The sequence below is a fragment of the Actinomadura sp. NEAU-AAG7 genome (genome assembly GCF_018603865.1).
Classification (GTDB): domain Bacteria; phylum Actinomycetota; class Actinomycetes; order Streptosporangiales; family Streptosporangiaceae; genus Spirillospora; species Spirillospora litoris.
This window is the reverse complement of the sequence record NZ_JAHFZY010000003.1, coordinates 587,064-644,488: the sequence shown is the minus strand read 5'-3', so window position 1 is coordinate 644,488 and position 57,425 is coordinate 587,064. Positions and strand designations below refer to the sequence as shown.

Below are 57,425 nucleotides of genomic sequence, written 5' to 3'. Positions count from 1 at the left end.
GAGCGGTCCGTCACGTCCGGGACGGTGCTGGAGGAGCTGCGGCACCTGCGGATCACGCGGGGCGGCTCGGCGACCGGCGACATCGACTTCACCAACGACCACGGGGACCCGCCGCGGCCCCGCAACCGGGGCCTCACGCTCGTCAAGGTCACCCTGAAGGACGGCCGGCCGCAGCCCACCGCGATCTGCGGCCGCCTCGGCGGCGGCGTGCCGGTCGAGGGCCTGCGGCCGTGCTGACGCCTCACCCCGGCCGCAGGACCGTGCTGCGGCCCCCGCAGGCGTCGCGGCGGCGGCCGCACACCTGGAGGTGGACGGCCGAGGACGCGCCCGTCCAGGCGTAGGCGAAGGCGACCTCGCGGGTCTGCCCGCAGGCGAGGCCCGCCGCGTGCTCGGCGTCGGGCAGCCCGGCCAGCACCACGGTGATCTTCAGGTAGGACGGGCCGTCCTCGCAGCGCAGGTCCCGGTGCGTGCCCCGCACCACCACCCCTCGCGCGCCGACCGTGACCGTGCCGTGGCTGACGCCCTGCCCGCGCAACGTCTTCACGTAGCGCAGGCCGCGGGTCCCCCTGGCCGCGCCCCGCCCGTTCCGCTGCGCCGACGTCGCCGAGACCGTAGACATCGACAGCGGGACGGACACCCCCTCCACCGCGCCGTACCCCACGATCGCGACGGCCGGCACGAGCACGGCGGCCGACAGCAGGCCGAGCGCCGGCCTCACCCAGATCATCTGCCCCCTCGACACCTCGCGATCCGCCGGTGCCGACGAGGCTAAGGGCTCGTGATCACCCGCCGTAGGGCCCTAGGGCCCTATGCGCGAGCGGCCGGGACCCCAATGCGGGCTGGGGCGTGCGGGTGAGCCAGGTGACCTGGGTGCCGTTGTCGAACTCCTCGCGCGCCGTCGGCGTGAACCGGGTCGGCCGGAACCCGCCCGCGAAGGCGGGGACGCCCGCCCCCGCCACCACCGGGTAGCTCTTGACGACCATCTCGTCGATCTCCGGCAGCAGCGCGGCGGCGAGCCTGCCGCCGCCCGCGAGCCAGACGTCCATGCCGCCGTCCTCGGCCTTGAGCGAGCGGACGAGCTCCAGCGGGTCGCGGACGAGCGTCACGGCGGGGTCGGCGATCTCGGGCAGCGTGGTGGAGGCGACGTACTGCCGGACGTGCGCGTAGGGGCTGGTCACGCCGATGTCGAGGGCCGGCCGGTAGGTCCCGAGGCCCATCACGAGCGTGTCGAAGCGCTGGTTCGGCGCGTCCTGGATGCCGAGGTGCGGGCGGACGTGCGTCGGGAGCGTCTCGGGGTAGCGCTCGCCGATCCAGGCCATCACCTGGTCGCTGACCGGCAGGAAGTCGATCTCGCCGCCGGGGCCCGCGATGAAGCCGTCGAGGCTCGTTCCGACGTAGTAGACGAGCTTGCGCATAGGGGATTCCGTTCGTAGTACTCTACTTGAAGTGGTTTAAACGTAGTACTACGTCTGGAGTGGTGTCAAGTGAGGAAGAACGTCGAGCGGCGCGCCGCCCTGGTCGACGCGGCGATCGAGGTGCTGGCCAGGGACGGCGCGCGCGGCCTGACGTTCCGCGCGGTGGACGCCGAGGCCGGCGTGCCCGTCGGCACCGCGTCCAACTACTTCGCCAAGCGCGACGACCTGTTCACGCAGGCGGGCGGGCGGATCTACGAGCGGCTCCAGCCGGACGCGGCCACGCTCGGCGGCATGCTGGAGGGCCCCCGCGACCTGGCCCGGGTCACCGCGCTGCTGACCGAGACCGTCGACCGGATCTCGGCGTTCCGGACCGGCTACCTCGCCCTGCTGGAGCTGCGGCTGGAGGCCACCCGGCGGCCCGGGCTGCGCGCCGTCCTGACCGAGCGGGTGCGCGAGGACGTCGAGGCGAACGTGGCGCGGCACCTGGAGTCGGGCATGCCGGGCGACGCCACCACCGTCCGGCTGCTGTACCTGACGCTGAACTGGCTGATCGTCGAGAACCTGACCCTGCCGGAGGTGTTCACCGAGGAGGACGTGCGGCGCCTCGTCGCCGACGCCGTCGAACGCTCCCTCCCCCGGCAGGACCCGCGCTAGGAGACGGGGCGGCCCGGCCCCTTCTTGACCTGCTCGATGAACAGCCCGGCGAGGGCGTGCTGGCCGCTCACCGTGGGGTGGTAGCTGCGCGGCTCGGCCTCCAGGGCCGACAGGTTCACCGTGAGGCCGTTCATGTACGGCTGGCCGCTGCCGACCTCGTGGCCCGCGAACGCGCTGTAGGAGTCGACGAACTCGACGCTGCCCTGCTGGTGCCGGGCGGCGATGCGGCGGTCGGCCTCGGCGGCGGTCTCCCGGATGAGCCGCCCGAGGTCGTAGGCGCGCGCGTTGAGCCACTGCTGCTCCGACACCCTGAGGTTGTCGCCGCCGGTGCCCTCCACCTCGGAGAACGCCTTCGGGTAGCCCATCAGGATGATGCGGGCGTGCGGGGCGCGCGCGTGGATCTGGCCGATCAGCTCGGGCAGGTTGCGGCGCAGGTCGGACATCTTCCTGGCGATGTCGTCGCCCTGCCTGAAGCAGCTCCTGCTCCACGGCAGCTTCACCACGCAGCCCGCGACGACCTTGGAGAACCCGATGTCGTTGCCGCCGACGCTCAGCGTGACGAGGCTCGTGTCGGCGTTGAGCCGGCCGAGCTGCGAGGGCTCACCGTGCCTGCCGTCGCGGATGTCCGCCGTGGTGGCGCCCGAGCACGCCCAGAACGAGGTGCCCTTGGCGAACGGGAACGCCTTGGAGACCTCGTTGTAGTACGCCTTGGACGTCCGGTGGCAGCGCTCCAGCGGGTTGTTGTCGCCGACGGTCGCCTCGGCGCCGACACCGGAGGAGTAGGAGTCGCCGAGCGCGACGTAGCCGCCCCGCGTCGCCGCCTCCACCGGGGTGAACTGGCGGCCCGGCGCCGACACCGGGTCGGCGCGGACCTCGGGCGGCGGCGTGCGGCACCCGCTCCCGAACACCTCGCAGCGGACGGCCGGCAGCGCCACCAGCGGGACGACCGCCAGCGCCAGCAACGCCACCAGCGCGGTCAGCGCGAGCCCCCGCTCGCCGAAACGTCCGCGCGCCCACCGCGCCCATGACCCCGGACCCGTCATCGTCCTCCTCCGGCTCCCTCAGGCTGACGCTCGCGCGACGTCACCGGTTCCCACCTTTACATTGTAGATTTTTAGTGGCGCACCGCCGTCCCCGGCGGGTCTCCGGGAGACCACATTACGTGCCGGGGCGGTGCCGGGGCGGCGCTCAGCGGGACGGCGCCCACATGACCGTCCGGGGGCCCAGGTCGTGCAGGCCCGCCTCGATCTCGGCCTTCCAGTAGGCGCGCAGGCCGGGCCCCCAGCGCTCCTCGGGCAGCTCGGCGAACCCGTGCGCGGCATACCATGGCCCGTTCCACGGGACGTCGCGGAACGTCAGCAGGCTGACGCCCGGCGAGCCGGCGGCGGCCGCACGCTCGCGCACCGTCGCCAGCAGCCGGGTGCCGATCCCCCGGCCCACCAGGTCGCCCCGCACGGAGATCTGCTCCAGGTGGGTCGCGCCGTCCACCTCCTCGACGGCGGCGAACGCCACCGGCGGGTCGCCCGCCACGAGGATCTCCACGTCCGCGCCGTCCATCTGCTCGATCACCGTCGGGCCCGGCGGGAACACGATCCCGAGCGGGGCGAACAGCGGGTCGGCCGAGTTCTCGATCGCCGGCAGCACCGCCAGATCGGCGGGTCGCGCCAGGCGCACCTCGTACTCCATACGGCGATGGTAGGTCCCCGCCGGGGCCGCCTTCCCGGACTCCCGCGCGACACTTCCGGGACGTTCGCGCGGGCGGCCCCGGGAGGGTCAGCGCGGCCGGGGCAGCAGCCCGCGCTCCATCGCCACGACCACCGCGTGCGTGCGGTCGCTGACGTCGAGCTTCGCGAACACCCGCAGCAGGTGCGTCTTCACCGTCGCCTCCGCGATCACGAGCCGCCGGCCGATGTCGGCGTTGGACAGGCCGTCGGCGACGCCGTTCAGCACGTCCACCTCGCGCGCGGTCAGCGGCACCTGCGCGGGCCGCCGCATCCGCGCCACCAGGCGCTCGGCGACCCGCGGCGCGAGCACGGTCTCGCCGCGCGCCGCCGACCTGATCGCGTCGGCGAGCCGCTCGCGGGTGGTGTCCTTGAGCAGGTAGCCGACCGCGCCCGCCTCGATCGCCCGCTCGATCTCGGCGTCGGTGTCGTAGGTGGTGAGGATCAGCACCCGCGTCCCCGACGCGCCCGCGACGATCTCGGCGGTGGCGCTCGCCCCGTCCAGGACGGGCATCCGCAGGTCGACCAGCGCCACGTCGGGCCGGAGCCGGGCGGCGAGGTCGACGGCCGCGCGGCCGTCGCCCGCCTCGCCGACGATCTCGATGCCGGGCTCGGTGGCCAGCAGCGCCACCACCCCGGCGCGCATCACCGTGTGGTCGTCCACCACGATGACGCGGAGCGTGCGGTCGGTCATGTCACTCCTGCGGGCTCGTCGAGATCAGGGGGGTCGGCGGGTCCTGCGGGCTCAGCGGGATCATCACGTGGATCCGGGTGCCGTCGCCGACCGAGCTGGTGACGGTCAGCTCACCGCCGAGCTCGGCCAGCCGGCGGCGCATGCCCTCCAGGCCGAAGCCGGCGGCGGCGCCGACCACGAAGCCGCGGCCGTCGTCGGTGATCTCCAGCTCGACGCCGTGCGGGTGGCGCTCCAGCACGACGCCGACCGACGAGGCGCCCGCGTGCTTGCGGATGTTCGCGAGCGACTCCTGCGTGCAGCGCAGCAGCGCGATCCGGGCCGGCTGGTCGCACTCGACGTCGGGCAGCTCCGCGCCGACGGGGATGCCGGTGTCCTCGGTGAAGCGGTCCAGGACGCGGCGGAGCGTCGCCGCGACCGGGCCCTGCGCGGGGCCGTCGCGCCGCGCGGAGTCGACCAGGGCGCGCGCCTCCGCGAAGTTGTCGCGCGCCGTCCGCTCGATCGAGCGGAGCTGCTGCTCGCTGCGGCCCGGCTCGGCGCCGAGCCCCGCGCGGGCCGCCTCCGCCAGCACGATGATCGAGGCGAAGCCCTGCGCGAGCGTGTCGTGGATCTCCCGGGCGAGGCGCTCGCGCTCCTCCGCCGCGCCCTGCCGCCGGTTCGCCTCGGCCAGCTCCCGCTGCGCCACCGCCAGCTCCGCCGACAGCCGCCGCGCCCGCTCCTCGGTCTGCCGCACGTACCGGTGCGCCGCCAGGCCGAGCAGCAGCCCGGCCAGGAACCCGCCGACGGTGAAGAGCATGTTGCCGGTCGGGAGGTGCGCGGCGCCCGCCGCGACCTCCCCGGCCAGCGTCGCCAGCCCGGCGGCGCCGCTCAGCGCGACCGCGTACCGCTGGCTCCTGGTGAGGATCCAGAACTGCGGGAGGGAGGCGATGTAGAGCGAGGCACCGCCTCCCCGCACGTACGACAGGGCGCCCACACCGGCGGCGAGCACGCAGAGGTACGCCATCGGCGGCAGCACGCGCGGGTACAGCTCCGTCACCGCGTAGCAGGCGCCGAGCACGACCGGCAGCACGATCCCCGAGACCCGCGCCGCGCCGGGGTCGTCGGCCGCGGCGAGGACCTGCGGGATCAACCCCAGCACGAGCCACAGCGCGGCGTACCACCGGACGAGGGCGCGGACCTGGAACCGATCGTCGAGCTGCGGCCGGGCGTCCATGCCGGTCAGCCTACTTTTTCGGCGGGGCGCTCCGCCGCGGCCCGCACCCGGCGCATCCCCCGCGAGGGCCACCAGCTCCGCTCCCCGAGCAGCAGCATCGCCGCCGGCAGGATCATGATCCGGATGATCGCCGCGTCCAGCAGCACCGCGACCGCGAGGCTGAACCCCATCTGCTTCATCTCGATGATGTGCAGCGGCACGAAGCTCGCGAACACCGTCACCATCACGAACGCCGCGCTCGTCACGACCCGCGCGGACCCGCCGACGCCCTCCAGGACGGCCCGCCGGGTCGGCACCCCGGCCAGGGCCGCCTCCCGGATGCGGCTGATCACGAACACCTGGTAGTCCATCGACAGGCCGAACAGGATCACGAACAGCAGCAGCGGGACGCGCGAGCCGATCGACCCCGTCGAGGTGAAGCCGAGCAGGCCCTCCGCCCAGGTGTACTGGAACACCGCCACCAGCACGCCGAGCGACGCGGCGGCCGACAGCAGGTTCAGCACGACGCCGACCAGGCCGAGCACCACCGACCGGAACGCCCACGCGGTCATCGCGAACGTCACCAGCAGCAGCGCCCCGATGATCATCGGCAGCTTGTCCTTCTGGTGCTCGGGGTAGTCGGTGTAGCGGGCGACGTCCCCGGACACCGCGACGTCCGCGTCCAGCTTTCCGAGCGAGGCCGGGATGTACCGCTTCCTGAGGTCGCGCAGGGAAGCACGCGCCGCGTCCTCGCTGCCGTAGTGCGGGACGGGCAGCTCCAGGAGGCTGACCCGGCCGTCCGCCGAGGTGCGCAGGCTCGGGGCGCCCGCGAAGCGCCGGTCGCCGCGCGTGCGCCCGGCGAGGTCGCCGAGGGCGGCGCGCACCTCGTCCGACCGTCCGGCGTCGGCGCGGACGACGACCTGGTGCGTGGACTTCAGCTCCGGGAACACCGCGTTCATGCGGTGGTAGGACTGGACGGCGGGGATGCTGCGGGGGTGCGTCTCCCGGCCCATGTCCGTGAGCTTGAGGCCGAGCAGCGGGGAGGCGAGCGCCAGCATCGCCAGCACGGCGACGGCCAGGGTGACCGCGGGGCGCTTCTCGGTGGGGCGCAGCAGCGCCGTGGTGATCCGCCCGGCGCCGTCCTCGCGGTGCGCCCGGACGGCCTTGCCGCGCCGCGCCCTGCGCTCCCGGCGCCGCTCGGCCCGCGCGCCGAGCTTCGCGAGCAGCGCGGGCAGGACGGTCATCGAGCTGGCCACCGCGACCAGCGTCACCACGATCGCGCCGGTGGCGAGCGAGGAGAAGATCACGTCGTCGGCCAGGAACAGCGTCGCGCTCGACACCGCGACCGCGAGGCCGGACACCACCACGGCGTGTCCCGAGGTCGCCGCGGCCAGCTCCACCACCGCCCGCGGGCTGAGCCGTCCGCCCGCGCGGGCCCGCTCCTCCCGCTCCCGCTTGAGGTAGAAGAGGGTGTAGTCGACGCCGACGGCCAGCCCGATCAGCAGGATGACGTTCGTGCCGACCCCCGCGTCCGGGAACACGTGCGAGGCGAGCATCGACAGGCCCACCGCCGCGACGATCGACGACAGCGCCAGCAGCAGCGGCACCACCGCGAGCGCCACCGACCCGAAGACCAGCAGCAGCGTGATCAGCGTCACCGGGAGCGCGATCACCTCGGTGCGCGAGAGGTCCTTCCCGCGCAGCTCCTCGACGCCCTTGCTGACCGACGGCCCGCCGGTCTCCTCCACCCGCAGCCCCGGGTAGGCGGCCCGCACCGCGTCGGTCTGCTCCCGGAGCGGCTCGACGTGCTTGCGCCCGTCCAGCTCGGCGCCCTTGAGGGTCACGTCGACGCGGACGACGTCCCCGCCGGGGGCCCGCACCGGCGCGGCGACCGACTCGACCTCCGGCAGCCCCTTCATCCGGCCCGCGATGTCGCGCGCGGCGGCGTCCCGGGCCCCCTCGCCCGAGATCATCACCCGCTCGACGGGCTTGTTCTGGAGCCCGCCCTCGGCCGCCATCGCCTCCGCCCGGCCGGCCTCGCCGACCCGGAAGTCCGCGGACGTGGCGGCGTGGCCGCCCACCGAGATGCCCACGCCGAGGCACAGCGCGACGAACAGGAACCATCCGGCGATCGCCCGCCAGGGGTGCCCGGCGCTCCACCGGGCCGCGCGTACTGGAAGATTCATCATGTGCTCGATGCTGCTGGCCGGGCCCCCTTCCCCGGCAGCGGCGAACGGCTGAACCTGCCGTCCACCGATCGGTGGACCCCCGGAAGGAGACAGGATGATCTACGCCGAGACGCCGCTCACGGGCGCCATGCGGAAGGCGGTCCAGGATGCTTGGAACGTTCCCGCCGACGGCCCCGCCGAGCGGCTGTTCGGCGGCGAGGAGTCGGCCGCGTACCGGATCGGCGCTCTCGTGGTGCGCGTCGGCCCCGCCTGGCGGAGCGACGCCGAGACCGAGTGGTGCCACGCGGTGGCGGCGCACGCCGCGTCCCGCATGCCCGAGGCGGTGGCGCCGCTGCGCGCCCGCGACGGCGCCACGGTCGTCCGGGGCGACGGCCGCCCGCTGTCGCTGTGGCGCCACGTGGAGGGCGAGTGGCCCGACACCGAGGAGCCCACGACGCGCACGCAGGCCGCCGCGCTCCTCGCCCGGCTGCACCGGGCGCTGGCCGACCACGCCCCGCCGCCGCGTCCGACCCGCTCCTTCGCCGAGATCGGGTTGGACGGCGCCTTCCCCGAGGACGTCCCCGAACTCGCCGACCCCGACCTCGACCGGTGGCTCGCGGCCTTCCACGCCCGCACCCCGGCGCGCCAGGTCGTCCACGGCGACTACTACGAGGGCAACACCCTGGCGCGCGGCGGCCGCCTGGTCGCCCTCCTGGACTGGGACGAGGCGTTCGTCGCCGCCCCCGAGTTCGAGGTGGCCTCCGCCGCCCTCGAATGGACGGACGAGCACGCGCGGGCCCCCGAGCTGCGGCGCCGCTTCGTCGCCGACTACCACGCGGCGGGCGGCACCGCCGGGCCCATGGACGAGGAGACCGTCGCCCAGCTCATCCGCCACCGCCTCCGGCGCGAGACCGCCTACTTCAACCTGGCACGCGCGCGAGGCGTCGAGCACGACGAGGACGATCTCGACTACCACCGGCGCCGCGTGCGGGAGTTCTTCGCCCTCAAGCCGTAGCCGCCCCTCGGGCTCCCGCACCTAAAGGACGGGTCAAGGGGAATTCCCAAGAACCCGAACAAAGGCCGGTACAAAGAGCGGGGCGATAGGCGGGGCGAAGGTCGGACCAAAGGGAGGACGACCTCCCGCCCCCCGTTCGACGCGACCGGATATTGGACCGCGCACACCCGTCCTCATAGGTCGCGTATTTGCACCAAGCGGCATCATTCTGGGTTACGGACAGGTTAATATGATCCTTCGCCTGTGGCACCGAACAATGTCCGCAGGGACAGGTAATCCGATTTACCGGAAGCCCCATACCACCGGGTATGGTTGCCTTATCCCGTTTTCTCCTCTTCGAAGCCGCCATCGATCGCTCCGGCGCCATGAAGATCGGATATCGGCGGGATGGTCAACCGGCGCGCCCGGATGTCATGCTTCTCGCGTTTCGCATTCCACCGAGAAGAGCGGAAGGCGGAACACGGGAGATCTCCCCTGGGAAACCCACGGCAAGAGGAGGAGAAAATGCAGAAGTACGAGACCCCCGCCCTTGTGGCGGCCGGCTCCTTCCGCAAGGTCACCGGGCTGCTCGGCTTCCACGGCAACGACCGTGTGATCCTCAGCAAGAACTGAGCCGGGCGTTCACGGCCCATGCCTGATCACGATGGCATGCCGGGCCACGGCGAGGCGTCCTTCGTGGTCCTTCCGGACCACGAGGCGGCCCTCGCCGTGGCCGCGGGCCTGCCCACACCCCCCGAACGCATCCTGCGGCACCGCTCCGGGCGGCCCTGGCTGGCGGGCCGCTGGAGCGACGCCGAGATGACCGAGGCCGCGGCGGGAGACGCCCGGATCGCGATCATCGGCACCTGCCCGATCGGTCCCGAGCGGCTCGCCCGGGAGGCCGGGCGGCTGCGCGACCTCGCCTCCCTCGACCGGCTCGTCCGCTCCCTGCCGGGAAGCTTCCACCTGGTCGCCGCGCTGGACGGCCGGACGCGCGTCCAGGGCGACGCCGCCGGGCTGCGGCTGGTCTTCCACACCCGCGCGGGCGGCGTCACGGTGGCCGCCGACCGCGCCGACACGCTCGCGGCCCTGACCGGGGCCGCGCTGGACGAGCGCCAGGTCGCCGCGCGCCTGCTGTGGCCGCTCCCGCACCCGCTGCTCCACACACCGCTGTGGCGCGGGGTCGAGGGCGTCGAGCCGGGTGCCCACCTGCTGCTGGAGCCGGACGGCCGCGCGCGGACGCGCCGCTGGTGGGCCGCGCCGGAGGCGGTGCGCCCGCTTGCCACCGCCGCGGACGAGGTCGCGGCGGCGCTCACCGCGGCGGTCGACGCGCGCACCGCGGGCGGCGGCGTCGTGAGCTGCGACCTGTCCGGCGGCCTGGACTCGACCTCGATCTGCTTCCTGGCGGCCCGGGGCGAGGCCGAGGTCGTCGCCGCCACCTGGCCCGGCCGCGATCCGGCCGACGAGGACCTGGCCTGGGCGCGCCGCGCCGCCGCGCACCTGCCCGGTGTCGAGCACGCGGTGTGGCCCGCCGAGGACGCGTCGCTGGTCTACGCGGGGCTCCTGGAGATCGACGACCCGCTGGACGAGCCGAGCATCGGCGTGATGGACCGCGCCCGCATGCTCGACCACGTCCCCCGGCTGGCGGCCAGGGGCAGCCGCCTGCACCTGACCGGCATCGGCGGCGACCACGTCGCCTGGTGCTCCGAGGCCCACTACCACGGGCTGCTGCGCAGGCGGCCGCTCCTCGCGCTGCGGCGGCTGCGGGGGTTCCGGGCGCTGTTCGACTGGCCGCTCGCCCCGGCGGCGCGCGCCCTGGCCGACGGCCGCCCCTACCGCCGGTGGCTCCTGGACGCGGCCGGTGACCTCCGCGCCCCCGCCCGCCCGGCCGTCGCGGGCGCGCTCGGCTGGGACACGGCTCCGCGCCTGTTCGACTGGGTCACCCCCGAGGCGGCGGAGGCGGCGGCGCAGGTGCTGCGCGAGGCCGCCCGGACGGCCGAGCCGCTGGCCCCCGACCGGGGGCAGCACCTCGACCTGCACTCGATCCGGGCCTGTACCCGCATCATCCGGCAGTGGGAGCGGATGAGCGCCCGCGCCGGCCTGCCGATGGCCTCGCCCTTCCTGGACGACCGGGTCATCGAGGCCTGCCTCGCCGTGCGCGCGGAGGACCGGGTCACCCCGTGGCGGTACAAGCCGCTCCTCGTCGCGGCCATGCGCGGCGTCGTCCCGGCCGAATGCCTCGCACGCGCCAACAAGGCGGAGGCGTCCATGGACGCCGCCGACGGGCTGCGCGCGCACAGCCGCGACCTGATGGAGCTGTGCGAGGACTCCCGGCTGGCCCGGCTCGGCCTCGTCGACGGCGAGCGGCTGAAGGCCCTCCTCGCCCGTCCCGACACGCCCGCGCTGCGCGGGGCGATCCTGTACTCCACGCTCGGCTGCGAGGTCTGGCTGCGCACCCTGGACCGCCGGCGCGCGCGGCGATGACCCGTCCGGAAGACCGGTACTGAAAGGAAGACCCCGCATGGGTTTGCGACTGCGCCCCGGCGTGTCCACGACCGACACCGCCTACGGCACGGTGCTCCTCGACGAGCGCAGCGGCGACTACTGGCAGCTCAATCCGACCGCCGCCCTGGCCCTGCGGCTGCTGGCGGACGGCCGCACCGCCGAGCAGGCCGCCGCGGCCATGGCCGAGGAGTTCGACGTCGACGAGCCGCGGGCGCTGCGGGACGTCACGGCGCTGGTGGGACAGCTGCGCGCGGCGGGACTGGTGCGGCCGTGACCGTCCCGAGCGCGCTGGAGCGCCCCCCGAAGGGCCCGCTGCGGCGCCGCGCGGCCGCGCGGCTGGCCGTCCTGCTGGCCCGGCTCGTCGCCCTCCTGCCGCCCGCGCGGATCCGCACGCTCCTCACCCTGCTCTCCAGGGGCGCCTCCCCCGCCACCTATGACCAGGCGAAGCGGGCGCGCGACGCCGTCCTCGCCGGCAGCCTCGCCTGCCTCGGGCCGCGGGGGTGCCTGCCCCGCTCGCTGGCGACCGTCCTGCTGTGCCGGATGTGGGGCGCGTGGCCGAGCTGGTGCGTCGGCGCCCGGGTGCGGCCGCCGTTCGGGGCGCACGCGTGGGTGGAGGCCGAGGGCCGCCTCGTGGAGGAGAACGTGCCGGACGGCTACCTCGCCGCGCTGATCACCGTGCCACCGCGCCGGGACGGGGCCCGTGGACGCTGAGGCGCCCGCGCCGGGCGGCCGGGCCGGGCACCGGAGGAGCACGGCGGGACCGCGAGAGGTGCTGCGGCTGGCCGCCGGGCACCGCGGCGCCATCGCCGCCACCGTCGCGGCGACCCTGCTGGCGTCGGCGCTGGCGCTGGCCCAGCCCCTGGTCGCGCGGGACGTGATCGCGGCCGCCGGGTCGGGCCGGACGCCGTGGGCCGCCGTGGGGGCGCTGGTCGCGCTGTTCGCCGGCCAGGCGCTGGTGCAGGCCCTGGTCCGCTTCCAGCTCGCGCGGACCGGCGAGGGGATCGTCCTCGGCGTCCGGCTGAACCTGATCGACCACCTGCTGCGGCTCCGCATGCCCGTCTACGACCGGCACCGGATCGGCGACCTGATCTCCAGGGCGGACGCGGACACCCTCGCGCTGCGGCAGATCATCGCGGGCGGGCTCACCGACGCCGTGACCGGCGCCATCGGCCTGGCCGCGACCGTGGTGCTGATGCTCTGGCTGGACTGGGCGCTGTTCGCCTGCGTCGCGGCCGTCGTCGCGGGCGCGGGCACGGCCCTCGCCCTCGCGCTGCGGGGCATGCGGGCCGCGTCGCTGCGGGGCCGGGAGGCGGCCGGCGAGATGGCCGCCGGTCTGGAACGCGCGCTCAGCGCGATCCGCACCGTGAAGGCCGGGCGCGCCGAGCCCCGCGAGAGCGCCCGCATCGGCGGGCGCGCCGAGGCCGCCTATGCCGCGAACGTCCGGATGGCCGGTTTCGACGCGCTGGTCTCCCCCGCCACCCAGCTCGCGGTGACCGGCTCCTTCCTCGTGGTCCTCCTGGTGGGCGGGACGCGCGTCGCGGGCGGCACGGGCTCCGTCGCCGACCTGGTCGCGTTCCTGCTCTACATGCTGTACCTGACGGCGCCGCTGGGCTCGATCTTCGAGGCGTTCAGCGCCGTCCAGCAGGGCACCGGGGCCGTCCACCGGATCACCGAGGCCCTGGCACTGCCCCGGGAGACCGACGCCGCCCCGGGCCTCCCCGCGCTGCCCCGCCCACCTGGCGCGACCAGCGGACTCGCCGGGGACGAGGTCTCCGCCGGGCCCTGCGCTCAGGGCGGCACCGTAGCGGAGCCCGGTGCGAACGGTGGCCGGGCGGCCGCACTGGAGTTCCGGGAGGTGTGGTTCGGGTACCGGCGGGGGCGGCCGGTGCTGCGGGGGGTGTCGTTCCAGGTGCCGGCGGGCGGGCACGTGGCCCTGATCGGGCGCTCCGGCGCGGGCAAGTCGACGGTCTTCGCGCTCGCCGAGCGGTTCTATGATCCCGACCGCGGCGAGGTGCTGGTCGAGGGCGTGCGGGCCGACTCGCTGAGCCGCGACGGCCACCGGTCGAGGATCGGGCTGGTCGAGCAGGACTGCCCGGTTCTGGACGGGACCCTGCGCGAAAACCTGGTCTACGCGGTCCCGGAGGCCGGGGAGGAGGAGATCCGCCGGGCGGTCGCCATGACCAACCTGGACGAGCTGGTCTCGCGGCTGCCCGAGGGGCTGGACACCCGCGTCGGCGAGCACGGGAGGGAGCTGTCGGGCGGGGAGCGGCAGCGCCTGGCGATCGCCCGCGCGCTCGTCGCGCGGCCCCGTCTCCTGCTGCTGGACGAGCCGACCTCGCATCTGGACCTGGAGAGCGAGGTGGCGCTGCACCGCGCGATCGAGGAGGCCGCCGGGCGGTGCGCGCTGCTCGTCATCGCGCACCGCTTCACCACCGTCCGCGCGGCGGCGGGCGTCATCGTCCTCGACCAGGGCAGGATCGCCGCGTCCGGCACCCATGAGCAACTCCTGGAGACTAGCGCCTACTACCGCGACCTCGCCTCGCAATGGCTGGCGCGCCGGGGAGACCGCTCCACCACCGGGAGCGGCCGTGAGCACGCCGGCCGAGGCTGAGGACCGAGCCATGCCGGGTGGTAGCCAGGCAGCCCCGGCAACGCGAGCGTGTTGCCCGCCGCCCCCTGGCCGCCCTGGTCACGGACGTCCCCGACCACGTCAGGGGCGTGGTCGGCGAGCGTGACCGGCAGGCGTGACCGGCGAGCGTGACCAGCAGGCGTGACCAGCAGGCGTGACCGGCGAGCGTGATCGGCAGGCTCGATCGGCGGACAGGGTCGGCGGACAGGGTCGGCGGACGGGGTCGGCGGACGGGGTCGGCGGACGGGGTCGGCGGAGGGCACGGTGGCGCCAAGGGCCGGAGCCCATGGCGTGTTCCGAAGTGGCCTCGACCACCGCGCGGGCGCGTGGCTGAGCGGTGGGGCCGACGCCGGAGGCGAGGCCCCACCGCGAAGATCGCGAAGCGATGCCGCGCCCGCCAAGGCACGGTCACCCCCCGAGCCGCCAGGCGAGGGGGGTGGGCCGGGTCTTCATGAGAACAGCCGGGACTTTACGAGTACAGCCAGCGGGCCTAGGGCGTTTCTGATGGATCATCAGGGCGACCTTGCGGGTCCTGGAACGGCTCCACAAACCACCTCTCGGCGACCTGCTGCCACAGCAGCAACAACCACGTTGCTCGTTGGGTCCGCCCAAGATTCATCAGAAGCGCCCTAGCTGACGCCCGCCTCCTTCATTTCGCGGAGTTCGCGCTTGAGTTCCTTGATCTCGTCGCGGAGGCGGGCGGCCAGCTCGAACTGGAGGTCGGTGGCGGCCTGGTGCATCTGGGCGGTCATCTGCTCGATGAGGCCCTCCAGCTCCTCGCGGGGGCGCTCGCCGACGAGGTCGGCGGCGTGGCGGCCCACCTCGCGGGTGCGGGAGGCGAGGCCGGGCACGGGCGCCTTGCCGCGGCTCTGCTGGCGGCCCGCGCCGCCGATGAGGGTCTCGGTGTCGGCGTCCTCGCGGGCGAGGGAGTCGAGGATGTCGGCGATGCGCTTGCGCAGCGCCTGGGGCTCGATGCCGTGCTCGGTGTTGTAGGCCTGCTGCTTGGCGCGGCGCCGGTTGGTCTCGTCGATCGCGCGCTCCATCGACGGGGTGACGGTGTCGGCGTACATGTGGACCTGGCCGGAGACGTTGCGGGCCGCGCGGCCGATCGTCTGGATGAGGGAGGTCTCCGAGCGCAGGAAGCCCTCCTTGTCGGCGTCCAGGATCGCGACCAGGGAGACCTCGGGGAGGTCGAGGCCCTCGCGCAGCAGGTTGATGCCGACCAGCACGTCGAACTCGCCGGCGCGCAGCTCGCGCAGCAGCTCGATGCGGCGCAGCGTGTCGACCTCGCTGTGCAGGTAGCGGACCTGGATGCCGAGTTCGAGGAGGTAGTCGGTGAGGTCCTCGGACATCTTCTTGGTGAGCGTGGTGACCAGGACGCGCTCGTCCTTGTCGGTGCGCAGCCGGATCTCGTGGATGAGGTCGTCGATCTGGCCCTTGGTGGGCTTGACGACGATCTCGGGGTCGATCAGGCCGGTGGGGCGGATGACCTGCTCGACCACGTCGCCGCCGACGCGGGTCATCTCGTAGTTGCCGGGCGTCGCGGACAGGTAGACGGTCTGCCCGATGCGCTCCAGGAACTCCTCCCACTTCAGCGGCCGGTTGTCGATCGCCGAGGGCAGCCGGAACCCGTGCTCGACCAGCATCCGCTTGCGGGACGCGTCGCCCTCGTACATCGCGCCGATCTGCGGGACGGTCTGGTGCGACTCGTCGATGACGAGGAGGAAGTCCTCGGGGAAGTAGTCCAGGAGGGTGTTGGGGGCGGTCCCGGCGCCGCGGCCGTCGATGTGGCGGGAGTAGTTCTCGATGCCCGAGCAGGTGCCGACCTGCCGCATCATCTCGACGTCGTAGGTGGTGCGCATGCGCAGCCGCTGCGCCTCCAGCAGCTTGCCCTGCCGCTCCATGACGGCGAGCGTCTCCTCCAGCTCGGCCTCGATGCCGGCGATGGCCCGCTCCATCCGCTCGGGGCCGGCGACGTAGTGGGAGGCGGGGAAGACGTACAGCTCGTCGTCCTCGGTGATGACCTCGCCGGTGAGGGGGTGCAGGGTGGCGAGCTTCTCGATCTCGTCGCCGAACATCTCGATCCGGACGGCGAGCTCCTCGTACTGCGGGATGATCTCGACGGTGTCGCCGCGGACGCGGAAGGTGCCGCGCGTGAACGCCAGGTCGTTGCGGGTGTACTGCATGCCGACCAGCTGGCGGAGGAGGTCGTCGCGCTCGATCCGCTGCCCGGTCTGGAGCCGCACCATCCGGTCGACGTACTCCTGCGGGGTGCCGAGGCCGTAGATGCACGACACCGAGGCGACGACGACGGTGTCGCGGCGGGTCAGCAGCGAGTTGGTCGCCGAGTGCCGCAGCCGGTCGACCTCGTCGTTGATCGAGGAGTCCTTCTCGATGTAGGTGTCGGTCTGCGGGATGTAGGCCTCGGGCTGGTAGTAGTCGTAGTAGGAGACGAAGTACTCCACCGCGTTGCCGGGCATCATCTCGCGCAGCTCGTTGGCGAACTGGGCGGCGAGCGTCTTGTTCGGCTGCATCACCAGGACGGGCCGCTGGAGCTTCTCGACCAGCCACGCGATCGTGGCGGTCTTGCCGGTGCCGGTGGCGCCGAGCAGTACCGCGTCCTTGTCGCCGCGGCCGATCCGCTCGGCCAGCTCGCTGATCGCCTGCGGCTGGTCGCCGGACGGCGTCATCTCGGTGACGACCTCGAAGGGCGCCACCCGGCGCCGAAGATCGGTGACTGGCCGCATCCCGGCCCCCCTCCCCTGTGACTACTCCCCCACTGTACGCACGGCGTCCGACAAACCGGTCCGCGCTGGTCAGCGGGCCGGACGGCGATCAGGACGCGGGCAGCGGCAGCCGCGCCCGGACGGCGTACCCGCCGTCCGCGCTGGGCCCGGCCTCGAAGCTGCCGCCGAGCGCGGTGACCCGCTCGCGCAGCCCCACCAGGCCGTGCCCGCCGCTCGGCAGGCCGTGGTCGGGCGGGGCGGTGGGCGCGTCGTTGGCGATCTCGACCTCGACGGCCTCGGGGAGCAGCCCGAGGCCGACGCGGGTGTCGGCGGCGCCCGCGTGCTTGTGGACGTTGGTCAGCGCCTCCTGGACGAGCCGGTAGACCGTCCGCCCGACGGCGGGCGGCATGGGCCGCTCCTCGCCGCGCACGGCCAGGTCGACCACCAGGCCCGCCGCCCCCGACTGGTCGACCAGCTCGCGGACGTGGGCGAGCGTCACCGCCTCCTGGGGCAGCGCCTCCTCGCCCTGGCGCAGGACGCCGATCACGTGCCGGAGCTCCTCCAGCGCCTGCCGTCCCATGTCGCCGATCACGGTGGCGGTCTCGGCGGCCCGGCCCGGGTCGCGGACGGCGATCGCCTTCAGGGCGCCCGCGTGGACGACCATGACGCTGATCCGGTTGGCGACGACGTCGTGCATCTCGCGGGCGATGCGGGTGCGCTCCTCGCCCCGCGCGCGCTCCGCGAGGAGGTGCTGCTCGCGCTCCAGCCGGGACGCCCGCTCCTGGAGGGAAGCCAGTAGTTGCTTGCGGGCCCCCATATAGAGGCCCAGCAGGATGGGGACGGCCGTGAACGCCACCCCGAAGATCGCCTGGGCGAGGAACGGGTCGTCGCTCTCGGTGGGGCCGGGGAAGGCGATCCCGGAGACGTACCCGACGGCGGCGATCGTCCACACCGTCCGGCGGTTGGGGGTGTAGGCGGCCAGCGAGTAGAGGATCACCACCAGCGCGAACACGCCCGCGCCCGCGACCGTGCCGAGCGCCACGGCGACGAGCGCGAGCCGGACCGGGTGCCGCCTGCGGAAGACCAGGCCCAGGCCGAGGAGGAAGCTGCCGACCGACGTCACGGCGGGCGGCAGCCAGAAGTCCTGAGGGGCGAACCACAGGAACACGCCGTCCACGACCGCCAGCGACACCGCGAGGGTGAGGTCCAGCGCCCGTGAACGCGGTGTCGGCCATGCCGCCGACCACCAGCCCCGCAGCTGCATGCGATGAGTGTAGGGGGCGGAGGGGACCAAGGTCGTCCATGCCGGAAAGCGTGGTCGTCCGCGGCCCGAGGGGAACGTGACCTGCGGCGCCTCAGCCCCGGCCGCGTAGGGGACGCGGGCCGGTGGCCCCCCTCGCGGTGCTGTGGTTACGATGACGGCGCCGACAAGGACGGGGAAAACGCATACAATGACCCGCTTCGCCACGTGGCTCGGGAAGAACGCCGACGCCTTCATCGCGCTGATCCTCGCCATCACGGTCGCGGTGCTCGGGGTCGGGGTGGACCTCCCCCACGAGGACGAGGTCACCAACAGCGCGATCCTCGCGGTGGTCGGCCTCCTGGCGACGTCGGTGCTGCGGGACCGGGGGCGGCGCGTCCCGGTCGAGGCGGAGGTGCGCGACACGCTGCGGGCGTCCTCGGCCACGCTGGACGAGCTGAGCGGCAAGCTGACCCACATCGAGACGTTCGAGGGCGTGCTGGCCGACACCAAGCGCGCGCTGGACGAGACCACGATCGTCCGGGTGATCAGCGGCGCGCAGGTGGCGCAGGTGCTGGAGGAGGCGCGCCGCGACACCGACCGCTGGATCTTCAAGGGCGGCACCGGCACCTACATCCGCGCCAAGACGCTGCCCGAGACCGTCGCCGCCGCCCGCCGGGACGGCCGGACGCTGCTGTTCCGGCTGGAGATCATCGACCCGACGGACGTCGAGGTCTGCGAGGCCTACGCGCGGCACCGCCGCTCCTCGGCGGACGGGCCCGACGGCACCGGCGAGCCGTGGACGCTGGAGCGCACCCGCAAGGAGGCCTACGCCACGATCCTCGCGGCGTGCTGGCACAAGCAGCGGTTCGGGATGCTCGACATCGACATCGGGCTGGCGCGGACGATGACGACGCTGCGCTACGACCTGTCGTCCTCGCTGATCGTGGTCACCCGCGACAACCCGCGCGGCCAGGCGCTGGTCGTCGACAGCACGAAGTTCTACTACAGCTGGCTGAGCGCGGAGCTGCTGACGAGCCTGGACCAGGCGCGCCGCGTGCCGGTCGAGCAGGCGCGGCTGGCGCCGCTGGACGACGAGCCGACCGTCGAGGAGGTCCGCAGGCTCTTCGAGGTGATCGGCATCGACATGGCCCAGGGCTACACCGACCGGGACGTCATCGAGATCATCAGGAAGGCGCTGCGGCCCAAGGACCCCTACGAGTGACCGCGTCCGCGCGGGCCGGACGCACGCGGACGCCACAAAGGAACAGCGACATCGGGTGCGAGCGATGAGGTACGAGGAGATCCGCAGGGAGATCGAGGCCGGGACGGCGGCGCGGACGCTCCCGGCGTGGGCGGGCCGCGTCCTGGCGGACGTCGCGGAGGGGCGGTCCCGCGTCCCGGCCGTGCGGCATCCCCTGGGGTTCCTGTGCCTGCCGGTGGAGCGCGCCGGCGACTTCGGCGTGTGCCTGCACATCTGGACGTCCGAGGTCGACCCGGCGCCCTCCACCACCTCGCCCGTGCACTGCCACAGCTGGGACCTGCTGAGCTTCGTCCTGTACGGGACGGTGCGCAACGTCCGGATGGACGTCGGCGAGGGCCCCGGCGGGGCGGCGGCGCAGGTCTTCGAGGTCGTCAGCCGGGGCGAGGTCGACGAACTGAGGGCCACCGGGCGCACCGTCCGATACTCTCCCGGCCGTTCCACCGCCCACGGGACGGGCGAGTCGTACACTCTGCCCGCGGGCGTGTTCCACAGCACGCTGATCGAGGACGGGCGGGACGCGGCCACGGTCGCGCTCGGCCGCCAGACGCCCGGGGGCGGCGACCTGTCGCTCGGCCCGCCGGACGTCGCGACCCACCGGGTGCGCCGCGCGCGGTCCGACCCGGGCGAGGCGGCGCGCGCCCTCCACCGGTCGGCCCGCGAGGTCGCGAACGCATACGCCGCTCGTCCCGCGCCGCCCGGGCCGGGACGCCCCCGCGACGACCTGTCACCGACGCGCCGGTAGGCGGCCGCCGGACCCCGAGCCCCCGGACCCGACTGGAGAGGCCCCCGATGAGATCCACGACAGCGTCACCGGCCCTACCGGTCGATCTCGGCGAGGCCCGCCGGGTGGCGGTCGATGCGGCCGAGGCGGCGGGGGCGCTGCTGCGCGCCGGCACGGGCGGCCCGCTGGTCGCCCGGCCCAAGGGCGGGAACGGCGACGTCGTCACCGAGCTGGACACCGCCGCCGAGGAGCTGATCCTCGGGCGGCTGCGCGCCGCCTACCCCGGGCACCGGATCATCGCCGAGGAGTCGGGGGTGCTCGACGGCGCGGACGGCTCCCACCTCGTCTGGCTGGTCGACCCCCTCGACGGCACCAACAACGTCGCGATCGGCATGCCCGTGTACGCGGTGGGGCTGGCGCTGTGCGCGGGCTCCGTCCCGGTGCTGGGCGTCGTCCACGACCCCGTCTCGGGGCGGACGTGGACGGCGGTGCGCGGCGAGGGCGCGCTCGACCCCGACGGCGCCCCGCTGACGCTGGCGCCGCGCCCGCGCCCCGGCCGGGAGCGCAACCCGGTGCTGGGCTGGACGCAGGGCCACGCGGTCAAGGCGGGCGACCCGTCGGCGCTGGCGCTGCGCACGGCGCTGGAGCTGCGCTGCTCGCGGCTCCTCCAGCTGTGGGCGCCGCTGGTCGCGTGGGCGATGCTGGCGCGCGGCGACATCGACGGCATCGTCGGCTACCGGCCCGAGCTCGTCGACCTGCCGCCGGGCGCGCTGCTGGCGGCCGAGGCGGGCGCTGAGCTGCGCCGCCTGGACGGCGGCCCCTACGAGCTGAGCATCGACCGCACGCCGTCGGAGCTGGGGTTCGTGGCGGCCCGCCCGGAGCTGCTCGCGCGGCTCGTGGAGACCGCGAACCGCGCGCTGGACACCGCCGGGCCGGACGGCCAGATCCCGCTCGTCCGGTAGTCAGCGGGTCGCCGGCAATGCCGCGATGGCGGCGGCGCAGCCCAGTACGGCCAGGACGGTCCCGGTGAGGACGAACTTGCGCATGGGGACGCGCACGTCCCAGCGGCGGCACCACTCGAACCACAGCAGCGTCGCCAGCGACCCCCACGGCGTGATCACCGGGCCCACGTTCGTGCCGATGAGCAGGGACAGCAGCTGGTCCCGGTTGGCCTCGGGGACCGCCGACTCCCCCGCGACGTAGGCGGGCAGGTTGTTGAGGACGTTGGAGAGCCCCGCCCCCGCGAACCCGGCCCTGACGGCGCCCGCGGCGCCGTCGTCGCCGCCGACGAGGGAGCGCATCACCTCGTCCAGCCCGTACCGCTCAAGGGTGGGGACGACCAGGAACAGCCCGGTCACGAACACCATCAGCCGCCACGGGACCAGCTCGCCCCGCAGCGCCGACCGGTCGCGGACGGCGAACGCGGCCACCGCCACGACGGCGGCGGCGGTCGCGGCGAGGCCGAGCTGGAGGCCGGTGTGGACGCCCGCGAGGATCGCGCCGATGAACAGCAGGCACGCGGCGCCCGTCGCGGAGAACAGGACGCGGTCGCGGACGGGCGCGACGTCCGGCGGGTCGTAGGTGTCGGCGCCGCGCATGCCGCGCCGCCAGAAGAACGCCCACAGCAGCAGCATGGTGACGGCGAGGACGGCGACCTGCGGCAGCCACATCCGGGCGGCGAACGCGGGGGTCTCCAGGGCCACCCGGTCGGCGGCGAGGAGGTTGGTCAGGTTGGACACGGGCAGCAGCAGGCTCGCGGTGTTGGCCAGCCACACGGTCGTCATGGCGAGCGGCAGCGCGGCGATCCGCGCGCGCGCCGCGAGCGCCAGCATGACCGGCGTCAGCAGCACGGCGGTCGTGTCCAGGTTCAGGAAGACGGTGGTGACCGCCGCGAACCCCACGCACAGCAGGAACAGCGCGGCGTAGTTGCCCCGGCCCGCGCTCGCCATCCGCTGGGCGATCGCGTCGAAGACCCCGGCCTCCTTGGTCAGCTCCGCCAGCACGATGACGCTGAGCAGGAACAGCAGCAGCGGCGCGATGCGCTCGACGCTGTCGCGGGCCGTCGCGGGCGGGAGCAGGCCCGTCGCGACGAAGACCAGCCCGAGGGCCAGCAGCCCCACCCTGACGCGGTCCAGGAGCCCCATGGACCGGACGGCTCGGCGCAGGGTCGCGGGCGGGGACGGCACGCGCGACATGATCCCATAGGCGGCGCGGCGCGGCGTCCGACGGGCCGCGCGGCCCGGTTCTCCACAGGCGGCACGGCGTGCTGAACTCCCCGCCCCCGCACGCGATACTGGCGGCATGACACCCCCCGGTGACCACTCCAGGCAGGAGCGTCCGACCGACTTCTTCATCAGCTACTCGCCCGCCGACGAGCGGTGGGCGTCCTGGATCGCCTGGCAGCTTGAGGCCGCCGGGCACCGGACGATGATGCAGGCGTGGGACTTCGTGCCCGGCACGAACTTCATCGACTTCATGGACCGGGGCCTGTCGGAGGCGAAGGCCGTCGTCGCGGTGCTGTCGAGCAACTACCTGCGCTCCCGCTACGGGCGGCTGGAGTGGATGGCGGCGCTGCGGGCCGACCCCGACGACCCGGCGCGCAAGCTCGTGACGGTCCGCATCGAGGACTGCCCGATCGACGGCCTGCTGTCGACGATCACCTATGTGGACCTCGTCGGCGTCGACGACCCCGACCGGGCGCGCGAGCTGCTGATGCGGCGCATCGGAGAGGCCCTGGCCGGGCACGCCCGCCCGCTGGACGGGCCCGGGTTCCCCGGCGGGCTCTCCCGCCCGCCGCTCGCCGGGCGGGTCGAGGAGGGCCGCGCCGAGCCGCCTCCGGAGCCGCCCGCGCCGACGGGCGAGCGGCCGGTGCGGCGCGCGCCGGTCGCCGCGCCCGCCTTCCCCGCCCGCGACGGCGGCCCCCAGGAGGACCGCGAGCACCTGAGCGTCCTGCACGTGGGCGGCCCACGGTTCGGCCGGACGCTCGCCGAGCCCGGGGAGCCGACGACCGCCAGCGAACTCCAGGACCGCATCTGGAGCGATGTGGCGCGGCTCGCCGACTCCGGCGTCCCGCGCCCCGACCTGCTGGTCGTCACCGGGAACCTCACCCACTCGGGCAGCCGCAAGGAGTTCACCGAGGCGCTGTCGTTCCTGACGAGCCTGCGGGCGCTGCTCGGGCTGGAGGCGCAGCGGGTGGTGGTCGTCCCCGGCACCCACGACGTGACCCGCGCGGCGTGCCAGGCCTACTTCTCCAGCTGCGAGGCCGACGACATCGAGCCGCAGCCGCCGTACTGGCCGAAGTGGCGGCACTTCGCGGGCCTGTTCAAGGAGTTCTACCAGGGCCTCGACTCGCTGATCTTCGACAGCGCGCAGCCGTGGACGCTGTTCCCCGTCCCCGACCTGAAGGTGGCGGTCGCCGGGCTCAACTCCACGCTGCCGCAGACCCACCGCGAGGAGGACCGCTACGGCCGGGTGGGGCAGGCGCAGGCCGCCTGGTTCAACGAGCGGCTCCGCCACTTCGAGGAGGAGGGCTGGCTGCGGCTCGGCGTGGTCGAGCACACCCCGATCGCCGGGGAGCCGGGCGCCCTGCGCGACCCCGAGACCGTCGAGACGCTGCTGGGCGGGCACGTGAACGTGTTCTTCCAGGGCGCGCCCTCGGAGTTCGGCGCGGTGCCGCTGCTGGCCTCGGGCGTCCCGGCCGTCCCCGCGCTCGGGCCCGGCCGCCACCAGATCGTCGTGCTGCGCCGCGACGGCATGGAGCGGTGGATCCCCGAGGACGCCGCGCGCCGGGGCCCCGAGCGGCTGGAGGCCGCCTGGCCGCGGGTGGAGGGAACGTTCCCCCCGCCGTCCGGGCGCGGCGCCGCCGGCCCGGCGCCCGAACTCGGCCCCGGCGGCTCCCCCGCCCCCGGCGGGGCGGGCGAGGACGAGGCCGCCGCCGACCCCGTCGCGCGCCTGCTCGACCGGCTCACCGAGGCCTGCGAGACCCGGTTCGAGCGCGCCACGATCCGGCGCGTCGTCCCGCCCGCGCGCGAGGACGGCCGCGCCGAGACGCCGCACCTGCTGCTCACCCACCTGGAGGACGGGTTCGTCCGGCAGTACCGGATCGGCGCGCACGTCGGCCGGGTCACCGAGGACGACGTGGACGCGTTCGTGCGGCACGTCCACGCCGACGGCGCCGACCACGGGTCCGAGCTGGTCTACCTCGGCCCGGCGCCCGCCCGTTCGCTGCGCGAGGACGCGCTGCGGCGCGGCATCAGGGTGCGCAGCCTCACCGAGTTCCAGGGGCTGCTCGACCTGTCGGAGTACGTCTCCGCGCAGACCGGGCGGCTCGCCTCCGGCGGCCTGTACCCGCCGTCGCTGTACGTCCCGCAGCGCTACCGCGAGCTGGACCGCCTCCGCGCCGACGGCGAGGGCGGGGGCGGGCCCGGCGAGGTCCACGAGGACGTCGTCGGCGAGATGCTGCGGCTGCTGGCCGCCGACCACGGCCGGTTCCTGCTGCTGCTCGGCGACTTCGGGCGGGGCAAGACGTTCTCGCTGCGGGAGCTGGCCCGCCGGATCCCCCAGGAGCTGCCGCACGTCGTCCCGATCCTGATCGAGCTGCGCGCGCTCGACAAGGCGCACTCGGTGGACGGCCTGGTCGCCGCGCACCTGGCCAACCACGGCGAGGAGCTGATCGACCTCAAGGCGTTCCACTACATGCTCCGGCAGGGCCGCATCGTGCTGCTGTTCGACGGGTTCGACGAGCTGGTCACCAGGGTGACCTACGACCAGGCCGCCGACCACCTCGACACGCTGCTGCGGGCCGCCCAGGACAAGGCGAAGATCGTCGTGGCGAGCCGCACCCAGCACTTCAAGTCGCAGGCGCAGGTGCTCACCGCGCTCGGCGAGCGGGTCGGCGTGCTGCCGCACCGGCGCGTGCTCGGGCTGGAGGAGTTCACCCCGTCGCAGGTCCGCTCCTACCTGGTCAACCGGTACGCCGACGAGGAGGCCGCCGACGAGCGGCTCGGGCTGCTGTCGGGCGTGGAGGAGCTGCTCGCGCTCACCCCGAACCCGCGCATGCTCAGCTTCATCGCCGACCTGCCGGGCGACCGGCTGCGCGCCGTCGCGCGGGCCCGCACCACCGTCAGCCCCGCCGACCTGTACGAGGAGATCCTCTCGTCCTGGCTGGAGTACGAGGCCGAGCGGGTCCGCCCGGCGGGCGGCCAGCCGGGCCTGCGGGTCGAGGACATGTGGGAGGCGGTCGGCACGCTCGCGCTGCGGCTGTGGGAGGGCGACGACCGCTTCCTTCGGCTCGCCGAGCTGGCCGACGTCGCCGACACCCTCACCGGCCTCGCCGAGGGGCGGCTGTCGCCGCACCAGGTGACGCACGCCGTCGGCGCGGGCAGCCTGCTCGTCCGCACCGACGAGGGCTTGTTCGGGTTCATCCACGTGTCGGTCATGGAATGGCTCGTCGCCCGGCACATCGCCCGCGAGCTGGACCGGGGCGCCGCGCCCGCCGCGCTCGGACGGCGCGCGCTGTCCCAGCTCACCGTCGACTTCCTGTGCGACCTCGCCGACAACCGCGCCTGCCAGGAGTGGGCCGAGCGCGTCCTCGCCGACCCGGCCGCCGCCGACGCCGCCCGCGCGAACGCCATCCGGATCACCACCCGGCTGCGCACCCCGGCCCGCGCCGACCTGCGCGGCGCCGTCCTGAAGGGCGAGGACCTCTCCTACCGCGACCTCCAGGAGGTCGACCTCACCGGCGCCGACCTCACCGACGCGCTGCTGGTCGGCGCCAACCTCTCGCACGCCGTGCTGCGCGACGCCTCCCTCGCCGGCGCCCGGCTGGACGAGGCGCGGCTCACCGGCGCCGACCTGCGCGGCGCCGACCTGTCCCGGGCCCGGCTCGCCCGCGCCGACCTGCGCGACGTCGCGGTCGAGGGCAGCCGCTGGACGCGCGCCGCGCTCGTCGACGCCGACCTGCCCGACCGGGTCGCCGCCGCGCCCGAGCTGCGCGAGGCGGCGATCGCGCCGGGCCGCCCCGTCGACATCCAGGTCGCGCCCGCCGCCGTCGGCGTGCCCTACGGGTTCCACTTCCAGACGAGCCGCCTGCCGCAGCCGCTCGCCTACAGCCCCGGCGGGTCCGTCCTCGCCGTCGGCAACGAGGACGGCGGCGTCCTGGTCTGCGACGCGGTGACCGGCAGGCCGATCCGCACCCTCCAGGGCCACACCGACCGCGCCTACGCGGTGGCGTTCGACCGCGAGGGCAACGTGCTGGCCAGCGGGTCCGCCGACGGCACCCTCCGGCTGTGGGACCTCGCCACCGGCCACTGCGCGCACGTCCTGGACGTCCACCCCGAGGGCGTGTGGCCCGTGGTGGCCGGCGGCGACGACCTCGTCGCCGCCGGGGACGCCGACGGCGTCGTCCGCGTCTTCGACCTCGCCACCGGCGCCCAGCGCCACCGGTTCGCGGGCCACACCCCGCCCGTCTTCACCGCCGTGTTCGACCCGGCCGGGTCGCTGATGGTCACCGGCGACCAGGGCGGGACGCTGCGCGTCTTCGACCTCGCGACCGGCGCGCTGCGCCGCGAGCTGACCGGCCACCGGGGCGCGGTCTTCCGCGCCGTGTTCCACCCCGGCGGCTCGCTGCTCGCGGCGGGCGACGAGGCCGGCGTCGTCCGGCTCTGGGACATCCGCACCGGCGAGATCCGCCAGGAGCTCATCGGCCACACCGGGCGCGTCTACGCCATCGCCTTCCACCCCGACGGGCGGCTACTGGTCACCGGCGACACCGACGCCTCCGTCCGGCTCTGGGAGGACGGCGCGCACCGCGCCACCCTCACCGGCCACGGCGGCGGCATCTACCAGGCCGCCTTCAGCCCCGACGGCGGTCGCCTGGCCACCGCCGACAGCGCCGGGTCGGTCCGGCTGTGGGACCCGGCGACCGGGCGGCAGCGCGTCGAGCTGGCCGGGCACCGGGGCGCGGTGTGGCCGTTCGCGTTCCGCCCCGACGGCGCGCAGCTCGCCACCAGCAGCAACGACGGCACCGCCCGGCTGTGGGACACCGAGACCGGGCAGTGCCGCCTGGTCCTGCGCGGGCACGGCCGCCGCGTCACCGGCGTCGCCTTCAGCCCCGGCGGCGGCCTGCTGGCCTCCAGCGGCAACGACGGCCTCGTCCGCCTCTGGGACCCGCGCACCGGGCGCCTCGTCCGCGAGCTGCGCGGCGTCGCCGACAACCTCACCTCCGCGCTGTTCAACACCCGCGACTCCCAGCTCGCGACCGCCACCAACGACGGCGGCGTGCACCTGTGGCAGGCGGGCACCGGCACGTTCGAGCGGGAGCTGAACGTCGAGACCGACCACGTGTGGGCGCAGGCGTTCGCGCCGGACGGCGACGTCCTCGCCACCGCCAACGACGACGACAGCGTCCGGCTCTGGTACTGGACGACCGGCCGCGAGATCGTGAACCTCGCCGGGCACCGGGGCCGCGTCCGCTCGATCGACTTCGCGCCGGACGGCGCGCTGGTCGCCACGGGCTGCGACGACGGCCTCGTCCGCCTCTGGGACCCGCGCACCGGCGGGCTCGCCGCCACCCTGCGCGGCCACTCCGACCGCGTCTACCGGGTGGCGTTCGCGCCGTCCGGCGACGTCCTCGCCAGCGCCGGGAACGACGGCACCGTCCGCGTGTGGGACCCGTCCACCGGCGCGACGCTGCACGTCCTGACCGGCCACGCGGGCCGGCTGTGGACGGCCGCGTTCCACCCGTCGGGGAGGCTGCTGGCCAGCGCGGGCGACGACATGGCGGTGCGCCTGTGGGACCCGTCCACCGGCGACCTCCTCCACACCCTCGACGGCCACACCCGCCGCGTCTGGTCGGTGGCCTTCAGCCCCGACGGCACGCTGCTGGCCTCCGCGGGCGACGACGGCGCGATCATCCTCTGGGACGTGGCGGACCCCGCGGCCCCCGTCCGCCGCGCGACCCTCCTCGGCCTCGCCGCGGGCTGGGCCGCCCTCGCGCCCGACGGACGCTACAAGTGGGAGGGCGAGGCCACCGCCGAGTTCTGGTACGCGGTCGGCATGTGCCGCTTCGAACCCGGCGAGCTGGACACCTACCTCCCCGAAGTGCGCCAGGTCCCCCTGGACGCCCCGCTATGACCGCCCCGACCGGGGCCGGCGGCCCGCTGCCGAGGGTCAGAAGGCGAAGACGTGGCCGTACTGGATCCGCGCGAAGCAGTCGTTGGAGATGACCTTCGCGAACGGCCGGATCGACATGCCCCGCCACCACCCCGAAGCGGACGCGGTGACCGGGGCCCGATCCGTGAAGCACCATCTGTCGCGTTGTGGCGGAACCTGCGCGACCTCCCCGTAGGCCAGGTCGAGTTCGTCGCACGCCTGCTGCGCGTCGGGCTGGGGACCGGCCGGGTCGCAGGTCAGGACCATGCGGCGGGCGTCGCCGCGGGTTCCCGGCTCGGGGACGACGCTGAGCGTGATCCTCGTCAGCGGGCCGGGGGCCGCGGCGGCGGACGCGGCGGGGGCCACCGCGCCGCCGGCCACTAACAGGGCCGATCCCAGGACCATGCGAAGCGTGACGCGCGTCATGACATCTCCTTGGAGTCGAAGTCGAGCGGGGCTCCCCCCGGCCCGCCGATATCGCGGAGTGGTTCTGCGGCGGGGCGGGGGGCTTGGTGAGATGACCGGGTGCTCGGCGGGCTGACGGCCGATGCGTCCTGCCCGCCGGCGGTCAGAAGTCGAAGACGTGGCCGTGGGCGATCCGTGCGCAGCCGTCGTTGGTGTAGGTCTGCGAGAAGGGCGGGATCGGTACGCCCCGCCACCGTCCGGACGCGGACGCGGTGACCGGGAGCCAGACCTGGGCGCAGGCCGCCTGCTGCGGCGGAACCCGCGAGATGTCCCCCTTCGCCTTGGCGAGTTCGTCGCACGCCTGCTGCGCGCCGGGCAGGGGGCCGGCGGGGTCGCAGGTCAGGACGGTCCGGCGGGGGGTGCCGGGGGTTCCCGGCTGGGGCACGACGCTGATCGTGATCTCCGTCGCCGGGGCGGGGGCCGCGGCGGCGGTCGCGGCGGGAGTCACCGCGCCGCCACCCGCTAACAGGCCCGATCCCAGGATCGCGCAGAACATGACACGGGTCATGACATCTCCTCAGAACCGTAGTCGAGTAGGCTCAGTACACCACTCCGCCGGACGCCTGCCACGTCCGCAACCGGCCACCGCCGCGCCCGGACGGGGAGTTCAGAAGTCGAAGACGTGACCGCGTCCGATGCGTGCGCAGCCCTCGTTCTGGAAGTCCTGCGAGAAGGACGGGATCGGGATGCCCCGCCACCGTCCTCCTGCGGACGCGGTGACCGGGAGCCAGTCCTGGGGGCAGGTCGCCTGTCGACGCGGAACCGCCGCGACGTTCCCGTTCACCAGCGCGAGTTCGTCGCACGCCTCCTGCGCGTGGGGCAGGGGCCCGCCAGCCGGTTCGCAGGTCAGGACCACGTGGCGGGGGGCGCCTGGAGACCCCTGGTGGGGGACGAGGGCGAGCGTGATCTGCGTACCCGGGTGGGGAGCCTCGGCGGCCGTCGCGGCGGGGGCCGGCGCGCCCATTCCGCCTGCCAACAGGGCCGATCCCAGGATCGCGCGGAGCGTGACACGGGTCATGACATCTCCTCAGAGCCGGAGTCGAGTGGGCTCAGTACACCACTCCGGCGGACGCCCGCCGCGTCCGCAACCGGCCACCTCACGCGCGGGAGGTCAGGGCCTTCCAGAGGGCGTCCACCTGGGACGCGAGGTCGTCGAGGGTGCCGGAGTTGTCGATGACGCGGGTGGCGACGGCGCGGCGCCGCTCGCGGGTGGCCTGGCTCGCCATACGGGCGCGGGCGGCGTCCTCGGTCATGCCCCGGCGGGAGGTGAGCCGGTCGAGGCGGACCTCCTCCGGCGCGTCCACGACCACGACCTCGTCGTAGCGGGACTCCAGCCCGTTCTCGACGAGAAGCGGCACGTCGTGGACGACGACGGCGCCGGCGGGCGCCGCCTCCGTCCGCTGCCGCGTCAGCTCCGCCACCAGCGGGTGGACGATCGCGTTCAGCGCCGCGAGCCGGTCCGGATCGGCGAACACGATCGAGCCGAGCCGCTCCCGGTCCAGTTCCCCCGAGGGCAGCAGGACGCCGTCGCCGAACTCGGCGGCGACGGCGGCGAGCCCGGGGGTGCCGGGCGCGACGACCTCCCGCGCGAGCCGGTCGGCGTCGATGACCACGGCCCCGCGCGCGGCCAGCAGCGCCGCGACCTCGCTCTTGCCCGAACCGATCCCGCCGGTGAGCCCCACGTTCAACACGGGTTTCACCCTAGCCCGTGTCGTTTGGGCCCCGGCCCGCGGCTGTGTTCACTGCGATCTCGGCCCAGCGTGCTCGCCCGCTGATCGACCCTGTGCGGACGCGGCATCGCTTCGCGAGCTTCCCGGTGGCGCCTCGTCTCCCGGTTCGGCCCCACCGCTCAGCCAACGCGCCCGCGTGACAGCCGAGGCCACCTCGACGAGGAACCCCCTAGGTTCCGGGGTTCTCCGCGGCCGGGAGGGGTTTGCGCATGTGGACGAGGGTCAGGTGGGCGGCGACGCGTTCGCGGTGGGTCTCGGTGTAGCCGAGGCCGCGGTACAGGCGCAGCGCGGGTTCGCTGAGGTGGCCGGTGAACAGCACGCAGGCGTCGGCGCGGCCGGCCACCTCGTGCTCCAGGGCCCGCATCAGGTCGCCGCCGATGCCCCGGCCCTGGAGGTCGGGGACGACGACGAGCCGCCCGACCAGGCAGGTGCGGTCGCTGAACTGGGCGCGGACGGCGCCGGCGAGCCGTCCGTCCAGCGTCGCCTTCAGCACCACCGCCTCGCCCGCGAGGAGCTTGCCGAGCTGGTCCAGCGACTCCACCAGCGGCGGCAGGAAGGGGTCGCCGTACAGCTGCGCCTCGCTGACGTAGGCGGCGCGCTGGACGGTCAGCAGCGCGCCCGCGTCCGCGGCGTCCGCCCGCGTGATCGCGACGGTCTGTTCGGTCATGCGCCCGACCCTAGACCCGCGCGGGCCCCGCGCGGGGGTCAGCGGCCGACCCGGATGGTCACCGCGATCGGGTAGTGGTCGGACGCGTCGGAGCGCGGCACGTCGTAGTCGGTGAACATCAGCCCCTCGGAGCCGAGGACCTGGTCGACGCGCTTGCCGTCCGAGCGGGTCGGGGAGGTGTCGGCACCGAGCGCGGCGCTGCGCAGGTCGGTGTCGGTGAGGCCGCTCAGCTCGGGGCTGCCCGGCTCGGCGTTGAAGTCGCCGCCGATGACCGTGCGGGGGGCGCCGCCCCAGGCGCGCACGAGCGCGGCGACCTCGCGGGCCCGCTCGTCGGCCTGGCCGTCGCCGCCCTCCAGGTGCGTGGACCACACGTCCATCGTGGTCTGCCCGACGGCGAGCCGCGCCCACACGTAGCCGCGGATCTGCGACCAGTCGCCCTTGGCCATCCGCCCCGTCCCGGACGAGCGGACCGGCAGCGACGTCAGGATCGCGTTGCCGAACTGGCCGTCGGCGGCGGGCCCCCAGATCAGCTTCATGCCGAGGCGCCGCGACAGCCACACGCCGACGTCGGTGGTGCCCGACAGCAGCGACCCCCGGCTCGCCTCCTGGAGCAGGACGACCTGGGCGCGCTGCCCCTCGATGGTGCGGGCGATGCCCTCGGGGTCGAGCCGGCCGTCCTGGTTGACGGAGTCGTGGATGTTGTAGCTGAGCAGCCGGACCTGCCCGGAGCCCGGGCCGGCCACGGCCTTGCCGTCCGGCGCGGCGACGGTGAACACCAGCGTCCCGGCGAACAGCAGCAGCGCGGCGGCGCCGGCGGTCAGCGCCCGCAGCGGGGCGCGGGCCGGCAGCGGTCCGCCGCGGGCCGCCGCGGCGGCGGCGAGCACGCCCAGCAGGATCCCGGCGAGGCCCGGCAGCGCGTTGTTGGGGAAGGGCAGTGGCGACACCGCGCTGACCTGGTACGGGACGAGGATCAGCGCGACCAGCAGGCCGCCGAGCGCGGCGCCGACGTCGATCCGCCAGGCGGGTCCGCCGGTCCCGGCGCGGCGCAGCGGGGCGCGGCAGGCCACCGCCAGCAGCCACGCCGACAGCACCTGCCCGACGATCACGACGGGCACGACCTCGATGCCGGCGATCGCGTAGGTCCCGGCGACGGACCCGGCGGCGACGCCGAGGACGGTGCCGCCGAGCACGCACACGCCGCCCGGCACGGCCCGCACGGCGAGGCCGGAGGCGAGGAAGGCCAGCGCGAGGCCCTGCCCGACGACGATCACCGCGTGCGCGGCGGTCAGCGACCGCCAGCCGGACGAGGCGACGAACGCCGGGCTGGACAGCACCAGCACCTGGAGTGCCAGGAACGGGCCGATCGCCGCCGCGCCCAGCGCGTCCCGCCAGGAGATGCCGGGCGCGGTGACCGGCCCGGAGGCCAGCTCGCGCCAGAGCGCGCCGGCGCCGAGCAGGACGAACGCGGCGCAGGCCAGCCACGGCCCGGCCCCGGACCGCCACACCGGGTCCCAGGTGGCGAAGCACATGCGGACGGCCGAGTCGGCGGACAGGCCCGCGACCGTCGCGGTCGCGAACCCGACGCCCGACAGGCCGCGCGCGCCCTCGAACAGGGCCGCCACCGCGACCATGCCGATCGCGGTGCCGACGAAGGCCAGCCAGGTCTGCGCGCCGAGCGCCTGGGCGAGCAGCCGGACGGCCAGCAGCCCGCCGACCCCGGCGACCAGCAGCCCGCGCGGCCCGGCGGCGCGGCGCAGCGCCGGCGCCGCGAACCCGGCGAGGTAGACCACCAGCACCGCCAGCGCGGCGAGGCCGTTGCCGGCGTCGTCGGCGAAGTGGTCGATCTGGGGAAGGGAGAAACGCAGGGTCTGCGCGAGCACCGCGACCGTGATCGCGATCAGCGCGAGCCGGGCGGGCCCCTGCGGGACGATCATGGGCCCGGCGGCCGGGCCGGGCTTGGTGCCTGCGTCTGTGGTGGCCAATTGAACAAGAGCTCCCCGGGGGACGAGCGGACCTGCGCGCGACGGCGCCGCGGCCGTGCGGCACTGCGGACTCTATTGCCCTGGCGGGTGTTCCCGCGCGCGAAACGGCCACGGCCGGAGCCCGATCCCAAAAGATCGTTCTCCGGCCGTGGTCTCGGTGTCAGTGACGGGTCACTGGCCGCCGGAGAGCTTCTCCCGCAGGGCCGCGAGCGCCTCGTCGGTGGCGAGGGCGCCACCGGTCGACTCGCTCTCGCCGCCGCCGGAGTAGGAGGTCTCGCCGCCGCCGCCACCGCCGGCACCGCCCGCGGGGGCGGCGTCGGCTTCGGCCTCGGCCTTGCGGGCCTCCTCGATCTGCTTGCGGTGGGCGTCGAAGCGGGCGCGGGCCTCGGCGTACTGCCGCTCCCAGGTCTCGCGCTGCTCGTCGAACCCTTCGAGCCACTCGCCGGTGTCGGCGTCGAAGCCCTCGGGGTACTTGTAGTTGCCCTGCTCGTCGTACTCGGCGGGCATCCCGTACAGCGTCGGGTCGAAGTCCTCTTCCTCGATGGCCGCGGCGCCCTCGTTGGCCTGCTTGAGCGACAGGCTGATGCGGCGCCGGTCGAGGTCGATGTCGATGATCTTCACGAAGATCTCGTCGCCGACCTGGACGACCTGCTCGGGGATCTCCACGTGCCGCTCGGCCAGCTCGGAGATGTGGACCAGGCCCTCGATGCCCTCCTCGACCCGGACGAACGCGCCGAACGGCACCAGCTTGGTGACGCGGCCCGGCACGACCTGGCCGATCTGGTGGGTGCGGGCGAACTGCTGCCACGGGTCTTCCTGGGTGGCCTTGAGCGACAGGGAGACGCGCTCGCGCTCCATGTCGACGTCCAGGACCTCGACCGTGACCTCCTGGCCGACCTCGACGACCTCGGACGGGTGGTCGATGTGCTTCCAGGACAGCTCGGAGACGTGCACGAGCCCGTCCACGCCGCCCAGGTCGACGAACGCGCCGAAGTTGACGATCGAGGAGACGACGCCCTTGCGGACCTGGCCCTTCTGCAGCGTGTTGAGGAAGGTCTGGCGGACCTCGCTCTGCGTCTGCTCCAGCCAGGCGCGGCGGGACAGGACCACGTTGTTGCGGTTCTTGTCCAGCTCGATGATCTTGGCCTCGAGCTCGCGGCCCACGTAGGGCTGCAGGTCGCGGACCCGCCGCATCTCCACCAGCGACGCGGGCAGGAAGCCCCGCAGGCCGATGTCGAGGATGAGGCCGCCCTTGACGACCTCGATGACGGTCCCGGTGACGATGCCGTCCTCGTCCTTGATCTTCTCGATCGTGCCCCAGGCGCGCTCGTACTGGGCGCGCTTCTTGGACAGGATCAGCCGGCCCTCCTTGTCCTCCTTCTGGAGGACGAGGGCCTCGACGTGGTCGCCGACGGTGACGACCTCGTTGGGGTCGACATCGTGCTTGATGGACAGCTCGCGCGAGGGGATGACGCCCTCGGTCTTGTAGCCGATGTCGAGGAGGACCTCGTCACGATCGACCTTGACGACGGTGCCTTCGACAATGTCGCCGTCATTGAAGTACTTGATGGTCTCGTCGATCGCTGCGAGGAAGGCTTCCTCGGACCCGATGTCGTTGACCGCTACCTGCGGGGTGGTCGAGGTGGCCTCGGTGCTGCTCGTCATGTGTCGGCTGGCTCCGGTACGGACATGGAAGTCGTATGGGTTGTGCGCGGAGGGCCGTTATCCGCCCTGCCGAGAACCGGAAGGGGACGCGGGCGGTGCCCCGTCGCTGTACCGAACCGATGTCGCCGACCTGACCGAGCGCGAGCCTGCTCCGTCCGAAGCGCACGCAGGCCCACAGCGCAGCGATCAGGATATGGGACCAATCTCTCGTGGTCAATCCGCATGCGGCCGCTCCCGGCTAGTAAACACGAGCGCGGGCCCTGTACTGCTTGGCGATCCGGTCCTCCGCGGCCCTCGGAATCGTGACCGTGTTCGGGTCGCCGTCAGATGTGTACCGCTCATCGGGGTGCTTGTCCAGATACTCCAGCCAGGCGGTCGAGCAGTACCGCTTGCAGTCGTTCTCGGCGATCTTCCCCTCGGACCGGACGCGGTTGATCGCCCACCGGTCGAACCCCTCGTCGAACGGCGACTCCGACGGCCGCCACCCCGCCAGGAAGATCCCCTGGAAGTGGTACCGCGCGTCCTCGCGCGCCCACGCCTTCTTGCGCGGCGCCGACCCGAACGGGTAGGCGAGCGTGGTGGTGTGCGCGCCGGCGAGGCCGAGGATCTCGTCCTCCATCCCGCCGATCTCGTCGCGGACCTGCTTCTCGGACATGCCGGACAGGTCGGGGTGGGTCGTCGTGTGGTTGCCGAGTTCGAACCCGTGCTGGGCGAGCCACCTGACGCCTGCCGCCGCCTCGGCCCCGCTCAGCTGGAACAGGTCCTTGTTGAGGTAGAACGTCGCGACGGGACGGAACCCGGGGTTCTCCCGCGCCACCCGCTCGATGACCGCGACGGCGGTGTCGGGCTCGGGGTCGCCCCGCGCGTCCAGCCCGAAATGGCCGGGAGTGCTGTCGTCGAAGGTCAGCACCACGGGGTGCCTCCCGGCGGGCACGTCGAACCGGCCGCCGACGAACTCCGCCGCCGTGACGGGGACGTAGCCGCTCCTGGCCAGCCGCGTCAGCTCGTCGTACAGCTCCTTGGACGAGCGGTCCAGCGACAGCTCCGCCTTCTTCATGATCCGGTGGTACATGAGCACCGGCACCTGGCCCAGCTCGTTGGCCTTCGCGGCCACCGCGCCGGGCGCCGCCGCCGGGATCGGCGCCGTGACGGTCGGCGTCGGGCTCACCGGCGTCGCCGAGGAGCCGGCGGGCCGGTCCTTCACCCCGCCCCCGGGAGCCGCCCGCCCGGCCGGCGTCATCGTGCCCGCGGCTCCGGCCTGCGTCGCGGTGGGCTCCTTCTTGTCGCGGTGCCCCCGTCTCTCCCCCGGCAGCGTGAGCCCGAGCACCACGGCACAGATGATCACAACTCCGGCGATCTTGTGTAGGAGAGGCACGTTCCCCCCGTCCTCGACGCGGACCAGGACCTGAAGCACGACCAGGGACAGCGTAGAGCGCCCCGGACATCCACGGACACCTACTCGCTTACCCGCCTGATCTTCACGCACCGCCCCGCCCGCCCACGGGATCCGCCCAAGTCCGAAAACCCCCGGTAAACCCACCCGCGCCGCCGGGGAACACCTCACGACAGAGCAGAACATTCCAGACACGCCGAAGAGACCTGGGCCGACAGAACGGTCACCCAGAACAGACCTTGGGGCAACGGCCCGAGGAGCGGACCTCAGCCGTCACGCGAGCGCGTAACTGACCGGTGGGGGCGAAGCCGAAGGCGGGCCCCCACCGGGAAGATCGCGAAGCGATGCCGCGCTCGCACAAGATCGGTCAGGTGGGCGAGCCGCCAGGCGAGCCCACCTGGGCCGAGATCGAATCAATGAGCAGCGTCCTGCCAGGTGCGGCCGGTGCCCATGGAGACACCGAGGGGGGCGCGGAGTTCGTAGGCGCCGGCCATCCGGGCGCTGACCAGGTCCTTGAGGGCGTCGAGCTCGCCGGGGGCGACCTCGAAGACCAGTTCGTCGTGGACCTGGAGGAGCATCCGGGAGCGCAGGTCGGCGGCGCGCAGGGCGCGGTCGACGTCGAGGCTCGCGACCTTGATGATGTCGGCGGCCGAGCCCTGGATGGGGGCGTTGAGCGCCATCCGCTCGGCCATCTCGCGGCGCTGCCGGTTGTCGGAGTTGAGGTCGGGGAGGTAGCGGCGGCGGCCGAGGATCGTCTCGGTGTAGCCGTCCTGGCGGGCCCTGGCGACGATGTCGTGCAGGTAGTCGCGGACGCCGCCGAACTGCTGGAAGTACTCCTCCATGAGCCCGCGCGCCTCGTCGGGGGAGATGCGGAGCTGCTGGGAGAGCCCGTAGGCCGACAGGCCGTAGGCGAGGCCGTAGTTCATCGCCTTGATGCGGGCGCGCAGCTCGGAGTCGATCTGCTCGGGCGGCAGGCCGAACACGCGGGACGCGGTGATGGTGTGGAAGTCGGCGCCGGAGCCGAACGCCTCCAGCAGCGCCTCGTCCTCCGACAGGTGCGCCATGATCCGCAGTTCGATCTGGGAGTAGTCGGCGGTGAGGAGCGACTCGTAGCCGCCGCCGACGACGAACGCCTCGCGGATCTGGCGGCCCTCGGCGGTGCGGATCGGGATGTTCTGGAGGTTCGGGTCGGTGGAGGACAGCCGGCCGGTGGCGGCGACCATCTGGTTGAAGGTGGTGTGGATGCGCCCGGCGTCGTCGGCCATCGGGATGAGGGAGTCGACGATGCTCTTGAGCTTGGCGACCTCGCGCCAGCGCAGGATGCGCTCCAGGACGGGGTGGCCGTCCTTCTCCAGCAGCGTGGTGAGCGCCTCGGAGTCGGTGGTGTAGCCGGTCTTGGTGCGCTTGGTCTTCGGCAGGTTCAGCTCGTCGAACAGGACCTGCTGCACCTGCTTGGGGGAGCCGAGGTTGAACTCGCGCCCGACCGCCTCGTGGGCGCCGCGCTCCTGCTCCTTGACCTGCGCGCCGAGGGAGGCCGACAGCCCGGACAGGTGGTCGGCGTCGACGGCGATCCCGGCGCGCTCCATCCCGGCGAGGACGCCGACGAGCGGCAGCTCGACCTCGTGCAGGAGGCGGGTGGCGCCGCGCTTGTCGAGGTCGGTGTCCAGGACGTCGGCGAGCTCGGCGACGGCGCGCGCGCGGACGGCGAGCGCCTCGGCGGCCTCCTCCTCGCCGGAGCCGTCGAGGGTGAGCTGGCCGGAGTCCTCGGTCTCGTTGCGCAGCTCGCGGTGCAGGTAGCGCAGGACGAGGTCGGACAGGTCGAAGGTCCGCTGGCCCGGCAGCGCCAGGTAGGCGGCGAGGGCGGTGTCGCTGGTGACGCCGTCCAGGGCCAGGCCGCGCGCGGCGAGCGCGAGCATCGGGCCCTTGGCCTCGTGCAGGGCCTTCGGCCGGGACGCGTCGGCGAGGTAGGCGGCCAGGGCGCGCTCGTCGTCCTCGATCAGCTCGACCGGGTCGAGGTGGACGGCGGGGCCCTTCTTGGACGCCAGCGCGAGCGCGGTCAGCTCGCCGGTGCCGCGCCCCCAGGTGCCGGTGGCGGCGAGGCCGAGCCGGTCGCCGGCGTTGGCCTCCAGCCAGGCGCCGAGCGCGCCGGGCTCCAGCGCCTCCAGCTCGACCTCGAAGCCCTCGTCGGCCTCGGGCTCGGCGGCGGAGATCGAGGAGTACAGGCGCTCGCGCAGCACCCGGAACTGGAGCGAGTCGAAGAGGGTGTGGATCTCCTCGCGGTCCCACTGGCCCATGGCGAGCTGCGGCGGGGTCAGCTCCAGGCCGACCTCGGTGTCGAGCTTGTTGATCTGGTGGTTGCGCAGCACGCCGGCGAGGTGCTCGCGCAGGCTGTCGCCGGCCTTGCCCTTGATCTCCTCGACGCGGTCGACGAGGGTGGCGAGGTCGCCGTACTTGACCAGCCACTTGGCGGCGGTCTTCGGGCCGACGCCGGGGACGCCCGGCAGGTTGTCGCTGCTCTCCCCCACCAGCGCGGCCAGCTCGCGGTAGCGCTCGGGCGGGACGCCGTACTTGGCCTCGACGGCGGCCGGGTCCATCCGGGCCAGCTCGGACACGCCGCGCACCGGGTACAGGATCGTCACGTGCTCGTCGACGAGCTGGAAGGCGTCCCGGTCGCCGGTGACGATCAGGGTGTCGAGGCCGGCCGCGGTGGCCTGCACCGACAGGGTGGCGATGATGTCGTCGGCCTCGAACCCGGCGACCGACATCCGCGGGACGCGCAGCGCGTCCAGCACCTCGAAGATCAGGCTGACCTGGCTGCGGAACTCGTCGGGGGTCTTGGCCCGGCCCGCCTTGTACTCCACGTACTGCTCGTGCCGGAACGTCGGCTCGGAGCGGTCGAAGGCCACCGCGATGTGGGTGGGCTGCTCGTCGCGCAGGACGTTGATGAGCATGGACGTGAAGCCGTACACCGCGTTGGTGGGCTGCCCGTCGGTGGTGGAGAAGTTCTCCACGGGCAGGGCGAAGAACGCCCGGTAGGCCAGGGAGTGCCCGTCGAGCAGGAGGAGCCGGTCACGCTTGTCAGGGGTCGATGCTGTGGTCGCCACACCAGGACTCTAGTCTGCGCCTGGGACACTTTTGCGGAGGCTTCGTGAGCGACACCGGCGGCGAGAGCGCGACCGAGCGGAATGCCAGGATCCTCTCGGGCCTGGACGGTCATTCCTATGGTGACCTGGCTAAGTCCATGGGGATCGAGTTCCTGGAGGGCAGCGCCGAGCGGGTCGTGGGGCGCATGCCGGTCGCGGGGAACACCCAGCCGTACGGGCTGCTGCACGGCGGCGCCTCCTGCGTGCTGGCCGAGACGCTCGGCTCGTCGGGCGCCGCGCTGCACGCCGGCCCGTCCCGCATCGCGGTCGGGATCGAGATCAACGCCACCCACCACCGGTCGGCGAGCGAGGGCTTCGTGACGGGCGTCGCGACCCGCGTGCACGGCGGCCGGACGCTCGCCACCTACGACATCGTGATCACCGACGACCGGGACCGGCGGGTCTGCACCGCGCGCCTGACCTGCATGCTCCGCGATCTCCCCGGCGCCTGATCCGCCGCTTCCTTTGCGGTCGACCGCCCCGGGTCTGTAGCGTGGATCGGAACGGCCCGGGATCACCGAGTAGACAACGTACGCGCCCGGGGAAGGTTCGTACGGCCCCAAAGGTGATCCCGGGCTTCTGCGTGCCCGGCCCCGCCCGCGCCGGGGTCGCGGTTGGGTTGCGATCCGTCGTGGACCGTTCACCCCGTCCGGGGATCGGCCGTACGTTCCGTCCATGCCTCCGATCAAGCGATCCGGTGCCGCGCTCGCGCTCATGCTCGTGCTCGCCGCCGTCCTGTCGGCGGGCTGCTCGGGCTCGGGGGACGGGAGGTCCGCGGCCACCTACGCGATCCCGGCCGAGAAGGTCCGCGAGTCCGAGGCCGCCACGACCGGCAGGACCGGACGCAGCGCCGACATGGAGTTCACCGTGATCGGGTTCCGTGAGCGGATGACGGAGGTGATGGGCACCCACGCCGCCATGGGCGCCCACGGCGCCTTCGCGCGCGTCCGGCTGCTCGCGGTGAACACCGGCCGCGACATCCAGGTCTTCGACACCTGGAAGCAGCGGCTCGTCACCACCGACGGCAGGTCCTACGGGCCCGACGTCAACGCCACCATGATCAAGCGGCAGCCGGAGCGGCTGTCGGTCGGCGCGTCGATGCGCTGCGAGTTCGACCTGTGGTTCGACGTGCCGCGCGGGTCGAAGGCCAAGGCCGTCCGGTTGCAGGGGTCCCCGCCGGTGGGGGCCGTCAGCGACCCCGCCCCCGCCGAGATCCCGCTCCCCTGACCCGCCGCCGGGCGGTCAGCGGTCCAGGACGCGGACGACCGTGCCGAGGATCCTCTCGCGGGGGAAGAGGCCCATCTGCCGCGAGTCCACGCTGTTCCGCGGGTTGTCGCCCAGGAGGACGTAGCCGCCGTCCGGGACTCGTCCGTTCGGCGCCGGTGCGGTGAGCCCGGCCTCCGCGGGCAGGGCGTCGCCCGGCGCGCCCGCGACCCGCTTGATGTACCAGTCGCGGCGGGCCAGCCGACCGGGCGCGCCGCCGCGCGGCACCGGGGGCGCGGGCCACCCGAGGCCGACGACGGGCTGCTCGACGACGACGATCTCGCCCCGCGCGGGGGCGCGGCCGCGCCGCACCAGCACCCGGTCGTCCGAGCGGTAGGTCGGCTCCATGCTCGCGCCCTGGACCGTGACGACCACGAACCGCCTCCGGGCCGAGACGGCCAGCAGCGCGGCGGCGCCGACCACCGCCGCGGCCGCGGCGCCCGTCCGCCGCCCGGTCACGTGTAGCCCTTCGATTGCAGGTCGAACATCCGGAAGTACTCCCCCTTCTTCCGCATGAGCGTCTCGTGGTCGCCGAGTTCGGCGACCGCGCCGTCCTTGATGACCGCGATGCGGTCCGCGTCGCGGACGGCGTTCAGCCGGTGCGAGACCAGGACGCTCGTCGACCTCCGCCGGAGGTCGAGCAGGGTCGTGTGGATCTCGTGCTCGGACTCGGCGTCCAGCCCCGAGGACGGCTCGTCCAGGATCATGAGGTCGCGGTCGGCGCGCAGGAAGGCGCGGGCCAGCGCGATCCGCTGCCACTCGCCGCCGGACAGCACGACGCCCTCCCCCTCGCCGTCCTCCGCCGGGAACATCCTGGTCAGCGGGGTGCCGTAGCCGCCGGGCAGGGAGAGCAGCCGCTCGTGGATCCGCGCCCTGCTCGCCGCCTCGACCACGTGCCGCTCGTCCCGCATCCGGCTCAGGTCGCCGACCGCGATGTTCTCCAGCGCGCTGATGTCGTAGCGCATGTAGTCCTGGAAGACGGCGCTGATGCGCGCCCTCAGCTCGTCGACGTCGAGCCGGGCCAGCTCGACGCCGTCCCAGAGGATCGTCCCCCGGGTCGGGTCGTAGAACCGGCAGAGCAGCTTGACCAGGGTGGACTTGCCCGCGCCGTTCGCGCCGACGATCGCCGTGGCCTCCCCCGGCGGGATCTCCAGGTTCAGGCCGCGCAGCACCCAGGGGTGCTCGTCGGAGTAGCGGAACCAGACGTCGCGGAACTCGATGCGGGGTGCCGGCGGCCACGGGACCGGCGGCGGCGCCGGGGCGGCGCGCGGCCGGGCGACCGCGAGGTCCGGGGCCGCGCGGACCAGGTCCACGTACCCGGCGAGCATCAGCGTGGCCTGGCGCGCGCGGGCGATCTCGTTGGACAGCACGGCGAACGCGCCCTGCAGCCCGGTGATCGAGGCGACGACGACGGTGACGTCCCCGGCGGACAGGCGCCCGTCGAGGGCCGCCGAGACCGACCACACCAGCCCGTACCCGGACACGAGCGCGGCCACGGCTCCGAGGCCGACCTGCATGAGCAGCTCCCGCCCGTCCACGCGCCTGCGGGCCCTGTTGGCCTTGCGCCGCTCCTCGCTCATCCGCCGCCGCAGGAACGCCCCGATGCCGAACAGCCGCACCTCCTTGGCGGCCTCCACGCTCGTGAGGAGCTGCCCGTAGGCGATCTCCCTCCGCTCGACGGGGCCGACCCGCCAGAGCATCCGCACCCGCGCCTTGGCCAGCGCCGTCTCGGCGACCAGCACCGGCACGCCCGCCGCCACGACCAGCAGGGTCAGGACGGGGCTCAGCGTGAACAGGGCGCCCAGGAACCCGGTGACGGTGATCGCGCCCCGCGCCGAGGCGAGCACCCCCTCCAGCACCGAGCCCGGCGCGGCGGACGCCGCCTGCTGGGCCATCCGCAGCCCGTCCAGGGAGCGCGGGTCCTCGAACCGCGCCAGCCCCTTCCAGGCGTTGACGGCGCCGAACAGCTCGTCCTGCGCGAACAGGCTGATCTTCCGGTCCATCTCGGCGCGCAGGTAGACGACGACCTGGGGGCTCAGGGCGTAGACGGCGCCGAGCGCGGTCAACCCGACGGGCAGCCACCCCGGGACGTGCGGGCGCGGCCGCACCAGGCCGTCGAGCAGCAGCTTCGTCAGCCAGGCGATCGCGACGGGGCACACCCCGGCGAACAGCGTGATCGGGACGTACAGCAGCAGCTCGCCCCCGCTCGCCCGGACGGCCAGCCGGACGGCCTCGGTGAGGCACGCGATCGCCGAGCTCCTGGGCGTCCCGGGGACGTCCGCGTCCACCGGCCTAGAACACGACGTCGTTGTCGACGACCACGAGGCGGTTCCGCTCGTCCGGCTCCACCTGGAGGACGGTCGGATACATCCTGACGCCGAACGCCCTGCCGAGCGGGCCGAACGGCTGCTCGCTGACGACGTTGGCGTAGGGGGCGAGCGCGTCGATGAAGCCGCGGCCGTCCGCCCTGTCGCCGACGACCGCGACGAGCAGGCTCTCCCGCGGGTTCGGCAGGCTCTTCGCGTAGTCCACGAACCTCGGCAGCTTCTCGCGGCACGGCTCGCAGTCCGGGGAGAAGAACGCGACGGTGGTCTTTCCCGTGAAAGCGCCGCCGTCGATCTCGACGTCGTCCACGGTGACGGTCGAGAACGGCTCGGCCGGCGTCCCGATCTCGACGAGGGGATTATCGAGCGCCGCCCTCCTGCGCGCCGAAAGCAGGGTGGTGTGCTCACGCAGCCTGCGGATCACGCCGAAGGTCAGCACCAGGTTCAGGACGCACAGAACCGCCGCCAGCGCGGCGACGGCACCCGGAATGGACATGGTTCTCCCCGTTCTGCGAACTGGTTCAGGAACACCGGGAATGGCACTTCACATCGCACCGGCCGCGGAATGGCCGAATGCCGGGCGCGGACCCGGGGCCGACCGCGTGGGCGCCCGGCGGCCGGCCCCGGGCACTCACCCGCGCGTCAGCACTGCGCGCCGGTGTTGTAGCACGAGCCGCAGGTGTAGGGCCCGCCCGCCTGACCGGTCCAGCAGCAGTTGCGGAAGTAGATCCACCTCGGGGCGTAGCTTCCGGTCCCGTGGCATCCGCAGGTCTGCGTGAAGCAGTCCCCGGCCGCGGCCGTCACCTTCGGCGCGAAGATCTCCAGTGCCCGGTCGCTGAGTTTCGCGAGCATCGGCGTCCTCCTCTCAAGGAAAGGTAACTGGTGTTCTCGCCGGCCAGATCAGTAGAACATCCCGGTTGTTACAGGGCAAGAACGACGCATTCCCAAGAGAACGCGCCATTGCATTTCGCCGTCGATCGAAACAGCGAGGCCATCGCTAAAGGAGATCGGAACACATGTTGACCTGGGTGAATTCGCACTTCCCCGACGAATGAGCCTCGATGGTTCTCACGGAAAGCGAAGCGGCGCCACCGAGCGCGATGGTTCTAACGCCCGGCTCAACGCCGGAGTCCGGGGTCACAAACCCGGTGCCGCGCGGGCGCGGGCACCTGGAGACAGCGGAACGCCCGCCGTTCCCGGACGGACCGGGAACCGGCGGGCGCTCCACACGGGTCGCCTGCGCGGCGCGCGCTACCCCGCGTCGTCCGAGGACGGCGCGTCGGGGCGCGTGGCGCGAGGGGCCGCCTCAGAGCCGGAGGAGCCCTTCCCGCCCTTGGCGGACGCCTCGCCGTCGCCCAGGTCGCCGCCCAGGTAGGCCGCGCGGACCTCGGGGTCGTCCAGCAGGTCCCCGGCGGGCGCCGTCTTCACCACCCGGCCGGTCTCCAGCACGTACGCGCGGTGCGCGATCTGGAGGGCCTGCTGGGCGTTCTGCTCGACCAGCAGCACGGTGGTGCCGCGCCGGTTGATCTCCTGGATGATCGTGAAGATCTGCTGCACGAGCATCGGCGCGAGCCCCATGGACGGCTCGTCCAGCAGCAGCACCTTCGGCTTGGCCATGAGCGCCCGCCCGATCGCGAGCATCTGCTGCTCGCCGCCGGACATCGTGCCGCCCGCCTGCGACTTGCGCTCGGCGAGCCGCGGGAACAGCTCGTAGGCCTCGGCGAGCTCCTTGGAGGGGTCGTCCTTGCGGGCGTAGGCGCCCATCAGGAGGTTCTCCTCCACCGTCATGCCGGGGAAGATCCCCCGGCCCTCCGGCGCCTGCCCGATCCCGACGAGGACCCGCTTGTGGCCCGCCATCGAGCTGATGTCGCCGCCGTCGAAGCGGATCGCCCCCGACGTCAGCGAGCGCAGCCCCGAGATCGTCTTCAGCGTGGTCGTCTTCCCGGCGCCGTTGGCGCCGATCAGCGTCACGATCTCGCCCTGGTCGACCGACGCGGTGATGCCCTTGAGCGCCGCGATCTTTCCGTAGTGGACGTGGATGTCCTCGATCTCAAGAAGCATCGGCCGGAGCCCCCAGATACGCCTCGATGACCCGCGGGTCGTTCTGCACCTCGGCTGGCAGCCCGTCGGCGATCTTCTGGCCGAAGTCCAGCACCGCGACCCGGTCGCTGATCCCCATCACGAGGCTCATGTCGTGCTCGATCAGCAGCACCGTGACGCCGGTGTCGCGGATCGTGCGGATCAGCTCCTGGAGCGCGACCTTCTCCGCCGGGTTCATGCCGGCGGCCGGCTCGTCCAGCAGCAGCAGCTTCGGGTCCGTGCCGAGCGCCCGCGCGATCTCCAGCCGCCGCTGGTCGCCGTAGGGGAGGTTCTTCGCGGCCTCGCCGGCCCGGTGCGAGATCCCCACCAGCTCCAGCAGCTCGCGGGCCCGCTCGCGGCCCTGGCGCTCCTCGCGCCGGTGCCACGGCAGGCCGAGCGACGCCCCGGCGATGCCCGTCCGGTGGTGGGTGTCGGTGCCCACCAGGATGTTCTCCAGCGCCGTCATGTTGTGGAACAGCCGCACGTTCTGGAAGGTCCGGGCGACGCCGAGCTTGGTGACGCGGTAGCGCTTCTTGCCGTCGATCCGCTTGCCGTCGAACACCACCTGGCCCTCGCTCGGCCGGTAGACGCCGGTGGTCACGTTGAACACCGTCGTCTTGCCGGCCCCGTTCGGGCCGATCAGCGCGAAGATCTCGCCCTTGCCGATCCTGATGTCGACCTTGTTCAGGGCGACGACGCCGCCGAAGCGCATGACGATCTCACGCAGCTCCAGCACCGGCGTCCGCCCGCTCGCCTCGGTCACTTGCCCACCTCCCCGGCGGCGGCGGCCTGGCCGGGCCCGGCCACCTCGGCTCCCATACTGCCCATGCCGCCGGTGCCCTCCGCCAGCTCGGCCTTGCGGCGGCGGGAGGGCCACAGCCCCTCCGGACGGAAGATCATCATCAGCACCAGCGCGGCACCGAAGATCAGCATCCGGTAGTCCTGCATGAACCGGAACCGCTCGGGCAGCCACGCCACCACGAAGGCGCCCAGCATCACGCCCGGGATGTTGCCCGAGCCGCCCAGCACCACGCCCGCGAGGATCAGGGCCGACACCAGGAACGTGAAGTTGTCGGGGTTGATCGAGGTCTGCTTGCCGGCGAACACCACGCCGCCGCTGCCGCCGATCGCCGCGCCGATCGCGAACGCCGCGAGCTTGAACTTGAACGTCGGCACGCCCATCAGCTCGGCCGCGTCCTCGTCCTCGCGGATCGCCGCCCAGGCGCGGCCCACCCGCGACCGGTCCAGCCGCTTCACGAAGATGATCGTCAAGATGATGAAGAACAGCAGCAGGTAGTAGTACGGCCGCGAGTCCAGCAGCCCGTACTTCAGCGGCTGCACGCCCATGATCTCGAACTCCGACAGCGTCGGGGGGTGCGGGATGCCCTGGATGCCGCGCGGGCCGTTGACGTAGGAGCTGTTCTGGGCCGTCACCCTGACGATCTCACCGAAGCCGAGCGTGACGATCGCCAGGTAGTCGCCGCGCAACCGCAGCGTCGGCGCGCCGAGGATGACCCCCGCCAGCGCCGAGAACACGATCGCGAGGACGAGCGTCTCCCAGAACGACCAGCCGTGCTTCGAGGCGAAGATCGCGATGGTGTAGCCGCCGACCGCGTAGAACGCCACATACCCGAGGTCGAGGAGGCCGGCCATGCCGACCACCACGTTCAGGCCGAGCGCCAGCAGCACGTAGATGGCGATCTGGTCGCTCAGCATCGACGCCCAGTCGGTGCTGCTCGGCGCCATGAACGAGCCGATCGTCTGGTTCGGCAGCAGCAGCGCGCCGATGACGAGCAGGAGGTAGACGCTCCAGCGCGCCCAGCCGGGCGCGTCCGCCCACGCGTCGCGGGCGCGGTCGAGCGAGAGGCCCGACGCCGCGGAGTTCGCGTTCGCCTTCTTGGAGAGGTTCATGCGCGCGCCTGCTGGAGTGACTCACCGAAGATTCCGGTGGGACGGAACATCAGGACGAGGATGAGCAGGGAGAACGCGACGACGTCCCGCCATCCCGAGCCGAAGAAGCTGGAACCGTAGGTCTCCAGCAGCCCCAGCACGAAGCCGCCGGCCAGCGCCCCGCGGATGTTGCCGATCCCGCCGAGCACCGCCGCCGTGAACGCCTTGATGCCGAGCAGGAACCCGACGAAGTAGTCGGTCTGCTCGATGCGCACGATGTAGAGGGCCGCGGCGACGCCCGCCATGATGCCGCCGATCAGGAACGTCGTCTGGACGACCCGGTCGATGTTCACGCCCATGAGCACCGCGGTCTCCGGGTCCTGCGCGGTCGAGCGGATGCCGCGGCCGAGCTTGGTCCGGTTCACGAACTGGTCGAGGGCGATCATCATCAGGACGGCGCCGACGAACACGATCAGCTTGTCGTTGCTGACGTGGATCGGCCCGATGTCGATGACCGTCTTGAGCTTCCGGAAGTGCTCGTTGACGGGAAGCTTGCCGCCCGACTTGGAGGTGCCGAACACGTGGCGGATGATCACCGTGCCGAACAGCTGCTGGATGAAGATCGACGCACCGATCGCCGAGATCAGCGCCGCGAGCCGCGACGCCCCTCTCTTCCGGAGCGGTCTGTACGCCGTCACCTCCAGGAGCATGGCGCTACCGCCGGCCACCGCCCCGGCGACCACGGCCATGATCACAACGACGCCGATCAGGGCGAACCCGCCGACCTGGTCGACGCCCATGGACCGGACCGTCCACAGCGCGGCGAACGTACCGATCATGAAGACGTCGGCGTGCGCGAAGTTGATCAGACGGAGCACGCCGTAGACCATCGTGTAGCCGAGCGCCACCAGCGCGTAGATCGCGCCCAGCGACAGCCCGTCGACGGTCGACGGCCAGAATTGATTGATGAAGTCGTCGAGCACCTTTGGTCGCCTTTGGTAAAAGGAGCGGGAGCGCTGTAGCGCTCCCGCTCCCGCTCCATCAGGGGCCCCCCGGAACGGGGGAAGGGTCGGGCAGGGCGTGGTGACGCCTACGCGACCTTGGCCTCCTTGCTGTTGCCGAGCAGCGGAATCGTGTTGTTCTTCACCTCGTAGATGAAGATGTCCTGCGCCGCCAGCTCACCGTGTTCGTCGAACTTGATCGGCTTGCCGACCCCCTGGAAGCTCACCGTCTTCAGGGCGTCGTTGATGTCCTCGGTCGTCTTCTTGCCGGACTTGATCGCCTCGATGAACGCCGTCGCCGCGTCGAAGCCCTCGGTCGAGTAGATCGCGACCTCGGTGTTGAACTTGGCCTTGTAGTCGGCCGCGAACTTCTTGGCCTTCTCGTTGGTCTTGCCCGTGGCGTCGATCAGGCAGCCGCAGCTCAGCAGCGCGCCCTGCGCGTTCTGCTGGCCGGCGCCCTCGACCAGGCCCGTCGCCAGCGAACCGTCGCCCGACATCATCTTGCCCTTGTAGCCGCCCTCGCGGAGCTGCTTGAACAGCCGGCCCGCGACCGCGTAGTAGCCGCCGAAGTACACCGCGTCCGGCTTCGCCTGGTTGATCTTGTTGACGGTCGAGGAGTAGTCCGTCCCCTTGTCGTTCACGGCGTCGCTCTGGACCGTCGCGCCCTTGGCCTGCACGGCCTTGCCGACCGCGTCCGCCAGGCCCTTGCCGTAGTCCTGGTTGTCGGAGACCGTGAAGAGCTTCTTCACCCCCGCGTTCGTCAGGAACTCGCCGGCGCCGGCGCTCTGCACCGCGTCGTCGGCCACCACGCGGTGCCAGTACTTCCAGCCCTTCTCGGCGAGCGTGATCTGCGTCGCCGACGGCGTGACGCTCGGCACCTTCGCCTCGTTCAGGATGGGGTTGGCCGCCTGCGACTCACCCGAGAACGCCGGGCCGATGAGGCCGACGATCTTGTCGTTCTTGATCGCGCCCTGCACCTGGGTCGTCGCCTGCTCGGCCTTGCCCTGGGTGTCGTACTTCTTCAGCTTGATCTTGATCTTCGGGTTGGTGGCGTTGTACTGGTCCACCGCCAGCGTCGCGCCCTGCCAGGGCGGGACCACCAGACCCGAGTTCTCACCGGTCAGGTCGCCCATGAATCCGATCGTGACCTCGTCGCCACCGGAGCCACCGTCGTCGTCACTGCAGGACACGGCGCCGAGCGCGAGCACCGCGCTCACCGCCATCGCGCCGGTCACCCTCATCTTGTTGCGCCGCAAGGTGCCCAACCTTTCCATCCGGATCCGGCAGGGGATCGGGTACGAGTGAAACCCCGACGCCGACCTCTGGTGGAGGAATCGGTCACTCGGGGACCAGCTATGTCGTACACCGTGGAGCCGTCCCAGATCAGCACCCCCGGATAGAAGGGTTACTCGTTCGTTACTCCCCCGTGCCCATCTGATACAGGGCATTGCCAGGGACGATTACGAAACGTGAACACAGCGGGTTGCACAAGGTACCCGCGTGAAACCTTGACAACACGAAGCGTGACTGGGAGTGGAGTCAGCCCGCGGCGGGCTCGTCGCGCCCGGGGCCGCCGCCGCTCGCCCCGGCCACCACGGCCTCGGCGACGGCGCGCATCGTCAGCCTGCGGTCCATCGAGGTCTTCTGGATCCAGCGGAACGCCTCGGGCTCGGTCCAGCCGTTGGCCTCCTGGAGCAGGCCCTTGGCGCGATCCACGAGCTTGCGGGTCTCCAGGCGGTCCTGGAGGCCGGCGACCTCCGCCTCCAGCGCGCGCAGCTCGGTGTAGCGGCTGAGGGCCATCTCGATCGCGGGCGCCAGGTCGCTCTTGGAGAACGGCTTGACGAGGTAGGCCATCGCCCCGGCGTCGGTCGCCCGCTGGACGAGCTCGCGCTGGGAGAACGCGGTGAGGATCACGACGGGGGCGATCCGGTCCGCCGAGATCCGCTCGGCCGCCGAGATCCCGTCCAGGACGGGCATCTTGACGTCCAGGATCACCAGGTCGGGCCGGAGCTCGCCGGCCAGCCGCACGGCGTTCTCGCCGTCGCCGGCCTCGCCCACGACCTCGTAGCCGTCCTCCTGAAGCATCTCCTTCAGGTCCAGCCGGATCAGGGCCTCGTCTTCCGCGATCACCACGCGCCGAGCACTCTCCACGCGCACGAGCCTACCGGGACCCGCTACGCTGGTCTTGGTCAGGGCGCCCTCTGCGCGTGGGCGGAGCACCAAAGCCAGCATGTCCGTTTTAATGGGACATGAGCCCCGATATCCCAATGGCAGAGGAAGCGGTCTCAAACACCGTTTAGTGTGGGTTCGAATCCCACTCGGGGCACCTCTCTCCCCCGCCCCCTCCTGCGCGGCGACCCTCTTCCCGCACCCGCGAAACCCTCATTGGCCTGCGAAGACGTCGTGCTGCCCGAGCGGGGCGCGGTGGCGGCCGCGGTCAGATCCGGCCGGTCAAGGCAATGAGGCGCCGCGCGGGGTTTCCGGAGCGACGTGGAAATGAGACCGCGTGGTGATTTCGCACACGCGCCGCATACGGCGCCCGCAGCGCCCACGGCGCCCACGGCGTCCGTGGGGCCTGCGGCGGACGCCGCGGCCGGGGCTGGGCGGCGCGGCGTCCGTGGCGAGACGGGGAGCGTGAGGCGGATCGGCGCGGATCGGCGCGGATCGGCGCGGATCAGTAGGGCGTGTCGCCGATGTTGTGGACGCGCAGGGCGTTGGTGGAGCCGGCCGTGCCGGGGGGCGAGCCCGCCACCACGACGACGCGGTCGCCCTTCTGGCAGCGCCCGATCTCCACGAGCGCGTGGTCGACCTGGCCGACCATGTCGTCGGTGTGGTTGACCTCCGGGACGATGAAGGTCTCCACGCCCCAGACGTGCGCCAGGCGGCCCCGGACGGCGGGCACCGAGGTGAAGGCGAGCAGCGGGATCGGCGACCGGTAGCGCGACAGGCGGCGGGCCGTCTCGCCGGACATCGTGAACGCGACCAGCGCCTCGGCGCCGACGGTGGCACCGACCTCGGCGGCGGCGCGGGCGATGGCCCCGCCGACGGTCTCGGGGATGCGGTCGAGGGTGTGGGTGGCGTGCAGCGCGGCCTCCTCGGCCGTGCTGACGATGCGGCTCATCGTCAGCACGGACTCGATCGGGTACTGGCCGACGCTGGTCTCGCCGGAGAGCATGACGGCGTCGGCGCCCTCGAAGACGGCGTTGGCGACGTCAGAGGTCTCGGCGCGGGTCGGCCGGGGCGCGGAGATCATCGATTCGAGCATCTGGGTGGCGACGATGACCGGGCGGGCCTTCTCGCGGCACAGCTCGATGGCGCGCTTCTGGACGATCGGGACCTGCTCCAGCGGCATCTCGACGCCGAGGTCGCCGCGCGCGACCATGATGCCGTCGAAGGCGGCGACGATCTCGGGGAGGCGCTCGACGGCCTGGGGCTTCTCGATCTTGCCGATGAGGGGAACGCGGACGCCCTCCTCCTCCATGATCTGGTAGCAGATGTCGGCGTCGGCGGGGGTCCGCACGAAGGAGAGCGCGACCATGTCGACGCCGAGCCGCAGCGCCCAGCGCAGGTCGGCCTCGTCCTTCTCGGTGAGGGCGGGGACGCTGACGGGGACGCCGGGCAGGTTGAGGCCCTTGTTGTCGGACACCATGCCGCCCACGGTGACGGTGGTGTGGACGCGCGGCCCGTCGACGCTCACGACCTCCAGGCCGACGCGCCCGTCGTCGATGAGGACGGTGTCACCGGGGCTGACGTCGCCCGGGAGGCCCTGGTAGGTGGTGGAGACCTCGCGGCGGGTGCCCGGGATGTCCTCGGTGGTGATGGTGAACTCGTCGCCGAGGGTGAGGCGGACGGGGCCGTCGGGGAACCGGCCGATGCGGATCTTGGGGCCCTGCAGGTCGGCCAGGACGCCGACGCCGCGTCCGGTGGCCTCCGCCGCCGCCCGGATCCGGTGGTAGACCTCCTCGTGGACGGCGTGCTCGCCGTGGCTCATATTGAGTCTGGCGACGTCGATGCCGGCCTCGACGAGGGCGGTGATCTGCTCGGGGCCGGAGCAGGCGGGACCGATGGTGCTGACAATCTTCGCTCGACGGGTCACTTGCACAACCGTAACTTAGTTACCCGCCGGTACGGATATAAGTGCAGGATGTGGTCACCTCGGGTTCACCGATTGGTCTAGGTCAGAGGTCTAGACCAGAAGTGGCCGTCTCACCCTTCGAACACCTCGACGGCGGTCCGGCAGAACGCCGCGAGGTCGCCCGGCCGCCTGCTGGACACGAGGACGTTGGGCCCGGCCGCGCAGATCCTCACCTCCTCGTCCACCCAGGTGGCGCCCGCGTTGCGCAGGTCGGTCCGCAGGCTCGGCCAGGAGGTCATCGTGCGGCCCCGGACCACGTCGGCCTCGATGAGCGTCCAGGGCGCGTGGCAGATGACGGCGACGGGCTTGCCCGCCTCGAAGAACGCCCGGGCGAAGCCCACGGCGCGGGGGTCGGTGCGCAGGAAGTCGGGGTTGGCGACCCCGCCGGGCAGGACGAGCGCGTCGAAGGCGTCCTGCCCGGACACCTCCACGGTCGTGTCGACGGGGAAGGTGTCGGCCTTGTCGAGGTGGTCGAAGGCCTGGATACGTCCGGACTGCGTGGAGACGAGGCGCGGCGTCCAGCCCGCCTTCTCGACGGCCTTCCACGGCTCGGTGAGCTCCACCTGCTCGGTGCCCTCGGGGGCGCAGAGGAACGCGATGGTCCTGACGTGCGGATCTGTCGGCATGTTGTCCTCCCTCCCCATGGCCCCTGCCCATGGATCGCGATGGTATGCAGGAGGCATGAACCCGACCGGCTATCGCGAGACGCCGCTCCAGGTCGCGGGGCTGGTGTGCGCCTGGGAGGCCGCGCTGCCCCCCGGCGCCGACCCGTACCTGCAGCGCGTGGTGCCGGACGGGTGCATGGACCTGATCTGGTCGCAGGAGGGGATCATGGTGGCCGGGCCCGACACCGGCCCGGCCCCGGCGCTGCTGCGTCCGGGCGACGCGATGGTCGCGGTCCGGTTCGGGCCGGGCGCGGCGCCGCCGGTGCTGGGGGTGCCGGCCGACGCCGTCCGGGACGTGCGGCCGCCGTTGCGGGAGCTGTGGGGCACGGAGGCCGACCGGCTCGCGGAGGCGGTCGCGGCCGCGCGGACGGCGCGGGAGCGCGGCGCGGTGCTGGTGGCGGCGGTGGCGGCGCGCGCGGCGGCGGCCGGGCCCGCCGATCCGCTGGTGCCCGCGGTGGTGCGGGGCCTGGCGCACGGGTCGGTCCGGGCGGTCTCCGACGAGCTGGGCGTGGGCGAGCGGCAGCTCCGGCGCCGGTCGCTGGCGGCGTTCGGGTACGGGCCGAAGACGCTCCAGCGCGTCCTGCGGTTCCAGCGGGCGCTGCGGCTGGCGCGCACCGGGGGGCCGCTCGCGGACGTGGCGTACGCGGCGGGCTACGCCGACCAGGCGCACCTCGCGCACGAGGTGCGGGACCTGGGGGGCGAGCCCATCCGCGCCCTCCTGTGACCCTCCGGGGGCGTCAGGGCTTGAGCCTGCCGTACGCCTTCAGCGTGCGGAGGCGCTCGACGGTCAGGAACCCCCGCCAGTCGTGGCGGGTGACCGGCGTCCAGACGGGGAAGTTGACGTCCCAGCCGCCGTGCTCGCCCCGCGCGTCGATCAGCGCGTCCAGGTGCGCGTCGATGACCTCGGCGGTGAACAGGCGCCGCCCGAGGCCGCCGGGGGCGGGGGCGAAGTCGAGCGGGGAGTGCACCGCGCCCTCGGCGGACGGGTCGAGGGTCGCCGGCGCGGCGAGCGCGTCGCGGACGCGGGCGAAGGCGGCCTCCGCGCGGTCGCGGTCGGGGACGTGGTCGAGGAACATCAGGATGGCCAGGGCGTCGTAGGGGCCGGGCTCGGCGCCCTCGTCCTCCAGGTGCCGCCAGCAGAACGCGGTGGCGGGCCCGAGCCACGGGTGGTCGGATCCGGCGCGGTGGAGCAGGCCCGCGAGCGAGGCGGTGGGGTTGATCGTGCCGCGCTCCTCGCCGGAGGACTGCCACCACGGGCCGTGCGGCGTCTCCCGGACGGAGGGCAGCACGAACGGCACTCCCCCGTCCTCGTAGGTGATGGACGCCAGGTGGTCCCCGATGCGCGCCACGGCGGGGTCGTCGCTCGCGCCCGCCTGGTGGAGGATCTCCAGGGCGTGCTGCGCGGGGACGGGCTGGCTGCCCTCGCCGCGCAGGTCGGGTTCGAGGGCGTGCCCGTATCCGCCGTCGGGGTTCTCGTAGGGGCGGAGCGCGGCCAGCACGGGCTCGGCGCGCCCGCCGCGGAAGTGCAGGGCGAAGCGGTGGCGGTCTATGAGGCGCCCGTCGCGCAGCAGGCACTCCTCGGCGCGGGCCAGGTCGGCGTCGTTCAGAACCTTCATGGGCCCCACGCTAGGGCGGCCGCCGCGAACCGGTCTTGTAGGAAACGGACACCGCCGCGGACGCCCGCGGCGTGGGTGGGCCCGGCCACCCCAGCGGTGGGTGGCCGGGCCCCTGATGTCCCGCGTGCGGGGTGCGGGAGTCCGCGCGACCTGCGGCGACACGGTGACCGGCGCCGCCTGCCGGTGTCCGGCCGTCGCGTGGCCGAACGTAGCCGACCGCATCGGGGAGCACAAGTTGACGCGCGCGCCCCACGCGTCGCACCTGCCCCGACGCCGCCTCGCGCGGGGCGGTCACACCTTCGCCTCCGACCACTGGACGCGCGACCCGAACAGGACCCGCAGGGCGCGCTGCGCCTCGGCCAGGTCGGTGCAGGGCGGCTTGCCGCCGACCCGGAGGCGGCCCTCGTGGACGGTGCCGTCGTCCTCGGTGCGGCGGACGAGGAAGCGCACCGCCCACTGGTCCTTCCTGGCCCAGAACGTCGCCTGGACGACGGCGTCCCGGTCCAGGAGCCAGCTTCCGTCGCGTCCGAGCAGCTCGGCGGGCGTGCTGTCGAGGAGCCTCCCGATCCGCTCCCGGACCGGGAGGGTGGACATGCCGCCGCGCATCGCCTCGGCCGCCGAGATCCGCACGAACAGCACGCCGACGTCCAGGACGAGCGCGTCGTAGAAGTCGCCGTCCTCCTCCACCCCGTACAGCACGCCCACGAGGTCGACGGAGGCCCGGCCGGGCGCCTCGGGGCGGTGGGCGGGGTCGGCGCCCCACCCGGTCAGCCAGTCGCGGAGCGCCGGGACGTGCGCGGGGCCGAACACGTCGGGGACGACGGCCACCAGGTCGATCACGGTGCCGTCCGGGCCGGTGAGCGCGACGGGCTCGCCCGACCAGGAGAGCCGGGCGGCGACCCGTCCGGACGCCAGCAGCGCGGAGGTGACGAGCGCGCGCAGGTGCCCCACGAGCGCCTCGGGCCGCTCCCGGGTGCCGCCGGACAGCTCCCGGCCCAGCGCCGGCCCGGCGCCGCGCTCCAGGTCGGCGAGGACCGTCCCGAGCGCGGCCGGGCTGGTGCCCCCGGTGCGCTCGGCGGCGGTGAGCAGGTCCAGCGCGGCCTCGTCGGCCTGGAGCCGGGCGGTGCGGGCGGCGAGGTCGTCCCAGCCGAGCGCGGTGGCGTCGGCGCCGAACATCGCGGCGCCCAGCCGCTCCCCGAGTGCGGCCGGGTCGGTGAGGAGGGCGGTCGCGGGACGGGCGTCGGGGACGAGCCCGTCCGGTTCGGGGCAGGCCGCGATGGCCCTGAGCCGTTCGGCGAGCGTCGGGTGCGAGTCGTAGGGGTCGCGCTCCTCCGGCTCGTCCAGCACCTGGCCCAGTTCGGCGAGGCGGACCGGTTCGGCGAGCACGGCGCGGAACCCGCCGAGCAGGTCGGCGGGGACCAGGCCGTAGCGGGCGCCGGGCGCGGCGAGGCGGTTCAGGAAGAACGCCCAGGCGGCGGCGGTGACGCGGACGGACCGGAGCGCGGCCGCGGCGGCCTCCCGCCCCGACAGCTCGACCATGAACCGGTCGGCCTCGATCTCCTGGGAGCGCCGCACCGCCTGCGACACCCGGAAGTAGACCTTCGCGTACCCGGTGAAGACCTTCCCCAGGACGGCGCTGAGCCCGCCGCCGCCCTCCAGCGCGCCGAGCGTGCGCTCCAGCGCGACCGAGCCGCGGTAGGTGATGCCGCCGAGCCGGGTGTGCCGCCCGCCGTAGTGGCCGAGCTCGTGGCCGAGGACGGCGCGGAGCTGGGCGACCGTGAGCGCCTCGACCAGCGGCACCCCGACGATCATGTAGCGGCGGCGGGCGGCGAGGCCGAACCAGCGGGTCTCCTCGCTCACCGCGGCGTTCACGTCCGGGACGAACCGGACCTCGTCGGGCGGGCGGGTGCCGATCCGCCCGGCCAGCTCGTCGATCGCGGCCCACAGCGCGGGCTCCTCGGCCCGTCCGGCGGGCAGGCCGCCGGGCGGCTCGGGACGGTGCCTGGACGCCTTGACCAGCGCGCCGAGCAGCGGCACCGACACCACCAGCATGCCCACGCCGATCTTGACGGTGGCGAGGCCGGGGGCGCGGACCATGAGGTGGAGCGCCAGCCCGGCGACGGCGAACACGGCGAGGGTGAGCAGGTAGTAGCCCGCGAGCAGCGCGACGGCCACGGCGGCGCGTAAGGAGGTCTTCACAGGGGGTTCTCATCGCTACCGGGTCCCGCGACGCGAGACGATCTTCAGGGTGCCGAAATGGTAGCGGGGCCCGGCGCGGGCGTCCCCCGGTTCTCCGGTGCGCGATCTTCTAGTCGCAGCCGGCCCAGGACGCCGACTCGTCGAGGGTCTCGAACCGCTCGGTGAGGCTGAACCAGTTGCCCGAGTCGTCGCGGAAGATGGCCTCGATCCCGTAGGGGCGGCGCTCGGGCCGCTGGACGAACGTGACGCCCTTCGCCGACAGCTCCTCGTAGGTCGCCTGGCAGTCGTCGGCCGTGAACGCCCCCGCGCCGAGGACGCCCTTGGCCAGCAGCGCCCTGAACCGCTCGGCGGAGGCGGGGTCCATCGACGGCGGCCCCGGCACCATCAGCGCGATCTTGAGGTCGGGCTGGTCCTTGGTGCCGACCGTGACCCAGCGCATCCCGCCCTCGCCGAGCGTGCGGTCGTCGCGGACCTCCAGCCCGAGCCTGCCGGTGAAGAACTCCAGGGCCGAGTCCTGGTCGAGCACCCAGACGGTGGCCAGGCCGAGCGCGGTGATCATGTTCGTGCTCCCTTCGCGGACGTCATCGGGGAGGTTCCCCGGCTGGTCACGCTAGGTCCCGCCGGGGCGGCCGGACTTCTTCAAAATTGCTACCGGCCCGACCGGAACCCCTGTCAGGCGCGGAAGCCGCCCGCCCAGAACATCACGAAGCAGCCGGGGACCGGGTCGGGGGCCGTGCGGCGGGCGCCCGCGCGGAACTGCGTGGGCGTCATCCCCTCCATCTGCTTGAACCGCGTGCAGAACGTGCCGAGGCTGCTGAACCCGACCCGCATGCAGATGTCGGTGACGGTCAGGTCGGCCGAGCGGAGCAGGTCCTTGGAGCGCTCGATGCGGCGGCGGGCGAGGTAGCGGCCGGGCGTCTCCCCGTAGGCGTCGCGGAACAGCCGGACGAAGTGGTACGGCGAGTACCCGGCGCGCGCGGCGACGGCGGCGACGTCGAGCGGCTCGGCCCAGTCGCGGTCCATGGCGTCCTTGGCCAGCCGCAGCCGGTGGAGCACCGCGATGTCCGGTCCGTCCCCCATCCCCCGATGGTCGCACGGAGACCGGCCGGGCGCCCCGCGTCGGGGCGACCGGCCGGT

General features: G+C 73.5%; 50 protein-coding genes and 1 tRNA gene (1 of these 51 only partly in view). 16 read left to right on the top strand and 35 right to left on the bottom strand.

Translation table 11 applies throughout. The annotated features are described in order from the left end of the window. A protein-coding gene (locus KLI87_RS17580; RefSeq protein ID WP_214617886.1) for a hypothetical protein crosses the window boundary here: on the top strand, positions 1-237 show its final stretch. Its footprint begins 2,601 nt before the window's first position; 237 of the gene's 2,838 nt are visible here — the last part of the coding sequence; its start codon lies off the left edge, out of view; it ends in the stop codon at positions 235-237. 4 nt (positions 238-241) lie between these two features. Here the strand turns inward: KLI87_RS17580 and KLI87_RS17575 are convergent, their stop codons facing one another. After that, a complete protein-coding gene (locus KLI87_RS17575) occupies positions 242-727 on the bottom strand; it encodes a hypothetical protein (RefSeq protein WP_214617885.1) in 486 nt (161 codons plus the stop codon). A 55-nt stretch (positions 728-782) separates the two neighbouring features. Beyond that, entirely contained in the window at positions 783-1,415 is a 633-nt protein-coding gene (locus tag KLI87_RS17570) for a dihydrofolate reductase family protein (RefSeq protein ID WP_214617884.1), read from the bottom strand. 69 nt (positions 1,416-1,484) lie between these two features. Here KLI87_RS17570 and KLI87_RS17565 point away from each other — a divergent pair, with 69 nt between their 5' ends. After that, positions 1,485-2,069: a TetR/AcrR family transcriptional regulator gene (locus KLI87_RS17565; protein ID WP_214617883.1), complete on the top strand. Its 585-nt coding sequence runs from the start codon at positions 1,485-1,487 to the stop codon at positions 2,067-2,069. Here the strand turns inward: KLI87_RS17565 and KLI87_RS17560 are convergent. The 5 genes from KLI87_RS17560 to KLI87_RS17540 form a co-directional block, all read right to left on the bottom strand. Then, positions 2,066-3,112, bottom strand: a complete 1,047-nt coding sequence (locus KLI87_RS17560; protein WP_156218388.1) for an SGNH/GDSL hydrolase family protein — start codon at positions 3,110-3,112, stop codon at positions 2,066-2,068. The genes KLI87_RS17565 and KLI87_RS17560 overlap by 4 nt on opposite strands. Positions 3,113-3,257: 145 nt before the next feature. Beyond that, positions 3,258-3,755 (bottom strand): GNAT family N-acetyltransferase, encoded by a 498-nt coding sequence (locus tag KLI87_RS17555; RefSeq protein ID WP_156218389.1) that lies wholly within the window; start codon positions 3,753-3,755, stop codon positions 3,258-3,260. Positions 3,756-3,842: 87 nt separating this feature from the next. Next, complete coding sequence (locus KLI87_RS17550) at positions 3,843-4,484, bottom strand: response regulator transcription factor (protein WP_214617882.1); 642 nt, start codon at positions 4,482-4,484, stop codon at positions 3,843-3,845. 1 nt (position 4,485) lies between these two features. Further along, positions 4,486-5,694 (bottom strand): sensor histidine kinase, encoded by a 1,209-nt coding sequence (locus tag KLI87_RS17545; RefSeq protein ID WP_214617881.1) that lies wholly within the window; start codon positions 5,692-5,694, stop codon positions 4,486-4,488. 5 nt (positions 5,695-5,699) lie between these two features. Then, entirely contained in the window at positions 5,700-7,862 is a 2,163-nt protein-coding gene (locus KLI87_RS17540) for an MMPL family transporter (protein ID WP_214617880.1), read from the bottom strand. 94 nt (positions 7,863-7,956) lie between these two features. On the opposite strand from KLI87_RS17540, the gene KLI87_RS17535 reads away from it, so the two are divergent. The 6 genes from KLI87_RS17535 (at position 7,957) to KLI87_RS17510 (ending at position 13,951) form a co-directional block, all read left to right on the top strand. Then, positions 7,957-8,856, top strand: a complete 900-nt coding sequence (locus tag KLI87_RS17535) for a phosphotransferase (RefSeq protein ID WP_214617879.1) — start codon at positions 7,957-7,959, stop codon at positions 8,854-8,856. 504 nt (positions 8,857-9,360) lie between these two features. Then, on the top strand, positions 9,361-9,468 hold the full coding sequence (locus KLI87_RS17530; protein ID WP_156218394.1) for a keywimysin-related RiPP: 108 nt from the start codon (positions 9,361-9,363) through the stop codon (positions 9,466-9,468). A gap of 18 nt (positions 9,469-9,486) precedes the next feature. Beyond that, positions 9,487-11,319, top strand: a complete 1,833-nt coding sequence (locus tag KLI87_RS17525) for a lasso peptide isopeptide bond-forming cyclase (protein WP_214617878.1) — start codon at positions 9,487-9,489, stop codon at positions 11,317-11,319. A gap of 37 nt (positions 11,320-11,356) precedes the next feature. Further along, on the top strand, positions 11,357-11,614 hold the full coding sequence (locus tag KLI87_RS17520; RefSeq protein WP_156218396.1) for a lasso peptide biosynthesis PqqD family chaperone: 258 nt from the start codon (positions 11,357-11,359) through the stop codon (positions 11,612-11,614). Further along, entirely contained in the window at positions 11,611-12,051 is a 441-nt protein-coding gene (locus tag KLI87_RS17515) for a lasso peptide biosynthesis B2 protein (protein WP_214617877.1), read from the top strand. Before KLI87_RS17520 ends, KLI87_RS17515 begins: the two co-directional genes overlap by 4 nt. Then, complete coding sequence (locus KLI87_RS17510; RefSeq protein WP_214617876.1) at positions 12,041-13,951, top strand: ABC transporter ATP-binding protein; 1,911 nt, start codon at positions 12,041-12,043, stop codon at positions 13,949-13,951. The genes KLI87_RS17515 and KLI87_RS17510 overlap by 11 nt, the downstream gene beginning before the upstream one ends. 647 nt (positions 13,952-14,598) lie before the next feature. Here KLI87_RS17510 and uvrB read toward each other — a convergent pair. Together uvrB and KLI87_RS17500 are read right to left on the bottom strand one after the other, a co-directional pair. Next, positions 14,599-16,716 (bottom strand): excinuclease ABC subunit UvrB, encoded by a 2,118-nt coding sequence (gene uvrB, locus KLI87_RS17505; protein WP_156218397.1) that lies wholly within the window; start codon positions 16,714-16,716, stop codon positions 14,599-14,601. An 88-nt stretch (positions 16,717-16,804) separates the two neighbouring features. After that, complete coding sequence (locus KLI87_RS17500; RefSeq protein ID WP_214617875.1) at positions 16,805-17,959, bottom strand: sensor histidine kinase; 1,155 nt, start codon at positions 17,957-17,959, stop codon at positions 16,805-16,807. 187 nt (positions 17,960-18,146) lie between these two features. On the opposite strand from KLI87_RS17500, the gene KLI87_RS17495 reads away from it, so the two are divergent. The 3 genes from KLI87_RS17495 (at position 18,147) to KLI87_RS17485 (ending at position 20,882) form a co-directional block, all read left to right on the top strand. After that, entirely contained in the window at positions 18,147-19,160 is a 1,014-nt protein-coding gene (locus tag KLI87_RS17495) for a hypothetical protein (RefSeq protein ID WP_156218399.1), read from the top strand. A 64-nt stretch (positions 19,161-19,224) separates the two neighbouring features. Then, positions 19,225-19,941, top strand: a complete 717-nt coding sequence (locus KLI87_RS17490; protein WP_214617874.1) for a hypothetical protein — start codon at positions 19,225-19,227, stop codon at positions 19,939-19,941. 47 nt (positions 19,942-19,988) lie between these two features. Then, positions 19,989-20,882, top strand: coding sequence for an inositol monophosphatase (locus KLI87_RS17485; protein WP_156218400.1), 894 nt, complete (start codon positions 19,989-19,991; stop codon positions 20,880-20,882). Here the strand turns inward: KLI87_RS17485 and KLI87_RS17480 are convergent, their stop codons facing one another. Continuing rightward, on the bottom strand, positions 20,883-22,106 hold the full coding sequence (locus KLI87_RS17480; RefSeq protein ID WP_308166052.1) for an SLC13 family permease: 1,224 nt from the start codon (positions 22,104-22,106) through the stop codon (positions 20,883-20,885). 115 nt (positions 22,107-22,221) lie between these two features. Here KLI87_RS17480 and KLI87_RS17475 point away from each other — a divergent pair, with 115 nt between their 5' ends. After that, positions 22,222-28,053 carry a TIR domain-containing protein gene (locus KLI87_RS17475; protein WP_214617872.1) on the top strand — a complete coding sequence of 1,944 codons (5,832 nt, stop codon included), beginning with the start codon at positions 22,222-22,224 and terminating at the stop codon, positions 28,051-28,053. Positions 28,054-28,089: 36 nt separating this feature from the next. On the opposite strand, the gene KLI87_RS17470 is transcribed toward KLI87_RS17475, so the two are convergent. From KLI87_RS17470 to polA, 9 genes are all read right to left on the bottom strand, one after another. Further along, on the bottom strand, positions 28,090-28,497 hold the full coding sequence (locus KLI87_RS17470) for an SSI family serine proteinase inhibitor (protein WP_214617871.1): 408 nt from the start codon (positions 28,495-28,497) through the stop codon (positions 28,090-28,092). Between the two features lie 142 nt (positions 28,498-28,639). Beyond that, a complete protein-coding gene (locus KLI87_RS17465; RefSeq protein WP_214617870.1) occupies positions 28,640-29,044 on the bottom strand; it encodes an SSI family serine proteinase inhibitor in 405 nt (134 codons plus the stop codon). Between the two features lie 99 nt (positions 29,045-29,143). After that, entirely contained in the window at positions 29,144-29,554 is a 411-nt protein-coding gene (locus tag KLI87_RS17460; protein ID WP_214617869.1) for an SSI family serine proteinase inhibitor, read from the bottom strand. Between the two features lie 79 nt (positions 29,555-29,633). Further along, positions 29,634-30,227 carry a dephospho-CoA kinase gene (coaE, locus tag KLI87_RS17455; RefSeq protein ID WP_308166051.1) on the bottom strand — a complete coding sequence of 198 codons (594 nt, stop codon included), beginning with the start codon at positions 30,225-30,227 and terminating at the stop codon, positions 29,634-29,636. 208 nt (positions 30,228-30,435) lie between these two features. After that, complete coding sequence (locus KLI87_RS17450) at positions 30,436-30,933, bottom strand: GNAT family N-acetyltransferase (RefSeq protein WP_156218406.1); 498 nt, start codon at positions 30,931-30,933, stop codon at positions 30,436-30,438. A gap of 38 nt (positions 30,934-30,971) precedes the next feature. Next, the gene (locus KLI87_RS17445) at positions 30,972-32,915 is read right to left on the bottom strand and encodes an endonuclease/exonuclease/phosphatase family protein (protein ID WP_246250118.1); all 1,944 of its coding nucleotides are present in this window, start codon (positions 32,913-32,915) and stop codon (positions 30,972-30,974) included. A 171-nt stretch (positions 32,916-33,086) separates the two neighbouring features. Further along, positions 33,087-34,580, bottom strand: a complete 1,494-nt coding sequence (gene rpsA, locus KLI87_RS17440; protein ID WP_156218407.1) for a 30S ribosomal protein S1 — start codon at positions 34,578-34,580, stop codon at positions 33,087-33,089. Between the two features lie 238 nt (positions 34,581-34,818). Further along, positions 34,819-35,910, bottom strand: coding sequence for a polysaccharide deacetylase family protein (locus KLI87_RS17435; RefSeq protein ID WP_308166050.1), 1,092 nt, complete (start codon positions 35,908-35,910; stop codon positions 34,819-34,821). A gap of 476 nt (positions 35,911-36,386) precedes the next feature. Then, positions 36,387-39,077 (bottom strand): DNA polymerase I, encoded by a 2,691-nt coding sequence (polA, locus tag KLI87_RS17430; RefSeq protein ID WP_214617867.1) that lies wholly within the window; start codon positions 39,075-39,077, stop codon positions 36,387-36,389. 137 nt (positions 39,078-39,214) lie between these two features. Here polA and KLI87_RS17425 point away from each other — a divergent pair, with 137 nt between their 5' ends. Beyond that, the gene (locus tag KLI87_RS17425) at positions 39,215-39,568 is read left to right on the top strand and encodes a PaaI family thioesterase (RefSeq protein ID WP_374225458.1); all 354 of its coding nucleotides are present in this window, start codon (positions 39,215-39,217) and stop codon (positions 39,566-39,568) included. A gap of 223 nt (positions 39,569-39,791) precedes the next feature. Beyond that, the gene (locus tag KLI87_RS17420; RefSeq protein ID WP_214617866.1) at positions 39,792-40,343 is read left to right on the top strand and encodes a DUF4352 domain-containing protein; all 552 of its coding nucleotides are present in this window, start codon (positions 39,792-39,794) and stop codon (positions 40,341-40,343) included. 15 nt (positions 40,344-40,358) lie between these two features. Here KLI87_RS17420 and KLI87_RS17415 read toward each other — a convergent pair whose 3' ends face one another. The 10 genes from KLI87_RS17415 to KLI87_RS17370 all read right to left on the bottom strand — a co-directional run bounded on the left by KLI87_RS17415 (position 40,359) and on the right by KLI87_RS17370 (position 49,806). After that, a complete protein-coding gene (locus KLI87_RS17415; RefSeq protein WP_214617865.1) occupies positions 40,359-40,838 on the bottom strand; it encodes a S26 family signal peptidase in 480 nt (159 codons plus the stop codon). Then, complete coding sequence (locus KLI87_RS41560) at positions 40,835-42,667, bottom strand: ABC transporter ATP-binding protein (protein ID WP_214617864.1); 1,833 nt, start codon at positions 42,665-42,667, stop codon at positions 40,835-40,837. The genes KLI87_RS17415 and KLI87_RS41560 overlap by 4 nt, the downstream gene beginning before the upstream one ends. Positions 42,668-42,671: 4 nt before the next feature. Next, the gene (locus KLI87_RS17405) at positions 42,672-43,199 is read right to left on the bottom strand and encodes a hypothetical protein (protein WP_214617863.1); all 528 of its coding nucleotides are present in this window, start codon (positions 43,197-43,199) and stop codon (positions 42,672-42,674) included. 146 nt (positions 43,200-43,345) lie between these two features. Further along, the gene (locus KLI87_RS17400) at positions 43,346-43,555 is read right to left on the bottom strand and encodes a hypothetical protein (RefSeq protein WP_156218411.1); all 210 of its coding nucleotides are present in this window, start codon (positions 43,553-43,555) and stop codon (positions 43,346-43,348) included. Positions 43,556-43,954: 399 nt separating this feature from the next. Then, a complete protein-coding gene (locus tag KLI87_RS17395; RefSeq protein ID WP_156218412.1) occupies positions 43,955-44,764 on the bottom strand; it encodes an ABC transporter ATP-binding protein in 810 nt (269 codons plus the stop codon). Continuing rightward, positions 44,754-45,494 carry an ABC transporter ATP-binding protein gene (locus tag KLI87_RS17390; protein ID WP_156218513.1) on the bottom strand — a complete coding sequence of 247 codons (741 nt, stop codon included), beginning with the start codon at positions 45,492-45,494 and terminating at the stop codon, positions 44,754-44,756. Before KLI87_RS17390 ends, KLI87_RS17395 begins: the two co-directional genes overlap by 11 nt. Before the next feature lie 47 nt (positions 45,495-45,541). Then, the gene (locus tag KLI87_RS17385; protein WP_156218413.1) at positions 45,542-46,693 is read right to left on the bottom strand and encodes a branched-chain amino acid ABC transporter permease; all 1,152 of its coding nucleotides are present in this window, start codon (positions 46,691-46,693) and stop codon (positions 45,542-45,544) included. Continuing rightward, positions 46,690-47,655: a branched-chain amino acid ABC transporter permease gene (locus tag KLI87_RS17380; protein WP_214617862.1), complete on the bottom strand. Its 966-nt coding sequence runs from the start codon at positions 47,653-47,655 to the stop codon at positions 46,690-46,692. Before KLI87_RS17380 ends, KLI87_RS17385 begins: the two co-directional genes overlap by 4 nt. Positions 47,656-47,762: 107 nt before the next feature. Next, entirely contained in the window at positions 47,763-48,929 is a 1,167-nt protein-coding gene (locus tag KLI87_RS17375; protein ID WP_246250120.1) for a branched-chain amino acid ABC transporter substrate-binding protein, read from the bottom strand. A gap of 283 nt (positions 48,930-49,212) precedes the next feature. Continuing rightward, positions 49,213-49,806, bottom strand: coding sequence for an ANTAR domain-containing response regulator (locus tag KLI87_RS17370; protein ID WP_214618105.1), 594 nt, complete (start codon positions 49,804-49,806; stop codon positions 49,213-49,215). Between the two features lie 120 nt (positions 49,807-49,926). Here KLI87_RS17370 and KLI87_RS17365 point away from each other — a divergent pair. Next, positions 49,927-49,999 (top strand) — tRNA-Leu (locus tag KLI87_RS17365). 348 nt (positions 50,000-50,347) lie between these two features. Here the strand turns inward: KLI87_RS17365 and pyk are convergent. Then, positions 50,348-51,769 (bottom strand): pyruvate kinase, encoded by a 1,422-nt coding sequence (gene pyk, locus KLI87_RS17360; RefSeq protein ID WP_214617861.1) that lies wholly within the window; start codon positions 51,767-51,769, stop codon positions 50,348-50,350. Positions 51,770-51,879: 110 nt separating this feature from the next. Beyond that, on the bottom strand, positions 51,880-52,434 hold the full coding sequence (locus KLI87_RS17355) for a type 1 glutamine amidotransferase domain-containing protein (protein WP_156218414.1): 555 nt from the start codon (positions 52,432-52,434) through the stop codon (positions 51,880-51,882). 55 nt (positions 52,435-52,489) lie between these two features. On the opposite strand from KLI87_RS17355, the gene KLI87_RS17350 reads away from it, so the two are divergent. Then, on the top strand, positions 52,490-53,197 hold the full coding sequence (locus KLI87_RS17350; protein WP_214617860.1) for a helix-turn-helix transcriptional regulator: 708 nt from the start codon (positions 52,490-52,492) through the stop codon (positions 53,195-53,197). Between the two features lie 13 nt (positions 53,198-53,210). On the opposite strand, the gene KLI87_RS17345 is transcribed toward KLI87_RS17350, so the two are convergent. From KLI87_RS17345 to KLI87_RS17330, 4 genes are all read right to left on the bottom strand, one after another. Next, positions 53,211-54,089 (bottom strand): hypothetical protein, encoded by an 879-nt coding sequence (locus KLI87_RS17345; RefSeq protein ID WP_214617859.1) that lies wholly within the window; start codon positions 54,087-54,089, stop codon positions 53,211-53,213. Between the two features lie 291 nt (positions 54,090-54,380). Next, positions 54,381-56,288: a M48 family metallopeptidase gene (locus tag KLI87_RS17340; RefSeq protein WP_214617858.1), complete on the bottom strand. Its 1,908-nt coding sequence runs from the start codon at positions 56,286-56,288 to the stop codon at positions 54,381-54,383. Between the two features lie 109 nt (positions 56,289-56,397). After that, a complete protein-coding gene (locus KLI87_RS17335) occupies positions 56,398-56,847 on the bottom strand; it encodes a VOC family protein (protein WP_156218418.1) in 450 nt (149 codons plus the stop codon). A gap of 113 nt (positions 56,848-56,960) precedes the next feature. Beyond that, the gene (locus KLI87_RS17330; protein ID WP_214617857.1) at positions 56,961-57,368 is read right to left on the bottom strand and encodes a helix-turn-helix transcriptional regulator; all 408 of its coding nucleotides are present in this window, start codon (positions 57,366-57,368) and stop codon (positions 56,961-56,963) included. Positions 57,369-57,425 lie beyond the last annotated feature (57 nt).

Bases quoted from the DNA above. Each gene is read 5' to 3' on its own strand.
- KLI87_RS17575 (WP_214617885.1), bottom strand. From the start codon at position 727: ATGATCTGGGTGAGGCCGGCGCTCGGCCTGCTGTCGGCCGCCGTGCTC.
- KLI87_RS17570 (WP_214617884.1), bottom strand. From the start codon at position 1,415: ATGCGCAAGCTCGTCTACTACGTCGGAACGAGCCTCGACGGCTTCATC.
- KLI87_RS17560 (WP_156218388.1), bottom strand. From the start codon at position 3,112: ATGACGGGTCCGGGGTCATGGGCGCGGTGGGCGCGCGGACGTTTCGGC.
- KLI87_RS17555 (WP_156218389.1), bottom strand. From the start codon at position 3,755: ATGGAGTACGAGGTGCGCCTGGCGCGACCCGCCGATCTGGCGGTGCTG.
- KLI87_RS17550 (WP_214617882.1), bottom strand. From the start codon at position 4,484: ATGACCGACCGCACGCTCCGCGTCATCGTGGTGGACGACCACACGGTG.
- KLI87_RS17545 (WP_214617881.1), bottom strand. From the start codon at position 5,694: ATGGACGCCCGGCCGCAGCTCGACGATCGGTTCCAGGTCCGCGCCCTC.
- KLI87_RS17540 (WP_214617880.1), bottom strand. From the start codon at position 7,862: ATGATGAATCTTCCAGTACGCGCGGCCCGGTGGAGCGCCGGGCACCCC.
- KLI87_RS17535 (WP_214617879.1), top strand. From the start codon at position 7,957: ATGATCTACGCCGAGACGCCGCTCACGGGCGCCATGCGGAAGGCGGTC.
- KLI87_RS17530 (WP_156218394.1), top strand. From the start codon at position 9,361: ATGCAGAAGTACGAGACCCCCGCCCTTGTGGCGGCCGGCTCCTTCCGC.
- KLI87_RS17525 (WP_214617878.1), top strand. From the start codon at position 9,487: ATGCCTGATCACGATGGCATGCCGGGCCACGGCGAGGCGTCCTTCGTG.
- KLI87_RS17520 (WP_156218396.1), top strand. From the start codon at position 11,357: ATGGGTTTGCGACTGCGCCCCGGCGTGTCCACGACCGACACCGCCTAC.
- uvrB (WP_156218397.1), bottom strand. From the start codon at position 16,716: ATGCGGCCAGTCACCGATCTTCGGCGCCGGGTGGCGCCCTTCGAGGTC.
- KLI87_RS17500 (WP_214617875.1), bottom strand. From the start codon at position 17,959: ATGCAGCTGCGGGGCTGGTGGTCGGCGGCATGGCCGACACCGCGTTCA.
- KLI87_RS17495 (WP_156218399.1), top strand. From the start codon at position 18,147: ATGACCCGCTTCGCCACGTGGCTCGGGAAGAACGCCGACGCCTTCATC.
- KLI87_RS17490 (WP_214617874.1), top strand. From the start codon at position 19,225: ATGAGGTACGAGGAGATCCGCAGGGAGATCGAGGCCGGGACGGCGGCG.
- KLI87_RS17485 (WP_156218400.1), top strand. From the start codon at position 19,989: ATGAGATCCACGACAGCGTCACCGGCCCTACCGGTCGATCTCGGCGAG.
- KLI87_RS17475 (WP_214617872.1), top strand. From the start codon at position 22,222: ATGACACCCCCCGGTGACCACTCCAGGCAGGAGCGTCCGACCGACTTC.
- KLI87_RS17470 (WP_214617871.1), bottom strand. From the start codon at position 28,497: ATGACGCGCGTCACGCTTCGCATGGTCCTGGGATCGGCCCTGTTAGTG.
- KLI87_RS17465 (WP_214617870.1), bottom strand. From the start codon at position 29,044: ATGACCCGTGTCATGTTCTGCGCGATCCTGGGATCGGGCCTGTTAGCG.
- KLI87_RS17460 (WP_214617869.1), bottom strand. From the start codon at position 29,554: ATGACCCGTGTCACGCTCCGCGCGATCCTGGGATCGGCCCTGTTGGCA.
- KLI87_RS17450 (WP_156218406.1), bottom strand. From the start codon at position 30,933: ATGACCGAACAGACCGTCGCGATCACGCGGGCGGACGCCGCGGACGCG.
- rpsA (WP_156218407.1), bottom strand. From the start codon at position 34,580: ATGACGAGCAGCACCGAGGCCACCTCGACCACCCCGCAGGTAGCGGTC.
- KLI87_RS17425 (WP_374225458.1), top strand. From the start codon at position 39,215: ATGGGGATCGAGTTCCTGGAGGGCAGCGCCGAGCGGGTCGTGGGGCGC.
- KLI87_RS17420 (WP_214617866.1), top strand. From the start codon at position 39,792: ATGCCTCCGATCAAGCGATCCGGTGCCGCGCTCGCGCTCATGCTCGTG.
- KLI87_RS17405 (WP_214617863.1), bottom strand. From the start codon at position 43,199: ATGTCCATTCCGGGTGCCGTCGCCGCGCTGGCGGCGGTTCTGTGCGTC.
- KLI87_RS17400 (WP_156218411.1), bottom strand. From the start codon at position 43,555: ATGCTCGCGAAACTCAGCGACCGGGCACTGGAGATCTTCGCGCCGAAG.
- KLI87_RS17395 (WP_156218412.1), bottom strand. From the start codon at position 44,764: ATGCTTCTTGAGATCGAGGACATCCACGTCCACTACGGAAAGATCGCG.
- KLI87_RS17390 (WP_156218513.1), bottom strand. From the start codon at position 45,494: ATGCGCTTCGGCGGCGTCGTCGCCCTGAACAAGGTCGACATCAGGATC.
- KLI87_RS17385 (WP_156218413.1), bottom strand. From the start codon at position 46,693: ATGAACCTCTCCAAGAAGGCGAACGCGAACTCCGCGGCGTCGGGCCTC.
- KLI87_RS17355 (WP_156218414.1), bottom strand. From the start codon at position 52,434: ATGCCGACAGATCCGCACGTCAGGACCATCGCGTTCCTCTGCGCCCCC.
- KLI87_RS17350 (WP_214617860.1), top strand. From the start codon at position 52,490: ATGAACCCGACCGGCTATCGCGAGACGCCGCTCCAGGTCGCGGGGCTG.
- KLI87_RS17345 (WP_214617859.1), bottom strand. From the start codon at position 54,089: ATGAAGGTTCTGAACGACGCCGACCTGGCCCGCGCCGAGGAGTGCCTG.
- KLI87_RS17335 (WP_156218418.1), bottom strand. From the start codon at position 56,847: ATGATCACCGCGCTCGGCCTGGCCACCGTCTGGGTGCTCGACCAGGAC.
- KLI87_RS17330 (WP_214617857.1), bottom strand. From the start codon at position 57,368: ATGGGGGACGGACCGGACATCGCGGTGCTCCACCGGCTGCGGCTGGCC.